The organism is Sphingomonas oligoaromativorans (genome assembly GCF_011762195.1).
GTDB classification, from domain to species: Bacteria; Pseudomonadota; Alphaproteobacteria; order Sphingomonadales; family Sphingomonadaceae; genus Solisphingomonas; species Solisphingomonas oligoaromativorans.
The window spans coordinates 1-57,671 of the sequence record NZ_JAASQK010000006.1 but is presented as its reverse complement, the minus strand read 5'-3'; the positions used below and the strand labels follow the sequence as shown (position 1 = coordinate 57,671).

Sequence of the window (57,671 nt, the reverse complement as noted above, 5' to 3'; positions counted from 1 at the left end):
CGCACCGCCGGATCACGCTGCTGGAATCGCCCGAGATCGGCACGATCGGCGTCGGCGAGGGCGCCTTCCCGACGATGCGGAGCACCTTGCGCTTCCTCGGCATCGACGAGACCCGCTTCATCCGCGAGACCTCCGCCACCTTCAAGCAGGGCGTCTGCTTCACCGACTGGCTGCACGCGCCGCAGGACGGGCAGCGGCATCGCTATTTCCACCCCTTCGAGGCGCCGCTCTACGCCGATGCGCCGGGCCTCGTCCCCCACTGGCTGCGGCAGGACAAGGCGACGCGCCCGCCCTTCGCCGAGGCGATGACCATCCAGAACCGCGTCGCGGAGGCCCGCCGTGCGCCCAAGGGGCCGGACGAGGAGGCCTTCACCGGGCCGCTCAGCTACGCCTATCATTTCGACGCCGGGCAGCTCGGCCGGCTGCTCGCCGAGCGCGCCGTGGAACTCGGCGTCCGGCATGTGCAGGACCGGCTTGAGGATGTCGTTCTCGATGCGGCGGGCCGGATCGATCATGTCGTCAGCCGCGAGCATGGGCCGCTCAGGGCGGATCTCTACATCGACTGCTCGGGTTTCCGCGCTGAACTGATCGGGCGGGCGCTGGGCGTGCCGTTCCGCTCGGCGCGGCCCTATCTGTTCACCGACCGCGCGCTCGCCTGCAAGCTGCCCTATGACCGGCCGGACGCGCCGCTGCCGAGCTTCACCATCGCCGCCGCGCACGAGGCGGGCTGGACGTGGGACATCTCGCTCGCCGGGATGCGCGGCCTCGGCTGCGTCTATTCGAGCGACCATATGGACGATGCCCGCGCCGCCGCGACGCTGCGCGCCTATGCGGGCGATCGCATCGACGAGGTCGAGACGCGGCTGCTGTCGTTCGAGCCCGGCTATCGCGAGCGGCAATGGGTCGGCAATTGCGTCGCCGTCGGGCTTTCGGCGGGCTTTCTGGAACCGCTGGAATCGACCGGCGTGGTGCTGATCGAAGCGGCGGTGGCGATGATCGCCGAGCTGTTCCCCCATCACGGTCCGATCGATGCGCCGGCCAGGCGCTTCAACACGCTGATGACGGCGCGGTTCGACAACATCGTCAGCTTCCTCAAGCTGCATTATTGCCTGAGCCGGCGCGAGGAGCCCTTCTGGCGCGACAATGTCGATCCCGCCTCCATCCCGGACCGGCTGAAGGAACTGCTCGACCAGTGGCGCCACCGGCCGCCCAACCGCTACGACTTCATCCTCGATCTCGAGAGCTTCGCCTTCTTCAACTATCAATACATCCTCTACGGCATGGAGTTCGCGACCGATCTCCCCTCCGAAGCCACGGATCTGGCCGCCATGCGCGCGGCCGAGAAGCTGCTCCTCAAGATCCGGCGCTATGGCGAGCGCGCGGCGGACGACCTGCCCTCCCACCGGCAACTGATCGACCGCATCAACGGACAGCCCGCGTCATGAGCCACAGGCCCCGCGCCGCGCCGGAGAGGGGTGGCAGGATCGGGAGCCAGATGCCCCACGATTGACGGCAAAACCCCCTCCCCGGCGCCCCGGAACCGGATAAGGAAAGGGCGACGTGAGGGGGGCTCATGGCACTGGCATCATTCCGGCGGGCGGCGGCGCTCGCACTCATCCTGCTCGTCTCCACGCCGTCGCTGGCGCAGGAGAAGACGGGCAAGAAGGAGGGCTTCGTCCTGAGGCCCGGCACCGTGCGGATCATGGTCATGCGGCCGACCATCCAGGTCGGCGCGCAGTCGACCGGCGGCCTCTACGAACCCAATGCCGACTGGACGCAGCAGGCCCGCGACAATCTCGCCGGCGCGCTCGCGGAAGCGCAGTCGAAGCTCGGCAACCAGGTGATCGGCTATGCGGAAGGGACGACCGGCGAAGGGCCGCTGGTGACCCAATATGCCCACCTGTTCAGCGCGGTGGCGGATTCCGTGATCGAATATCAGTTCTTCGTCGGCAACCGGCTGGAGACCAAGAAGCGGTCCGGCGCCTTCGAATGGGGCGTCGGCGACGGCATCGCGCGGCTGAAGTCCCTCGAAGGGGCGGACTATGCGCTCTTCATCACCACGCATGACGAATATGGCTCGACCGGCCGCAAGGTGTTGCAGGTGGTCGGCGCGCTCGGCGGGGTGGGCGTCACGTCGGGGGTGCATATCGGCCATGCCGGGCTGATCGATCTGAGGACCGGCGAACTGGTCTGGCTCAACGCGGATCGCCAGATGGGCGGCGATGTGCGGACGCCCGAGGGTGCGGCGAAAAGGGTCCGGGAATTGCTGGCGGGCTTCCCCGGCAAGCCGGTCGATCTCGCCAGCACCGGCACGCCATGAGGCGGGCGCTCTTTCGCCTCGCGCTGCTGGCTGGGGTTTGCGCGGGGAGACCCGCATTCTCCGAACCCATCCCCGTGCTGCCGCCCTATACCGCCGCCTATGAGCCGACGACGGTCGACGAGCGCGGCCTGTGGATGGAGGCCGACGAGCGCGAGCGCCAGCTCCGCGACAGCCCCCTGCGCATCCGCAACGGCGGCATCGAGGCCTATGTCCGCTCCGTGCTGTGCCGGACGGTGGGGCCGGAGCGCTGCGCGGGCGTGCGCGTCTATGTGATGGAGGTGCCCGCCTTCAACGCCTCGATGATGCCCAATGGCGCGATGGAGGTGTGGTCGGGGCTGTTCCTCCGGGTGCATGACGAAGGCGAGCTGGCCGCCGTGATCGGCCATGAGTTCGCGCATTTCGAGCTGCGCCACGGCCTGCGCGGCTTCAAGGCGCGGCGCGGCACGACCGACGTGATGGCCTGGCTCGGCGTGCTGGGCGGGATCAGCAATACGCCGGTCGGCGGCACGCAGATGGCGCTCGTAGGCTCGCTCTACCGCTTCGATCGCGAGCAGGAGGCCGAGGCCGATCTGCTGGGCCTGCGCTATCTCTCCGCCTCGGGCTATCCGGCCGGTTCGGCGCCCGCGCTGTGGCAGTCGGTGATGGCCGAGGAGGATGCCCGCGCGGTCGGCCATGGGCAGCGGCCCGGCCAGAAATATGCCTCCGGCTTCTTCGACACCCACCCGACCAACCTCCACCGCGCCACCATTCTCGCCGGGGAGGCCGCCAAGCTGCCGGCCGGCGGCGATGCGCGGGCCGAGGCCTATCGCCGGGCGATCGCGCCGCTGCTGCCCCGGCTCCTCGCCGCGCAGGTGAAGATCAACGATTTCGGCGGATCGGACTATATCCTCTCCAGCCTCGCCTCGGCGGGTGGCGGATGGAGCGCGGAGCTGCTCTACGCACGGGCGGAACTCTTCCGGCTGCGCGGCCATCCGCGCGATCTCCAGGTCGCGAGCGGCCTCTATCGCGATGCGCGTGCCGCCGGCTATGCCGGGCCGGAGCTGGATCGCAATCTCGGCCTCGCCTTGCTGCGCAACGGACAGACCGACGAGGGCCGCACCGCGCTCTCCGCCTATCTCGCCGCATCGCCCGGCGCGTCGGACGCGCCCGCCATCGCCGCCCTGATCGCCCATTGAGGTGCTTCCGATGAAAGCCGTCGCCGCCCTTGCGCTGCTCAGCCCCGTGCTGCTCGCCAACACGCTGGTCTCGCCCGGCCCGCATGGCGCCATCGCGGGATCGAAGCTGTCGGCCTCCCCGATCACCGAATGGAACAAGCTCCGCCGCAACGACGGCAGCCATACCGAGGTCTGGACGATCGACGGCGACCAGCTCAACAAGGTGACCTTCTACGCGGCGATCGGATCGGGGCGGCCGCTGATGCGCGAGGTCCACAAGCGGCAGACCCCGCTGCCCCATGTCTCGACGACGATGCTCATCACCGACATCCCCGCGCTGCTGGAATCGACCTATCGCAGCCAGTTCGCGGTGGACCATATGCAGATCGGCGCGCAGGAGCCGGCGCTGGTCGCGGGGCACAAGGGCATCCACTTCGCCTACAGCCTCACGCGTGCCGACGACGAGGTGGAGCGCAAGGGCGAGGGCTTCGGCGCGATGATCGGCGGGGAGCTTTACATGGTGACTTACGAGGCGCCGGCGCTCTATTTCTTCGACAAGGACGTGGCGAAGTTCCGGGCGCTGGCCGCGTCGCTCGCGCTCTGACGGCGCCTCTTCACCGGACGCGCGCGGGGCGGTATCGGGGCGGCGGACATCCCCTTGCCGAAAGCCTTTCCATGGCCTCCCCCGCCGATCTCGCCATCCGCCTGCGCCGCGCCGCCTTCAACCGCGCGCTGGCGGAAGGAGACCTCAGCGCGATCGGCCCGCTGCTCGCGCCCAACGTCGTGCTCGTGGCGGGCACGGACAGCGCGCTCCTCTCCGGCCGCAAGGCGCAGTTGCTCGCCTGGAAGCGCGAGTTCGCCGCCGCCGGGCGCACGGTCTACACCCGCACCCCGGAAAGCATCCTCGTCTCCTCCGTCGAGCCGATCGCGCTGGAGCAGGGCCAGTGGCAGGGCGTCGTCGCCGCGACCGGGAAGTCGCTCGCGTCGGGCACCTACAGCGCGAAGTGGCGCGAGATCGGCGGCGAATGGGTGATCGAGGCGGAAATCTACCTCACCCTCGCCTGAAGGCCGCTCAGCACGCCTCCAGCACCATGTTGAACGGCCCCTCGGTGGCCCGCCGCACGCGCGCGAAGCCGGCCTCGCGGATCAGCGCGCCGAGCCGCGCCTCGCCCGCCTGCGCGCCCAGCGCCGCGCCCACCTCCTGATCGAGCGAGGTCGGCACGCAGATCATCGTCGAGGCGTTGTAATAGAGCCGGCCGACCGGGTTCATATTCTGCCCCGGCGTGTCGCCGGCGATGGGCTCGACGATCATCCACGTTCCGTCCTCGGCGAGGATGTCGCGCATATGCGCCGCGCACCCGGCCGGGTCGCCCATGTCGTGCAGGCAGTCGTACATGGTGACGAGATCGAAATCGCCCTCGCCGATCTCCTTCGCCCTGGCGACCTCGAAGCGGACGCGATCGGCGAGGCCATGCGCCTCGGCGTGGCGGCGCGCCTCCTCGATGGAAGGCTCGTGGAAATCATAGCCGGTGAAGCGGCTCTCGGGATAGGCCTCCGCCATCAGCAGCGTCGAGAAGCCGACGCCGCAGCCCACGTCCGCCACCCGCGCGCCGCCGCGCAGCTTCGCCTCGACGCCGGACAGCGCGGGTATCCAGTTCTGGACGATGTTGTTGACATATCCGGGGCGGAAGAAGGCCCCGGTCGCGCAGAACAGGCAGCCGGCATGATCGCCCCAGCGCACGCCCGTGCCGTGGCGAAAGCATTCCTCCACCTTCCCCTCCGCCTCGATCATCGCCGCGACGATATCGAAGGCGCCGGCGAGGAAGACCGGGCTGTCGCGCACCGTGAACACCATCGCCTGCTCGGGCGAGAGGCTGAAGCGGTCGGTGGCGGGATCATAATCGACATAGCCGTTGGCGGCCTGTGCCAGCGCCCATTCGCGGACATAGCGTTCATGCAGTCCGCCCGCCCGCGCGGCGAGCTCTCCGGCCGTCGCGGGCTCGCGTTCGAGCGCGTCGAACAGCCCCAGCCGGAGCCCGATGCGGACGGTCGGGACGCTCATCCCGCCCCCCAGGTCGGTGAGCATCTTGCCAACAAATGCGTGCAGCTTCGTATCGTCCGGTGCGGCGGCCATGGCGCGCCCCTTCGCTGGACTCGGTGGCTCCAGATACGCTGCCGCATCCTATCAAGCGCGGCCCCGATCCGCGAGGGGCAACTCGCGAAGACGGATGGCGAAGGGCCGCATCGCAAGGCTCGTGGACGGGCGCCCATCCCGCGCATTCGTCATTGGCCGGCGCGCGGCAGCATCCTATGGCCGGATCTGTGATGCCGTCCGCGCCACCCCCCGTCCGCCGCCTCGCCGCCGGGATGCGCGCGCTCGTGACGCCGGGGCCGCGGCTGGTGGACGAGGTGGAGTGCATCCTCTCGGTCCTGCTCGCGATCCTGTTCGCGCATCTGATCGGCGCGCGGAACGTGAGCTGGGCGGCCTTCTCCGGCTATATGGTGATGCGCAGCCGGCTGTCGGAGAGCGTCGTCCGCGGGGCGCTGCGCATCGTCGGCACGGGGCTGGGCGCGGGCGTCGCATGGCTGCTGGTGCCGATCGTCGCGCCTTCGACGATCCTGACATCGATCGCGGCTGCCCTGATCGGCGGGACCACGCTCTATGGTGCGCTGACCCACAGGCGCGCTTATGCGTGGCTGTTCGTCGGCCTCACCTTCGAGATGATCCTGCTCGACAGCGTCGAGCATCATGACCGGATGGTCGGCGAATTCGTGGAGACGCGGCTGCTGGAGGTGGTGGCCGGCACCGTCGCTTGCCTGGTCGTCAACCTGATCTCGCAGGTCACGGCGCGGCGGCGCTGGCCGGCGGGGCCGAGCCCGGCACCGCAGATGGCCGGCGGCTGGCACCCCAATGCCGCGCGCCATGCCGGTCAGGCCGCGCTCACCCTGGCGCTGATCCCGTGGCTCTGGGCGTGGCTGCGCATCCCGGAGCTGGCGCAGAGCGCGATCACCGTCATGGCGGTGATGCTGGTCCCCATCTCCAACATGGGCGCCGCGAGCTTCGCGACGGTCAGCCACCGCCTGCTTCAGCGCATGGCGGGCTGCCTCGCCGGGGCGATGCTCGCCGGGACGATGGTGATCGTGGCGCACGGCAGCCCGGCGATGCTGCTCCTCGGCACCGCGATCGGCGTGCTGATCGGCCGCCATATCGAGAATGGGAAGACCGGCCTCGCCTATACCGGCACGCAGTTCACGCTGGCGATCCTCGTCACGCTCGTGCCGGACAGCTATCTCCACACCGCGACGGCCCCCGCCTGGAACCGGCTGACCGGCATCCTGATCGGCATGGCGCTGCTGGAGCCGGTGCTGCTCGCCTGGCACCTGCTCCGCCCCGAACCGCACGCCCGTGCCGGCGTCGGGCAGGGCTCGCTCGACGCCTGACGGCTTGGGGAGGTTCGCTTTTCCCTCCCCTTAAAGGGACATCTCAGGAACCACGCCGATCAGGCACCGCCAATCCCGGCAAGGGCGCGGGAACCCGGCTCAACAGGCGCTTGAGCGCGATTTCCATGCTGCCGAAGCGGCTGAAATGGATGATCCACGCCTTGCGGCTCGCGGCCGTCTCGTTGCGGCCGGCATAATGGAGCGTTCCCGGCGTGTGGATCGTGAACCCGCCGGCGCGCACCGGGCAGGCGACGCGCTGCGCGTCCGGTCCGGGGCTCGCGGCCCATCCGCCGTCCCCGCGCGCCCGGACGAAGGATTCGTGCTTGAGCAGCGGCTGCCGATGGCTGCCCGCCACGAACTCCATGCAGCCGTTGCTCGGCGTGGCATCCTGAAGCGGTATCCAGAAATGCAGCCGCTCCCCCCGCAAGAACCGGGGAAGATGGCGGAAACGGGTGAGCGCGGCATCCTGATGCCAGGGGGTGACCGACATGTTGAAAGGGCTTTTCACGATCGCATGATCGAAGGCGCGCGTAACCGATCCGGTCATGGATTGCGCGAACGCCGTGCATTTGCGGAACAGCGCGGTTCGCTCCAGCTCGGGATTGAGCGAGGCGGCATAGAGGATTTCGGGCTGATCGATCCCCTCGCCCATGGCTGTCGCCATATCGCGCGCGACGATGCGCTGTCCGGGTCGCCGGGCCTGCCGGAGGGCGGAGAACTCGCGAAACAACTGATCCAGCAGCGTTTCCGCCTCGCGCAGATCATCCCGGGAGAAGATATCCTCGACGACGGCGAAACCGTTCCGGGAAAGCGAAGCGGCCGCCTCACGGGGCGACGAGTCACGGCGTGGCGCCATATGGGTTACGCTATCCAACATCATCGCACCGGAACATGGCTAAGCCGGTCCGCTCGGCGGAGGCCAGCCCGTCGCGGCACGTCGTGCATAATGCAGGACCGGCTCAAGGTCTCGATCATCGGGGCTCATGATCCGGCACGGCCGGCTCCATTCTCCGAACGCCCCCCGGATTCTCCACGCCTCTTGCGATCGGTGCGGGATGACTATCAAACAGGCATGGGGGATCGTGCGGGAGAATATCGTGAGGATATCGGGAAGGGGCGTTCTTCGCCTGCTGTCTGGCATCTCGTTATGGGCATCGGGGCTGACGTTCGCGGGGGCCGCCGTCGCGGCGGCGACGGAGGATGGCGCCACGCCGGGTGGAGAAGATCATGGGGCAGAACTTCCTGCGCTATGCCGAAACCATATGGGGCGCCTGAACGGATGATCGTCATCGGAGCGGAAGAGGTCGCGCGCCGGCTCGACCGGCGCGCCTGCATCGGGCTGATGCGCGATGCCATGATCGCCCTGTCGCAGGGGCGCACGCGGCAATTGCTGCGCGGGATCATCGATCTGGGCAGCGGCGACGCCTTCGGGGTGATGCCGGGCGCGATGGAGGGCGCGGGCTTCGGCGCCAAGCTGGTGAGCGTCTTCCCGTCCGCCGCAGCGCGCGGCCGTTCGCATCAGGGCGCGATCCTGCTGTTCGACCGGGAGACGGGCGCGCCGGTCTGCGTCATCGACGCGGGCGAGGTGACGGCGATCCGCACCGCCTGCGCCTCCGCCGCCGCGACCGACGCGCTCGCGCGCGCCGACGCCCGCCGGCTCGCCATCCTCGGCACCGGCGAGCAGGCATGGCAACATGCGCTGGCGATCCGCCACGTCCGCACGCTCGACCGGATCGTCCTGTGGGGGCGCTCGCCGGAGAAGGCCCACGCGCTCGCGGCACGGATCGCGGAGGCGACCGCGCTCCCCGTCGACATCGCCTCCAGCCCGGCCGAAGCCGCGCGCGATGCCGACATCCTCTGCACCACCACCGCCGCCAGCGAACCCATCCTGCACAGCGCCGAGGTGGCGGACGGCACCCATATCAACCTCGTGGGATCGAGCCGCGCGGGGCCGGTGGAGATCGACGGCGCGCTCGTCCGGCGCGCCCGCTTCTTCCCGGATCATCGCGAGGGCGTGCTGGCACAGGGCGCGGAATATCTGAAGGCGAGGGAAGCCGGCCTCGTCGACGAGGCGCATGTCCAGCCCGAGATCGGCGCGGTGTTCGCGGGCACGGCACCCGGCCGCCGCCATCCTGCGGAGGTGACGATCTACAAATCCCTCGGCTCGATCGTGCAGGATCTCGCCAGCGCGGCCTATCTCCACCGCCGGTCGAGGCTCGATTCCGGGGGCTGACCGGCGCTCGCAAATGTAGGCACGTTCCTACCTTGTGCCCGCCCTGCAACAGGTCGGCGCCCCCGGCCGGAAATCGTGCCGGCAGGGCGGTTTCCCGGCCTGAAATGACTTGCCGGGCCGCATCGGCTCCGCCTCTCTGACGACAAATCCGCCCGGCTGCGACAGCGATTGTCAGCGCTGTCCCGGAAGCGGCGATATCGGGAGTGGGGCATGACATTGGCTCAATTGAGCGTCGCTTTCTTCATGCAGATCTTCGTCATCCTCGCCGCCTGCCGCGCGACGGGCTGGGCGATGAAGCGGCTGTTCGATCAGCCGCAGGTGATGGGCGAGATGATCGCGGGCGTGATCCTCGGGCCGTCGCTGTTCGGCCTGCTGGCGCCCGGCGTGCAGGAGATGGTCTTCCCCAGGGATACGCGGCCGATGCTCTATGTCTGCGCCCAGCTCGGCGTCGGCCTGTACATGTTCCTCGTCGGCCTCGGCTTCCGCACCGATCATTTCCGGCTGAACGCCCGGAGCGCGGTGGCCGTCTCGCTGTCCGGCATGATCGCCCCCTTCCTGGTGGCGATCGCGCTCACGCCGTGGCTCCTCCACCTGCATCTGTTCGGCGACGGCATCGCACCGCCCCAGGCGATGCTGTTCATGGGCGCCGCGATCTCGATCACCGCCTTCCCCGTGCTGGCGCGGATCATCCAGGAGCGCGGGCTGGCCAGAACGCCGCTCGGCTCGCTGTCGCTGTCCGCCGGCGCGATCGACGATGCTGGTGCGTGGACGGTGCTCGCGATCGTGCTGGCGAGCTTCGGCGGCGGCCCCGGCGTCGCCATGAAGGCGGTGGCCGGCGGCGGGCTGTTCGCGCTGTTCATGTTCGGGCTGGGGCCGAAGCTGCTCGCCCCGCTCGCCCGCCGGGCCGAGCGCGAGGGCAAGGTCACGCCGCCGCTGCTCGCCATCGTCCTGATGCTGTTCATGCTGAGCGCCTGGGCGATGGACGGCGCCGGCCTGCATTCGGTGTTCGGCGGCTTCCTGCTCGGCGTCGCCATGCCGCGCGGGCTCCTGACCCGCGAACTGCGCAAGCAGCTCGAGCCTTTCACCGTCGGGCTGCTGGTGCCGATGTTCTTCACCTTCTCGGGGCTGAACACCCAGCTCACCATGGTCAATAGCTGGAGCCTGGCCGCGATCGCCACCGTGATCCTCGTCGGATCGGTCGCGGCGAAGGGCCTCGCCTGCTGGGGCGCCGCCCGCCTCACGGGGCAGGACAATCCGACGGCGATGGCGCTCGGCGCGCTGATGAACGCGCGCGGGCTGATGGAGCTTATCATCATCAACATCGGCCTTCAGAAGAGCGTCATCGGGCCGGCGCTGTTCTCGATGCTGGTGGTGATGGCGATCGTGACGACTCTGATGACGTCGCCGCTGTTCGAGATCGTCTACGGCCGGAAGGCGCGCGCCAGCGGGGAGCTCGGCCAGCTCAACGAGGAGGAGGACGAGGCGGCGCTCACCCCGCCGTCCGCCGCCCAGCCCGCCTGATCGCGAGCGCGCGGCCTAGGCGCTGCGGCGCATCGCCCAGATCAGCAACCTCGCGACCGTGATGCGATAGAGGCAGAGCCGCTCGTCCGGCCAGCACGCCCCATGGCGAGGGGATGCGTGGTGGCCGGCCGGGAGGCCGCGCTTGAGCCGCTTCAGGAGATACTCAGCCATTGGCGCGGCTCCACGAGAGACGATAGTCGATGCTCAGCCCGATATGATCGAACAGGTCGGCGGGACGACGCAGGACAAGCGACAGCGGCCCGGCCGGCGCGGCCGCCGGCATCGCCAGCCACGCCGCCGCACCCATCCGATATCCGATCCCGATCGACATTCGCCATCCTCGCCCGATGCAAGCGAGACGCCGGCCGATCGCGGAATCCGCAGCCCCGCCCATCCGACTGCGGGTCCGGCGGCCTGCCGGCGTCTTATCCCGGTCGGCGGCCGAGAGGCCGGCGATGGCCGGGGGAACAACCATGGGCAGGATCGAGCGTTGGGTCGCCGCCTTCATCATGATGACCGCCTTCGCCCCGCCGCTTCGCGCGCAGGGGCCGCGATGGCCTGCGCCGGCGGGCGGATGGTCGCTGGAGGCGGTGCTGCCGATGCCGGCCCGGCCGCGATGGACGCCCCTGCCCGATGCCCGGACGACGCTCCATGCATCGTCCATGGCCGATCCTTGGTCGACGATCGGCGGGGACGGCGCCCATGTGCGCCGGCGCAGCGTCGCCTTCGATCTCGGCGAGGCCACCGCCTCGTTCGACGGGCTCCGCGAACGCCTGACCACCGATGGCGTCACCAGCGCCAGACTATGGGCGTTCGGGCTGCATCTCGACTGGCCGGTGACGGTTGGAAACAGCCTGTCCGTGGGGCTCGCGCAATCCTTCGCGAAGAATGCGCAGCCGCCATGGCTCGTCGCGCGGTCGCATCTGTCGACCTCGTCGAGCACGATGGAGATGGCCTGGCTGCACGACGATCGCTGGCGGTTCAGCCTCGGCTGGCACCAGACCGGCGGCGCGAGCGCGGCGAACAGCGCCGAGCGGATGGCGGAACTCGCCAACGGAGCGCCGCTGCACGAAAGCGGCCTGCGGGCGACGCTGGCGCTGCTTCCGTTGGGCGGCGATGCCGGCGGAGCGCCCATGCTCGGGATCGAGACACGCTCGGAAACCGTCGCGAAGGACGATCTGGCATGGATCGGCAGCGGCGCCCGGCAGGACGATCGCCTGTCGATCTTCCTGCGGACCCGCTTCTGATGGCGGCGGTCACCCGCTTTACCGCCGGCGCTTCCCTCGCCTATCCTGCGCGCCTGTCGAGTACGGGCGGGAGGAACGGCATGGCGGATGGGCCGCTCGCCGAGAGGTTCATGATCCATCGCCCGGCCCTGCTGCGCTATCTGCGTGCCCGGGGCGCAGGCGACGAGGCCGACGATCTGCTCCAGGAATTGTGGATCAAGCTGGACGCCGGGAACGAAGCCGCCGCGATCCAGGACCAGCTCGCCTATCTCTATCGCATGGCGCACAATCTGATGCTCGACCGGCGGCGCAGCGCGGTGCGGCGGCAGGGCCGCGAGCAGGTCTATCACGAGGCCGTCCGCGGATCGGACGGGATGAGCGACGACGCGCCGGGCGCCGAACGGACGCTGATCGCGCGCGACAGGCTGCGGCATGTCGACCTTGCGCTATCGGCGCTGGGCACGCGCGCGGATTACATCTTCAGGCGGTATCGCGTGGAGGGCATTCCCCAGCGCCAGATCGCGGACGAACTCGGCATCACGGTCAGCGCCGTGGAGAAGCATCTCCAGCGCGCCTATCGCGCCGTCGCGGCGGCACAGCGGCGCTATGCCGAGGACAGCGCCACCGATCCCGCCAACAGGGAGGCAGAGGATGACGCCCGCTGAGCGCCAGCGCCACGAACAGGCGCTCGACTGGGTGCGCCGCATCCAGAACCCGGACTTCGCCGACTGGGAAGGTCATGCCCTCTGGCTGGAGAGCGATCCGGCCAACCCGGAGGCCTTCGACACCGCCTCGCTGCTGATCGAGGACGCGACGGAGGGGCTCGAACCGGCACACGCACCCGCGCCCACGATGCCGGTCAACGACAATGTCACGGCGCCCCCTTCGGGCGGCCGCTGGCGGCGGTGGAGTGCCGGGCTGGGGCTGGCGGCGGCCGCGTCGATCGCCGGGCTCGTCGCGCTTCCGGGCGGCGGGCAGCCCTATGCGATCGGCACCGCGCCCGGCGAGCATCGCACCGTGGCGCTCGGCGACGGCACGCAGGTGGCGCTGAACGGCGACAGCCTGATCCGCCTCGACAAGGCGAGGCCCCGCCTCGCCATCGTCGAGCGCGGGGAGGCCTTCTTCACGGTCGTGCATGACGCGGCCCATCCCTTCGAGGTGCAGGCCGGCGGCACGACCTTCCGGGATGTGGGCACCGCCTTCGATGTGGTACGCACCGGCGACAGCACCGAGATGGCGGTTCGCGAGGGGGCGGTGATGGTCGATCCGGCGGGCATGGCGCTGCGCCTCGATGGCGGCCAGTCGGTTCGGATCGCGGCGGGCGGCGCGATCGTGCGCGACGCCGATCCGCAGACGATCGGAAGCTGGCGGCAGGGCCGGCTGCTCTATCGGGACGCCGTCCTCGCCGACGTCGCCACCGATCTCGCCCGCAGCATCGGCCAGCCGGTGAGCGTCGACGGGGCGATCCGTCAACGCCGCTTCAGCGGGGTCATCATGATCGATCCAGATCGCCCGCGCATGTTCCAACGGCTGTCGGCGGTGATGGGCATCGCGATCTTGCGGGACGGCGCCGGCTGGCGGATGGCGCTGCCCGCCCGGTGAGGCCCGCCATTCTGGTCGCCGCGTGCGGGGCGGTGGCGGTGCCCGCAGGTGCAGCCGCCGCCCGCCCCGTCGCCTTTGCCGTGCCTGCTGGCCCGCTGCGCTCGGCGATCGTCGCGATCGGCGATCAGGCGGGCGTGACCATCGGCCTCACCGACAATGCGCTGGGGACGATTCCCGTGCGGGGCGTACAGGGGACGATGAGCGTCGCGAAGGCGCTCTCCCGGCTGCTCGCGGGCACGCCGGCGCGCTTCGTCCAGATCGACGGGCAGACCTTCCAGATCCTGCGCGCGACGCTCCCTGCCCGCCCCGAACGCGTCTTGCCCAAACGTCAGGCTCTGTCGGGCACGGAGCCCGCCATCGTCGTCACCGGCAGCAAGCGGGCGGAGACGATCGACGATTATGCCGGCAGCGTCGCGCTCGTCGATCCTGGCAGCCTGCGCCCCGGCCGGCTGGCGCACGGATCGGACGCGCTCGTCGAGCAACTGCCGATCCTCTCCTCGACGCATCTCGGGCCGGGGCGCAACAAGCTCTTCATCCGGGGTGTGGCGGATTCGAGCTTCAACGGGCCGACACAGGCGACTGTAGGGCAATATCTCGGCGAGGTGCGCCTGAACTACAGCGCGCCCGATCCCGATCTCGCGCTCTACGACATCGCCTCGGTGGAGGTGCTGGAGGGGCCGCAGGGCACGCTCTACGGCGCCGGATCGCTGGGCGGCGTGGTGCGGCTGGTGCCGACGCCCCCCGATCTTTCGCACGGCCTGCTCTCGATCGCAGGCGGAGGATCGCTGACCGCACGCGGCGCGCCGGGGGTGGACGGAGCCGCCATCGTCGACCTGCCGCTGATCCCTGATCGGCTGGGGCTCAGGGCGGTTGGCTATGGCAGCATCGACGGCGGCTATATCGACGATCCCGCGCGTGGCCGCGCCGACATCAACCGGACGACGACCCGCGGCGGCCGCGCCACGCTGCGTTTCCAGCCAGCGCCCGACTGGACCGTCGATCTCGGCGGCGTGCTCCAGAACATCGACAGCCGCGACGGCCAATATGCCGAACGGGGCCTGCCGCCCCTCTCCCGCCAGAGCGTCATCGCCCAGCCTTTCGACAATGACTATTCGCTGGCCAGCGTCGTCGTCCGCCATGACGCAGGGGCGACGACCTTCGTCTCGGCCACGTCGGCGGTGTTCCACGACGTCGGCTCGACCTACGACGCCAGCCCCTCGCCGGCGCAACCGATGCGCTATCAGGAGGATGACTCCATCTTCCTCCTCACCAACGAGACGCGGCTGTCGCATCGCGCCGGCAATGGCGGCGGCTGGGTCGTCGGCGCCGAACTGCTGCGCAGCACCGACCGGCTGACCCGCACGCTCGGGCCGGTCGGTGCCGAGGGCAGCCTCTCGGGCACGAGCAACACGGTGGAGCAGGCCTCGATCTATGGGGAGGCGACGCTCCGCCTCGCGCGGCGCTGGTTCGTGACCGGCGGCGCGCGGCTGGGGCTGACGCGGCTGGTCGGCGACGTGATCGACCGCGTGCCCGCACAGGGGGACGACGACCGGCGGCGCCACGACCGCTCCCTGCTGCCGTCCGTCGGCATCGTCTGGAAGGCGGCCCCGCGTCTCTCCTTCTATGGCCGCTATCAGGAGGGCTATCGACCCGGCGGCCTGTCGGTGCAGGCGAGCGGCACGCAGCGCTTCGAGGCGGACAGCCTCGCCACCTGGGAACTGGGGATGCGCTATGGCGGGGCCGCCGATCGCTTCGGCGCGACGCTGGCCGGCTCCTACGCCCATTGGGAGGACATCCAGGCTGATCTGATCGACGCGGCCGGCCTGCCCTTCACCGCCAATATCGGCTCCGGCCGGATCGTCGGCCTCGAATTTCAGGGGCATTGGAAACCCACCGCGCATCTGACCCTCGAAGGCGCGACCTTCCTCAGCGACAGCACCCTGTCGAAGCCCGCCCCCGCCTTCGTCGCCGAGAAGGACGCATCGCTCCCCAACATCGCGGACGTGACCCTGCGGGCCGGCGCGCGCTACGCTTTCGAGATCGCGGGACGACGGATCGAGACCAGCGCCTCGGTCCGCTATGTCGGCCATTCGCGGCTCGGCGCGGGGACGGCGATCGATCTGCGTCAGGGGCGCTATGCCGATGTCGCGCTCGGCCTGACCGCTCCCGTCGGCCGCGCCACCCTCTCGCTCGACGCGACCAACCTGCTCGACGCGCGGCGCAACATCTTCGCGCTCGGCAACCCGTTCGGCGTCGCCGCCGGCCGGCAGGTCACGCCGCTGCGCCCGCGCACCATCCGGCTCGGGGCCGCCTTCTCCTTCTGACGGAGCGCGACTGCGGATCGGTCGGGTGAGCGGCGTCATGCGGTTATGCGAACCGCCCCTCGCCCGCTCCCGCCCCGCACGATTCCGATGGCGGGCGGCGCGGCATGAGCGGCACGCCCCGCATCCTCTGCTTCCTGCACACGACCGGGGAAGGAGGCGTCGAGCGCACCGCGCTGCGCCTCTGCCGCGCGTGGCGACGGGCGGGGGCGGACGTCCAGATCGTGCTCGGCCGGGACGACGGCGACGCCGACCTCCGGGACATGCCGCCGCTCTTCCTGACGAGGCCGCCCTTCGCGGTCGGCTGGATCGAGACGCTGTGGATGCTGCTCTGGCTGCCCGCGCTCATCCGCGATGAACGACCGGACATCCTCTTCTGTCCGGGCAACAGCTATACGGTGGTGGCGGTCGCGCTGAAGCTGTGGCTCGGCCGGCGCTGCCCGCCCGTGGTCGCCAAGATCAGCAACGATCACGGGCGATCCGACCTGCCGTGGCCGGTGCGCTTCCTCTATCATCGCTGGTGCCGTCTTCAGGGGCGCCTGATCGATCATTTCATCGCGCTCTCCCCGGCGATGCGGGACGAGGCGGCGGCGATCCTGCGGCTCCCCTCCAGGCGGATCAGCGTCCTCCCCAATCCCGTGCTCGATGCCGCGAGGCTGGCCAGGCTGGTGCGCGCAGGCGAAGCGGCGCGCGCATCCCGTGGCGCGGGACGGCGCTTCCTCGCCGCGGGCCGGCTCGTCCGGCAGAAGGACTTTGCGATGCTGATCGAGGCGTTCGCCATGGCCCGCGCGCCCGAAGACCGGCTGACCATCCTCGGCGACGGCCCCGAACGCGGCCGGCTCGAAGCGCTGGTGGAGAGGCTGGGGCTGGGCGACCGCGTCTCCCTGCCCGGCGCGGGCAATGCCGAGGAAGAGATCGGGCGGAGCGACATCCTGCTCCTCTCCTCCCGCTACGAAGGCGTGCCGGGGATCGTCGTCGAGAGCATCGCGGCTGGCCTCCCCGTCATCGCGACCGACTGCTGCGCCAGCATGGCGGAGCTGCTGGGCGAACACGGCACGCTCGTTTCCATCGGAGGGCGGGGCGCGATGGCGCTGGCGATCGCGGTCGCCCGTCTTCCCGGCCCCCGCGACGATATCGCCGCCTGGGCGGCCCGCTACGACGCGCACCGGAGCGCGCGGGCCTATCTCGCCCTGTTCGCCCGCCTTGCCGCCCGCCGGCAGGGCGGCCCCGCCTATGCGACGCCGGGCGCCATCGACATCGAAGCCGCCTGACCCGGAGACAGCGTGCAGACCGGTACTTCCATCGCCTCCCCCACTTTCCCCATCGCATGGGATCCCGAGGAGCTTCGCCAGCGGACCACCGGATGGCGCGGATGGGTATCGCCCGCCATCTCCATGGGCGTCCTGCTGACGGCGCTGATCCAATTGCGGGCACTCGATCTCGGGCATCTCCCGGCGATGCTGCCGGTGCGGCCGGCGTTCTGGCTGGCGCTGGTGGGAGCCTATCTCGCGCTGCCGGTCAGCGAATGGCTGATCTACCGCCGGTTATGGTCGCTTCCGCTGTCCGGGTTCATCCCGCTGCTGCGCAAGCGCATCTCCAACGAAATCCTGCTCGGCTATTCGGGCGAAGTCTATTTCTACGCCTGGATGCGGCGGAGGCGACGGCTGTCCGCGACGCCCTTCGGCGTCATCAAGGATGTGTCGGTGCTGTCGGCGCAGACCGGCAATCTCGTCACGCTGGCGATGCTGGGGCTGGCGTGGCCGGCGCTCGGCACGCTCCAGCTCGGCCAGCATGGGCGCGCGCTGCTCCTCTCCGCCATGGTGGTGGCGGCGATGTCGCTTCCGGCCATGCTGCTCCGGCGACGGCTGTTCACCCTCGCGCGCCCGGAACTCTGGCGGATCTCGGCCCTCCACCTCGCGAGGATCGCGGCATCGCTGCTGCTCTCGGCGCTGGCATGGCACGAGGCCCTGCCCGCCGTGGCGCTCAGTTGGTGGGTTCTGCTCGCGGCGCTGCGCCAGCTCCTGTCGCGGCTTCCGCTGATGCCGAACAAGGACATCGTGTTCGCCGGCCTCATCACCTATCTGATCGGCGCGCGCGGCGATCTCGCGAATGTCGTGGCGATCACCGCCTCGCTCATCCTGCTCGCCCATCTCGTCCTCGGCATCGCCCTCGCGCTCGCCGACCTGCTGACGCCGCCGGCGGGGCACGCACGATGATCCGCCGCCTCGCGCTTCTTGCGCTCATCGGCGCGGCGCCGATCGCGTCGAACCCGAGCCTCGGCACCGCGGAAGGACGTTGTCGCCCGAACGAACAGGGGCCGGCCATCCTCATCAGCCCGCTCGGCCTCAAGGACCGGACGGGGACGCTGCGCGCCGAACTCTTCCCGCCCGATCAGGCCGACTTCCTTGCCGACGACAATGTGCTGGTCGCCGCGCACAAGACCTTCCGCCGCGTGACCATCCCGCTGCCACCGAAGGGGCCGGTGTCGCTCTGCATCCGTGTGCCGTCGCCCGGCGTCTATACGCTGGCGCTCACGCACGACCGGGCGGGCAAGCCGAAGTTCGACTTCTGGCGCGACGGCGTCGGCTTTCCGGGCAATCCCGCTATCGGCCACGCCGCGCCCCCGGCCGCCGAGGCCCGCATCCTCGCCGGCCCCGGCCTCACCCGAACCGCCATCATCCTCAACTATCGCCGGGGTATCCTCGGCTTCGGGCCGCTCGGCTGACGCCGCCCCCGACATCGGGAAATTGCGAGGCCCCAAACCGTGCGATCGCCGCTAGATATCCTCCAGCACCCAAGATCATGCAGAAGGCACGCCATGCGGATTCCGATCGCCAAGGATGACGAGGCCACCGCCATTCCGCGCATCCATGGCGCGAAGCCCATGATCGGCGACGATCGCCCCGGCCCGATCGTCGCGCTCGAGTTCGGCCGGTGAGGCGCGTCGCCCTCCCGCTCCTGCTGCTCGCAAGCGCCTGCCAGCATTATGCGCCGGCCCCGCTCGCGATGCGCGCGCCGCTGGTCGAGCGGGCCGCCGCCGGGCCGCCGCTCGACATCGACGCAGTGGTGCGGCTCGCGCTGGAGAATGATCCCGATCTCAAGGCCGCGCGCGCGAAGCGGGGCGTCGCCGACGCGGCGCTGATCCAGAGCGGCATCCTGCCCAATCCATCGCTGGCGGGCGCGTTCCTGCCGCTGGTGTCCGGGATCGGCGTGGCACCGGCGTGGAGCGTCGGGCTATCGACCGACATCAAGGCGCTCGTCACCTATCGCTCCCGCCAGCGCGCGGCGCGCGACACGGCGGGGCAGGCGGCGGCCGATCTGCTGTGGCAGGAGTGGCAGGTCGCGGGGCAGGCCCGCCAGCTCGCGGCCGATCTTATCGCGACGCGACGCCAGAAACGATCGGCGGAAGAGGCTTTCCGCCTCCTCTCGGCGCGCGATCGGGCGATGCGGACGGCCCTCGCGGCGGGCGACGTCACGCTGGTCACGGCCTCCCCGAGCTTCTCCGCCGTTCAGACCGCGCGGAGCACTCTCGACACGATCGACCAGCGCCTGCTCCAGCTCCGGCATCAGCTCGACGCGCTGCTCGGCTTCGCGCCCGATGTCGAGCTGCCGCTGGTCCCGGCCATCGCGCTGCCGCCTTTCGATCCGGCCGCGATCCGGGCTTCGCTCGCCACCCTGCCGCAGCGGCGGCCCGATCTGCTGGCGCTCCGCCTCGGCTATGCCGCGCAGGAGGAAAGCGTGCGGCAGGCGATCCTCACCCAATTCCCCGATCTGGTGCTGGGCGGCTCGGCCACCAGCGATTCCAGCAAGGTCGTCAATGTCGGGCCGGAAGCGACCATCGGCCTGCCGATCTTCGATCGCGGACAGGGCGCCATCGCCACCGCTCGCGCCACCCGAGCCCAGCTACGGGCCGAATATGCCGCGCGCCTCGCCACCGCGACGGGCGAAGTCGGCGCCGCGCTCGCCGAGATGGCGCAGCTTGAACGCCAGCTCGCCGTCGCCCGCGCCGCGCTCCCCGCCGCAAGGCTGGCGGCGGAGCACGCGCAGGCCGCACGCGGCCAGTCCGCCATCGAGGAAGCCGCCTATGTCGATCTCATCGCCAATCGCTTCACCAGGGAACAGGATGTCATGGCGCTCGAAACCGCGCTGATGGACCGGCAGATCGCCTTGCAGACGCTGGTCGGCGCAGGCCTGCCCACCGTGGAGACGCTCCCGGCGACGGAGGCCGCCCGATGAGGCGGCCGCTCGCCCTCGCCATGATCGCGGCCCTGAGCGGCTGCGGAACCGGGCAGCCCGCCCGCGCGCCCGATGCCGGCGTGGCCGTCTCCACCGTCATCCCTCGACAGGGCACCATGCCGCGCTGGCTGACGGCCTATGGCAGCGTCACCCCGTCCTCCTCGGGCACCGAGACGCTGAGCATCGCGCAGCCGGGGCAGGTCGCCGCCCTGCTGGTGACGGCGGGCGCGCGCGTCCATGCCGGCCAGCCGCTCGTCCGCTTCGCGGTCGCGCCGTCCGCCTTGTCCGGTTACGAAGCGGCCACCACCACGCTCGCCACCGCGATCCGGCAGCGCGACACCACCGCTCGCCTGCTCGCCCAGCAGCTCGCCACGCGCGACCAGCTCACCCAGGCGGACAAGGCCGTGGCGGACGCGAAAGCCGCGCTCGATGCCCAGCGCCGCGAAGGCGCGGGTCAGGCGATCCAGATCGTGCGCGCACCGTTCGACGGCATCGTCACCGCGCTTCCCGTCGCGGCCGGCGACCGCCCCCAGCCCGGCACGGGGCTGGCCATCGTCGCGCGCAGTGGTGGGGTGATCGCCACCGCCGGCATCGACCCGTCCGAGCGCGATCATGTCCGCCCCGGCCAGACCGCACGGCTCACCCGGCTGAGCGGCGGCCCCACCATCGCCGCGCGGGTGCTCCGCATCGATGGACAGCTCAATCCCGCCACGCGCCTGATCGACGTCGATCTCGGCTTCCCGGCCGGCGCGCTGCTCCCCGGCGAGGCGGTGAAGGCCGAGATCGCGACCGGCACCAGCACGGGCTGGACCGTGCCCCACGCCGCCGTCGTCACGGACGATGACGGCGCCCATGTCTTCCAGATCGCCGGGGGCCGCGCCAAAGCCGTTCCGGTCACCATCGTGCAGGCGTCCGCCATACAGGATGTCGTGCAGGGCGCGCTCGATCCCACGCGTCCGCTGATCGTGGAGGGTGCCTATCAGGTCGAGGATGGCGGCGCCGTCCGCATGGATCGCTGATGCGTTTCGAAGCCCTGATCGAGCGCCAGTCGCGCGCCGTGCTGGTGATCGCGCTGGCGCTCGCGCTCGCCGGGATCGCGGCGGCGCTGTCGCTGCCGATCGGCCTGTTCCCGCAGGTCTCCTTCCCGCGCGTCGTGGTCGATCTCGATGCCGGCAGCCGCCCCGCCGACCAGACCGCCATGCTGGTGACCCGCCCGGTCGAGGATGCGCTGCGCACCATCCCCGGCGTCGCCGATGTCCGCTCCGAGACGACGCGCGGATCGGCGCAGATCTCGATCGATTTCGGCTGGGGCCGCGACATGATGGCCGAGACGCTGATGGTGGACAGCGCCATCGCCCGTGCCCTCCCCACGCTGCCGGCCGGAACCGCCTACAACGTCCGCCGCATGGACCCGACGGTCTTCCCGATCATCTCCTATGCGCTGGTGTCGGATCATCCCGATGCCGTGGCGCTCCGGGACTTCGGCCTCTATCAGATCATCCCGCGCCTCTCCTCCATCCCCGGCCTCGCCCGCGTCGACGTGCAGGGCGGGGATACCGCCGAGGTGGAGGTTCTGGCCGATCCGCAGCGGCTGGCGGCGGCCGGTCTCGCCATGCCCGATCTCGCCGCCGCGATCCGCAACGGCAATGTGCTGAGCGCGGTCGGGCAGGTGCAGGATCGCGGGCGCCTGTCGCTCGTCATCGCCGACCGCAGCCTGACCGGCGCGGGACAGATCGGTGACGTCGTCGTCAAGGCCGCCCCGCAGGGCGTGGTGCGCGTGAAGGATGTCGCCACCGTCCAGCGCGGCGTCGCGCCCGTCTGGCAGCGCGTGGTCGAGGACGGCAAGCCCGCCGTCCTGCTCAACATCTTCGAGCAGCCCGACGGCAATGCCGTGAAGATCGCCCACAGCGTCGCCGCCCGGCTGGCGGGGATGCCGCTTCCGCCGGGTGTCCGCCTCGTCTGCTGGTACGATCAGAGCCAGCTCGTCACCCAGTCGGTGGCGAGCGTGCGGGATGCCGTCCTGATCGGGCTGGTGCTGGCGGCGCTGGTGCTCTTCCTGTTCCTGAAGAGCTGGCGCGTGACGCTGATCGCGCTGCTCGTCGTGCCGGCGACGCTGGCCGCCACGGTGCTGGTGCTGAGCCTGTCCGGCATGAGCTTCAACATCATGACGCTGGGCGGGATCGCGGCCGCGGTCGGCCTGCTGATCGACGACGTGATCGTCATGGTCGAACATATCGCCCGCCGCGCCGCCACCGCCGGCCGGGACGCCGTGCTGCCCGCCGCGCGCGAGTTCCTGAAGCCGCTGACCGGATCGAGCCTGGCGACGCTGATCGTCTTCCTTCCGCTCTCCTTCCTCACCGGCGTGACGGGCGCCTTCTCCAAGGCCCTGTCGCTGACGATGGCGGCGGCACTGGCGATCAGTTGGGCGATGACGGCCTTCGTGGTGCCGCTGCTCGCGCGCCGGATCGTCGATTTCGCCACCTGGCACGATCCGGCCGCCGACGGCGAGAACTGGCTCGACCGGCAGCATATCCGCGCGCTCGACCGGCTCGGGGCAAGGCCGTGGCTGGTCGCGGTGGCAGCCCTGGCGCTGCTCGGGCTCGGTGCCCTCGCCTGGTCGAAGGTGCCGACCGGCTTCATGCCGAAGGTCGACGAGAGCGGCTTCGTCATGGACTATTATACGAAGCCCGGCACCTCGCTCGACGAGACCAGCCGCGAGATGGCTGAGGTCGATGCCATCCTGAAGGCCGACCCGGACGTCGCCACCTTCTCGCGCAGGCTCGGCACCGGCCTCGGCGGGGATCTCGGCCAGAGCTATCATGGCGACTATTTCGTCCGCCTCAGGCCCGGCCACTCCCGATCGACCGAGGCGGTCATGTCCGACGTGCTGGCCGAAGTGACGGCGAAAGTGCCCGGCGTGGACGTCGAGCTGGCCCAGCTCATGGAAGATCTGATCGGCGATCTCACCGCCGTGCCGCAGCCGATCGAGGTCAAGCTCTTCGCCGCCGACCCCGCTCCCTTGCGTGCGGAAGCCGAGAAGGTCGCCGCGCTCATCGGCAGGATCGACGGCGTGGTCGAGGTGAAGAGCGGCCTGCAACTGGCCGGCGACGCGCTGGACGTGAAGATCGATCCCGTGCGGGCCGGTTTCGAGGGCGTGACGCCCGCCGATGTCGAGACCGCGCTCAACGACGCGCTGACCGGCGCGGTCGCCACCTCGCTTCCGCAGGCGGACAAGATGGTCGACGTCCGCGTCCGCCTCCCCAACGCGCTGAGCCTCACCGAGGACGAACTGGCTCGCCTGCCGATCCGCGCGGCGGACGGCCATGTCCTTCCGCTCGGCCGCGTCGCGGAGGTCGTGCGCGTCACCGGTCAGCCGCAGATCGCTCGGGAGAATCTGGAGCCGCTGGTCGCCGTCACCGGCCGCATCGAGGGGCGCGGCATCGGCTCCGCCGTCGCCGACGTGAAGGCCGCGCTGGACAAGCCCGGCGTGCTGTCGCCCGGCATACGCTACGAGCTGGGCGGGCTCTACCAGCAGCAGCAGATCGCCTTTGCCGGGCTCGCCCGCGTGTTCGCGGCGGCGCTGATGGCGGAGTTCATCCTCCTCCTGCTCCTCTATCGCCGCTTCGCGACACCCGCGATCATCATCGGCTGCTCGCTCTTCTCCACCCTCGCGGTGTTCATCGCGCTGTGGCTGACGGGCGTGGAACTCAACATCACCGCACTGATGGGCATGACGATGATTATCGGCATCGGCACCGAGATGGCGATCTTCTACATCTCCGAATATGAGGCGCTGCGCGGCACGCTCCCGGCCGCCGAAGCCGCCCGCGCCGCCAGCCGCAACCGGCTGCGCCCGATCACGATGACGACGCTCGCCGCGATCCTGACGCTGCTGCCGCTGGCGCTCGCCATCGGCCAGGGATCGGGCATCCAGCAGCCGCTCGCCATCGCCATCATCGGCGGCCTGCTGCTCCAGTATCCACTCGTCCTGCTGATCATGCCGGGGCTGGTGCGCCGGGCGGACGTCGGCTGACCGGCTTCATCACGAAAAAGCGCGCGGGCCGCCGGATTTGGCGGCCCGCGAACGGGGAAGGATCAGCGGCTTTTCCGCGCCTCGATCACACGCTGGACGTCCTGCTTGAGCAGATAGACGGAGACCACCAGCAGGACGAGATCCTTGAGCAGGAACGCCGTCACCATCGTCATCGCCGGGAAACCGCCCGCATTCGGATCCCATGCGCCGGGAACGAAGGGGATGACGGTGACGGTGGCGATGAAGGTGAAGATCGATCCGAGAGCGCCCAGAGCGCCCAGCTTCTTGTTCCAGAAGCCCAGAAGGATGAGCGTTCCGAAGGTCCATTCCGACGTGCCGAGGAAGATGCTCGTGCCCTTGATGCCCAGCACCGGGATCGTCCAGAAGATGAAGGGGCCATGGGTGATGATGGGCAGAAGCCCCTGGATTTCGGCCTGAAACCATTTGTCGTACCCGAACCATGCGAAGATGACGACCATCGCGGCACGGAGCAGATGATAATCGAGATCGTGGCGGAGCAGTCCCGAGCGGTCGAGCTTGTCGATGATGAGATTCATGATGTCCTCCTGTTGCAGACGTGACGACGAAAGGGTGGGCGCCGCTCCGGGGAAGGGGCAGGGAGAGCGGCGCCCTTCCGGCGGTCAGTCGACCGCCGGAAAGTCGATCGCGGTGTCGTTGATGCGGTTGAAGACGTTGGTGAACGTGGTCAGCGCGATGGCGAGGCTGATGTCGACGATCTGCGCGTCGGTGTAGCCGGCCGCCTTGATCGCATCGAACTCCCCGGCGGCGATCGTGCCGCTGGTGCCGGCGAGCAGCTTCACGAAGCGGATCAGCGCATCGCGCTTCGCATCGCCGGTCGGCTCCCCGGCGCGGATATGCCTCAGCGCATCCTGCGACAGGCCCGTCATCTTGCCGAGCAGGCTGTGCGCGGCGACGCAATAGTCACAGCCGGCGACCACGCTCACCAGCAGCTTGATCGTCTCCCGATCCTGCTTGTCGAGCGAGCCCGAGGCGAGCACGCCCTCGGCGGCGAGCACCGCCTTGAGCGCGGCCGGGCCATGGGCGCCGATGGCGGCATAGGTGTTCGGCACGCTGCCGGCGGCCTTCCTGATCTGGGCGTAGACCTCGGCGGTGGCGCCGGTCGCGGTGTCGAGGGCGGGGGTTGCGATGCGAGACATGGTGACACTCCTTGCTGTTCAGGCGTCCCGTTCGGACGTTGAGTGTCGTATGAACCCACAAGGCGAGATTGCTAATTCCAGATCGGCTCACTATTATGCTCGATAGTATCATTCATGGAGCCTGATATGCCGGACATCACCGATTGGCTGAGCCGGCTGCTGGAACTGGTGCCGGTCAGCGGACGGGTCGAGCATCGCTGCTTCTTCGGCGCCCCGTGGCAACTCACCTTCGAGACGGCCGGGCCGGGAGAGATTCCCTATCATATCGTGCTCGCCGGATCGGCGACGCTGGACGATCCATCCGGTGCGCCGTCGCGCCGGCTGACGGCGGGGGACATCGTGCTGCTGCCGCACGGCTCCGCGCATATCCTCAACGACGGCAGCGGCGCCGATCCCGCGCCATCGCGCAAGCGCCCCGGCCTCACGCTGACGATCGACGAGAATGAGGGAACGGGCGAGCGGCTCGACATCCTGTGCGGGCGCTTCAGGCTGTCCGCCGCCCATGAGCGGCTGATCCGAAACTATCTGCCCGCGCAACTGGTGGTCAGCGCGGCCGAGCACACCGCCGCGACCGCGCGGCCGGGGACGAGCGCCCAGCTCGCCGGTCTGGTCGGGTTGATGCGGCTGGAATCGGCGGACGAGAATCTCGGCGGACGCGCGATGCTGGACGCGCTCTCCACCGCCACCTTCGCGCTGACGCTGCGCCTCGCCAGCGAGGCCGAGGGCGCGCCGGACGGCCTGCTGGCATTGGCCGGGCATCCCCGGCTGGCCCCCGCCCTCACCGCGCTGTTCAACGAGCCCGCGCGGAGCTGGACGCTGCCGGAGCTGGCGGGGCTCTGCGCCATGTCGCGCGCCACCTTCATCCGCCAGTTCCAGCAGAGCCTCGGCCGTTCGGCGACCGACCTGCTCACCGATATCCGCATGACGATCGCGGCCAACCAGCTCCGCACCTCGTCCGCCTCGACCGGCGCCGTCGCCGAGGATGTCGGCTATCAGTCCGAAGCCGCGTTCCAGCGCGCCTTCAAGCTGCATATGGGCGTGACACCCGCCCAATATCGCCGGCAGATGCGCGAGACGGTGTCCGCCGATCCGGGCTGACGCAGGGCCTGCTTCGCACGTCGGACCCGAATAAAACCCCGCCGAAAGAATGCTTCATTTTGGCGGGTTTCAAACTGTCTCCCAAAACACGCACCTCGGCGCAATAGATCGCGCCGAAGAGAGTCGCTCATTGCGAAGAAGCATCGTCTCTTCTTACAGTAGCATGACAGGAATGGGGCACCCGAACCCGCGACAAAGCGGGCGGCAGTGGCCCACACACTGTTGGGGGATGGCACATGTCGGCGTTTTCCGAGCGTGGGTCCGTGCTCGCGATTGCGGGTAGGGCCGGGCAGTTTCAGGCGCAAGCCACGCCCACCGGACATTCCAGCGCCGTCGCGGACCCGCAACAGCCGGATACGGCGATCCCGCCCCATCGGTAGGCCGAAAGGCGCGCCACCGACGCGTTCCGCATCGCACATGCCGCAACGGAGGGAGGAAGACACACCGGACAACAGGATCGATCCAATGAAAGCATAATAATATATCCAGGGGAGGATCAGGACCATGAGCCATCATAACGGGGCCGGGTTTGCACTGCTTTCGCTCGCATCGACGTCGATTCTGGCGTTGACGGCACCGCTCCACGCGCAGTCCGCGCCGACATCGGACGCCAGCCAGGACATCATCGTCACCGCGACCAAGCGTTCGGTCTTGTTGCAGAACGTGCCCTTCTCGATCAACGCGCAGACGGCGCAGGACATCCAGCGAGCCCATGCGACCACGCTGGAGGATCTGTCGCGCAACATCGCCGGCCTCACGATCCAGAATCTGGGGCCGGGCCAGAGTCAGGTCGCCATCCGCGGCGTATCGTCGGGCCAGATCGCGCGCGACCAGCCCGGCGTGCAGGAGCAGGTCGGCGTCTATCTCGACGAATCCGTGATCTCGATGTCGCTCTTCACGCCCGATCTCGACCTTTACGACCTCAATCGCGTCGAGACGCTGCGCGGGCCGCAGGGCACGCTGTTCGGCGCCGGTTCGGAAGGCGGGACGATCCGCTACATCACCAACCAGCCGACGACGTCCAAGACCGAGGCCTCGATCGAAGGCAATTTCAACGCGATCGACGGCGGCGGCCTCGGGGGCTCGGCCAAGGGCATGGTCAATGTGCCGCTGACCCCGGATCTGGCGGTGCGCGCGGTCGGCTATTATACTTTCTATCCGGGCTTCATCGACGCGCGCTATCTGAACGGCAGCGAGCGCAAGAATGTCAACGAGGGCTTCCGCACGGGCGGCCGCCTCGCCTTCGCCTGGAAGCCGACGGATGACATCACGATCACGCCGCGCGTGCTGTTCCAGCATCTCCACACGGACGGCTTCAACCGCCGCGACATCTTCAATCTCTACGGCAACGCGTTCACCGATCCGCCCGTCCATCTCGGCAAGAACGAGCAGCTCCTGCTCCACCCCGAGGCCTTCGACGACAAGCTGTTCATCGCGGACAACACGGCCACCATCAAGCTGGGCGGCGTCGCGCTGACATCGGTCTCGACCTATACCCACCGCAAGCTCTTCATCGATCGCGACGACAGCACGCTGGACGGCAGCGTGTCGGTCGATCTGGGCCTTCCCGACGCCGCCGTGCTGCTGCCTTCGAGCCTGATCGACCGGACCCGGCTCAACCAGTTCACGCAGGAAGTCCGTCTGGCCTCCGACAATGACGGGCCGTTCCAATGGGTCGTCGGCGGCTTCTATCTCCACAACACGAGGGACTATTCGCAGCGCTCGATCGAGCCCGGCTACGACGCCTATGTCGATGCCGCGCTCGGCGCCGGAACGTCGGCCGCGGTCGCCAACGGCTTCCCGGCGGACACGCCCTACGCCTCCGACATTCCGTACAAATTGCGGGAACTCGCCGCCTTCGCGGAGGCGACCTACGACGTTTTGCCGGTGCTGCACGTCACCGCCGGCGGGCGCTATTACGACTATAAGGAAAAGCGCCGCTTCGTGTCGGGCGGTCTCTACGCCAACGGCGACAACCGCACGGACCAGACCAAGTCCAACGGGTTCACCCCGCGCTTTCTGGTGAGCTGGGATGCGACGCCGAACGTCAAGATCAACGCGCAGGCGTCCAAGGGCTTCCGCCTCGGCGGCGTCAACGATCCGCTCAACCTGCCGCTGTGCGACGGCGGGGTTCCCAACGGACCGGACGCGCAGACCTTCGGCGGCCACCCCAACTACAAGGACGAGACGCTCTGGGATTATGAGGGCGGCGTGAAGGCGCATTTCGGCCCGCTCCGCGTCAACGCGGCCTTCTTCTACAACCGCATCCAGAATTTGCAGGTGACGGCGGACGCCGGCTCCTGCTCGTCGCGCGTGATCTTCAACGTGCCCAAGGCCCATGCCGAGGGCGCCGAGTGGGAGTTCGCCTACACGCCGGTCCACGGGCTCGATCTGAACCTGTCGGGAACCTACACCCACTCGGTCTTCGATTCCACGATCGAGGGGCCGAGCGGAACGCCGGTGGCCGGCATCCGCGACGGCAATCGCCTGCCGACGGTGCCCAATTTCCAGTTGTCGGCCGGCGGCACCTACACGCAGCCGGTCAATCGGGAGAAGGGGATCGATGCCTTCCTCACCGCTTCCTACCAATATATCGGCAGCCGCTACACGCAGCCCGCCGATCAGGAGGGCAATCCGCAGAGCTTCGTGTCGAACCTGCCGTTCGGCGGCGCGAGCGGCCTCGATGCGACCGTGCTCAATCTGAAGCTGCCGAAATATGAGATCGTCAATCTCAGCACCGGGCTGCGCTTTCCCGCGCAGATGGAGATATCCATCTACATCAACAATCTGCTGAACAAGCAGGCGCTGCTCTCGTTCGATCGCGAACGCGGCGGCCGCGCCCGGCTCGCCTTCGAGGTCAACCAGCCGCGCACCGTCGGCATGACGTTCAGCAAGCATTTCTGACCGTCATGGTGCAGGGTCGCCGCCGGCCGGAAGGCCTCGGGCGGCGGCCCTGCCCCGATCATCCCGTTACCGAATCCCGAAATGCCGTTCGAGCGCCTCCGCACCCGGCGCCGTGATCGTGATGGCGCGGCTGTCGGGCATCTCGCGCAGCCACCGCTCGTCCAGAAAGAGCTGGAGCAGCCCCCGCCCGAGCGCGCCCGCCACATGGGGCCGCCGCTCGCTCCAGTCCATGCATGGCCGGCAGAACGCCCTTTGTCGTCCGACAGGCATGTCCGGGGACGATCGATCGTCGAGGTCGAGCCCCAGACGCCGTGCGAACCCGACACCCGAAGCCGTCAGCATCGCGGCCTCCGGCGTCCATTCGAGATGGCCCGACTCCACCAGGAAATCGGCGATCCGAACCGCGACATCGCCCGCGAGATGATCGTAGCATCGGCGCGCGCGCCGCATCGCGCGATCGGCCGGCCCCGAACGGACGGGTCGCGCCCAACGCGCGGCATCGGCGACGCCCGCCACGCCCATCATGGTCTCGATCATGCGGGCGACGGCGGGCGTCGCCAGCCGGAAATAGCGATGACGCCCTTGCGGGATCATGGCGAGGAGGCCGCCCTCCACAAGCCGCGCGAGATGGCCGCTGGCGGTCGCCGGCGTGACGCCGGAGGCACGGGCCAGCTCGCCCGCGGTCAGCGCCCGCCCGTCCATGAGCGTGACCAGCATCGCGGTTCGGGCCGGCTCGCCCACCAGAGCCCCGATCTCGGCAAGGGGAATGATGCTGCTCATGGCGCCAGCATAGCGCGATCGGGCGGCGGATGCTTCGGCGGCGGCCGAAACATCCGGCGGGACGAACGCGATATCCCCGGCTCCCCGGAAAGGAGCCATCATGATTACCTGCATCATCCGCTACGAGATCGATCCCTACAGGCAGGACGCCTTCGAGGAATATGCCCGCAACTGGGGGCGCGTGATCCCCCGGTGCGGGGCGGACCTGATCGGCTATTTCGCGCCCCATGAGGGCACCGCGACGACCGCCTACGGAATCTATACGATCGAGAACCTGGCCGCCTACGAAGCCTATCGCGCCCGGCTCAAGGCCGACCCGCTTGGACGCGAAAACCTTGCATTGAGCCGGCGCGAGCAGATCATCCGGCGGGAGGATCGGCAATTCTTCAGGCTGGTATCCACCGGTTGAGCGACGACGATAACGGGAAACGGGAGATAGCCATGCCGACCATATCAGAGAAGCGCGCCACGTTCCGCAGGCTGCATGAAAGCGGCTTCTTCATCATCCCCAATGCCTGGGATGCCGGCAGCGCCGTCCGGCTCACCGGCCTCGGCTTCAGGGCCATCGCCTCGACCAGCGCGGGGGCGGCGTGGGCCGCCGGCAAGGAGGATGGCCAGATGAGCCGGGACGAGGTGCTGGCGCATCTCGGGGCGCTGGTCGACGCCACGCCCCTGCCCGTCAACGCCGATTTCGAGAACGGCTTTGCGGACGCTCCCCCGGATGTCGCCGCGAACGTCGCGATGGCGGTGGCGACGGGCGTGGCGGGGCTTTCGATCGAGGACTGGTCGGGCTCCGCCATGTATGAGACCAGCCTCGCCGTCGACCGGATCGCGGCCGCGCGCGCGGCGATCGACGCGATCGATCCGGCCGTGATGCTGATCGGCCGCAACGAGAATTTCCGGGTGAAGGACATGCCGGTGCGGGACAGCATCGCCCGGGCGATCGCCTATGCGGATGCCGGCGCCGACTGCCTGTTCGTCCCCTTCCTTCTCGATCCGGGGGCGGTGGCCGAACTGGTGGCGGCCGTCGCGCCGAAGCCCGTGAATGTCGTCGTCCACGACTATGATGAGAGCACCCGCGCGCTTGCCGATCTGGGCGTCCGCCGATGCAGCGTGGGGGCCAGCCTTGCCGGCCGGGCCTGGGCGTCGTTCGAAGAAGCCGCCACCGCCCTCAGGCGAGCGGAAGCATAAGGCGATAACGGGGCGCCGGCCCCGCCCGCCCCAACATGACCAAAGCTTATGGACGGGTACAGGCTTCGGCCATCGGCCGCCGCCCATGCGCTCCGTCTTGTGCTCCGTGACCGCCCCCGTGGCGCGCGAAGAACGAAGACGGCGCGAGGCAGAGTTTTGGGTATGGACAATGTGCGTCACCGCGGCGGCGAAGCGACCGCCCGGATGATATCGGGCGGCCGGGGCGCGGCCCTCCTCCTGGCGTGCGGCCTGACCGCCGGGGCGGCCCAGGCCGAGGATGCCGTCGCCGCCGGCACGCCAAAGTCCGTCACCGCCAAGGCCGACGCGGCCGAAGCGATCGACGCGGCCAAGGACCAGATTCTCGTGGAAGCGCACCGGCAATATGGCGCGGTCGCGACGGAGGTTCCGGCCGAAGCGACGCTCAATGCGCAGGCCATCGGCGCGCTCGGCGCGGCCGATCTCAGCGAGGTGTTCGAGGATCTCGCCCCCGAGATCAAGAATGGCGACAGCGACGCCGGAAAGAACACTCCCGCGCCGATCGTGCTGGTGAACGGCCAGCGGATCGCCGGCTTCTCCTCGATCCGCGACCTCCCGCCCGAGGCCGTCCGGCGGATCGAGATCTTCCCGGAGAAGGTCGCGCTCGAATATGGCTATACGCCCGACCAGCGGGTGGTGAACGTCGTGCTGCGCCGGGATTATCATGCGCTCACGCTGCTCGGCCGCTACACGATGGCGCCGGACGACTGGCGCGGCATCTATCGCGCCAAGGCCGATCTTCTCCGCATCGACGAGAACGGCCATTGGGACATCAACCTCGACTATCGCCACCAGGATCCGATCTTCGCGGACACCACGCTCGCGGGCGCCGGCAGCACGGCATCCGTTCCCGCCCACACGCTCGCCACGCAGAGCGATGACCTGACGATCAGCGGCGACCTCACGCGCAATCTCGGCCCGCTCACCGCCGAGTTGACCGGCCGCCTCGATCTCGGCGCGTTGCAGAGCCGGCTGGGTCTTTCCGACGAGGATGGCGGCCTTCTCGATCAGCAGGGTTCGCCGGGCCTCCTGAGCGGGCCGCGCTATCGCTCCGACCAGACCGTCGACGCGCAGACGAACCTGACGCTCAACGGCAAGCTCGACACCTGGCGCTGGTCGTTCGTCGGCAAGCTGGACGACACCACGCGCCTGACCCGCACCTACGATGCCGCCGACGCCGGAAAGTTCGCTGGCATCCTCCTGCCCTCTCCGGCCCTGCTCGACGATCGCTGCGCCGCCGGGACGCTGGCCGACTGCGTCGCCACCGACACGCGCGAGGCGAGCGGCGATTTCTATCTGAACGGGCATCTTTTCGCGCTGCCGGCCGGCCCCGTCACCGCCGCTCTGCGGACGGGCTTCGCCTTCTCGGGCATCCGCAGCGACTCCCCGGTCGCGCCGCAGGACGCGACACGCTCGCGCGACGAAGGCAATGTGCAGGCGAACCTGGATTTCCCCATCACGTCGCGCCATTCCGCGCTGGGCAAGCTGTCGGTGGGCGTCAATGGCGAGGCGCGCCAGCTTTCCGACTTCGGCACGCTCTCCACCTTCGGATCGACGCTCGACTGGTCACCGGTCGCACCGGTCGAGATCATCGCCTCCTTCCGCCACGAGGAACAGGCGCCGACCCTGCTCCAGCTCGGCGAGGCCGCGCTCGACACCCCCGATCTTCGCGCGTTCGACTTCGTGACCGGGGAGACGTCGATCGTGCAGCGGATCGAGGGCGGTAACGCCGCGCTCCGGCCCGCGACCTCCCGCGTCGCGAACGTCCGCATCCAGGCGACCCCGCTCCACTCGATCGACCTGACGCTGTCCGCCGAATATACGATCGATCGCACCCGCAATCCGATCACCAGCATCACCGCGGCGACCTCGGCGGCGGAGGCGGCCTTCCCGGATCGCTTCACCCGCAACGCGGACGGCTATCTGACCGCGCTCGACGTGAGCCCGGTCAACCTCGCGCGGCGCGACCGGCAGCAGGTGCGCTGGGGGCTCAACTATTCCACCGCCTTCGGCGCCCCGCACCCCGCCTCGGCCAACCCGGCGCCCGGCGCCACGCCGCCGATGATCCGCAACCAGTTCCAGATCGCGCTCTACGACACATGGCGCCTCCAGGACGATGTGACGCTCCGCGACGGGCAACCCCGCCTGGACCTGCTCGACGGCGATTTCCTGAGCGACATGGGCGGCACGCCCGCGCACCAGATCGAGCTTCAGACCACCCTCTCGACACGCACCTGGAGCGCCGACGTCAACGCCCAGTGGCAGACCCGCACGACCACGCGCGTGGGGGCGCTTCAGGACGAGCAGCTCAGCTTCTCGCAGGGGGTCACCGTCAACCTGCGGCTTCAGTTCAACCTCGCCTATCAGCCTTGGCTCACCCACCTGCTGCCCTTCCTGCGCGGCAGCCTCAACCTCTCGGCCGACAATGTGCTCGGCGCCCATACGACGGTGCATGATGCGCGGGGCGCCGTTCCGCTCGCCTATGGCGAATCCTATCTGAACCCGACCGGGCGGACCTTCCGCATCACGCTGCGCAAGCGCTTCCGCTGAAAATCCGGGCTCTGCTGCACTGCAAAAACCATCTTGCCCGCCCTTGCGATATGCGGCAGCATAGCTGGTGAAATCTCGGGACACCCGCCCAACGAAGGGCTGATGTCCCGGCTGCCCGCAAGGGTATGAAGCATAGGCAACGCCGCCATCGGCCGGCCCTTCGGGGTCCGGTCGGTGGCGGCTTTTTTATTGGGCTGAGAAGACCGTCGATGACGAAGAAGACCGTCAAGAGCGTGTGCCCCTATTGCGGCGTCGGCTGCGGCATCCTGCTCGACGTCGCGGACAACAGGATCGTCAAGGTGTCGGGCGACAAGAGCCACCCGACCAATTTCGGCCGGCTCTGCACCAAGGGCAGCACCTGCGGGCAGCCGGTCGCCACCAGCGGCCGTGCCGACAAGGCCTATGCCAGGATCGAAGGCAGCCGCGATCAGGGGCCGATCCCGATCGAAGCCGCGATCGATCGCACGGCGAGCGGCCTGCGCGCGATCATCGACGCGCACGGCCCCGACGCGGTTTCCTTCTACGTTTCCGGCCAGATGTCGCTGGAGGCGCAATATCTCGCCAACAAGCTCTGCAAGGGGTTCATCGGCACGAACAATATCGAATCCAACTCGCGTCTGTGCATGGCGAGCGCGGCGAGCGGCTACAAGCTGTCGATCGGCGCCGACGGACCGCCGGGCTCCTATCAGGATTTCGACAAGGCCGACCTGTTCTTCGTGATCGGCGCCAACATGGCCGACTGCCATCCGATCCTGTTCCTGCGGATGATGGACCGGGTGAAGGCGGGCGCGAAGCTGATCGTGGTCGATCCGCGCCGCAACGCGACCGCCGACAAGGCCGACCTGTTCCTGCAGGTGCGCCCCGGCACCGACCTCGCGCTGCTGAACGGCCTGCTTCATCTGCTCGTGGCCGACGGCAAGACCGACGATACCTTCATCGCGGCCCATACCGAAGGCTGGGAGGCGATGCCCGAATTCCTCGCCGACTATCCGCCGGAGAAGGTGGCCGGGATCACCGGGATTCCCGAGGCGGACCTCCGCAGGGCGGCCGAGTGGATCGGCGCGGCGCCCGAATGGACGAGCTGCTGGACGATGGGCCTCAACCAGAGCACCCATGGCACCTGGAACACCAATGCGATCTGCAATCTGCATCTGGCGACGGGGGCGATCTGCCGGCCGGGCAGCGGCCCCTTCTCGCTGACCGGGCAGCCCAATGCGATGGGCGGCCGCGAGATGGGCTATATGGGCCCCGGCCTGCCCGGACAGCGCGCGACGACGAGCGATGCCGACCGTGCCCTTGTCGAGGATCTGTGGGCGGTGCCGCGCGGCACGCTGCGGGTCGAGGCGGGCGCCGGCACCGTCAGCCTGTTCGAGGATATGGCGGCCGGCAGCATCAAGGCCTGCTGGATCATCTGCACCAATCCGGTCGCCAGCATGTCCAACCGCAAGAAGGTGATCGAAGGGCTGGAGGCCGCCGAGCTGGTCATCACCCAGGACGTGTTCGTCGACACCGAGACGAACCGCTACGCCGACATCATCCTGCCCGGCGCGCTCTGGGCCGAGGCCGAAGGGGTGATGGTCAATTCGGAACGCAACCTGACCCTCATGCAGAAAGCGGTCGATCCGCCCGGTGAGGCGATGGCGGACTGGCAGATCATCGCCCGGGTGGCCTGCCGGATGGGGTATGCCGATGCCTTCTCCTACGCATCCGCCGCGGACGTGTTCGAGGAGATTCGCCGGTTCTGGAACCCCAGGACCGGCTACGACATCCGCGGCGCCAGCCACGAACGGCTGCGCGAGACGCCGCTGCAATGGCCCTGCCCGCCCGATGCGGCGGGCGACCGCAATCCGATCCGCTACCTGAACGACGGCATCAGCCAGGCCGAACGGATCGGCGAGGATGGCGAGCGGCCGCGCATCGCCTTTCCTACCGAACGTGGGCGGGCCTTCTTCCTCGCCCGGCCGCACATGGACGCGGCCGAGATGCCCGACGCGGATTTCCCGCTGGTGCTCAACACCGGCCGCCTCCAGCATCAATGGCACACCCTCACCAAGACCGGGAAGGTGCCGACGCTCAACAAGCTCAATCCTGGCCCCTTCGTGGAAATCCATCCCGAAGACGCGGAGGCGCTGGGCATCGGCGACAAGGATCAGGTGGAGATCCGCTCGCGCCGGGGCCGCGCCGTGCTGCCCGCGGTGGTCACCGACCGGGTCCGCCCCGGCAACTGCTTCGCCCCCTTCCACTGGAGCGACGTGTTCGGCGAGAATCTCGCGATCAATGCCGTGACCAGCGATGCCGTCGATCCGATCTCGATGCAGCCGGAATTCAAGTTCAGCGCGGTCGCGCTCGTCCGGGTTTCTGGCCCGGCGCAGGACATGGCTCCCCCACCCGAGACGCCGGGCGCCGAAACGCCGGCCCCCGTTTCCCTGTTCGACGATGGCGGCCTCGCTCCGCTGCAACTGGCCGCCGTCGACGCCTTCGCGCGGGTGATGGGGCTTGAGGATGGCGGCGTGCCGGCGCTCGCCGGGCACGAACGCGCCTATCTCGACGGATTCACCACCGCGCTGCGCTCGCCGGAAGGTCGCCGGGCCGGCGGCGTCCCGATGCTCCCGCAAGGCGCGCCGTTCGATCCGTCGCGCCAGCATTATGTCAACGGGTTGCTGGCGGGCCTGTTCGCCCGGACCTCGCTCCCGGCCGGGAGCGTGGTTCAGCCGGCCCTTCCGGCCGGCTCGACCATCGCGGCCGATATCGAGGATAGCGACGAGATCCTGATCCTGTGGGCCTCACAGACAGGCAATGCGGAGACCTTCGCGCAAAGCTGTCAGGAGCGACTGGTGGCCGCGACGCACAAGGCGCGGTTGCTGCCGATGGACGAAGCGAAGCTGACGGACCTCGAACAGGCGAGCACCGCGTTGCTGATCGTCAGCACCTTCGGCGACGGTGACGCGCCGGACAATGGCAGCGGTTTCTGGGCCGCGCTGACCGCCGATCCGGCGCCCGCGCTCGAAGGTCTGCGTTACGCGGTTCTCGCGCTGGGGGATTCGAGCTACGACCAGTTTTGCGGGTTCGGGCGCAAGGTCGATGAACGGCTCGAAGCGCTGGGAGCTGTCCGCGCCGCACCTCGGGTCGATTGCGAGCCCGACTATGAGGAATCCGGCCTCGCCTGGCTCACCGGCGTCCTCAGGGCCTTGCCCCAGGCCGTATCGGCTTCCGCCACGCCCCGCGCCCTCGCGGATGCCGTTCCGACAGCCGGCTCGTTGGCATCGCCGAGGGGCGGCGCCAATCCGGCCGCAACGGTGCCCGGCCCGGCATCCGCGAGCTTCACGCGCAAGAATCCGCTCGGCGTGCCGCTTGTCCGCAACCTACTGCTCAGTGGCGAAGGCGCGCAAAAGGAAGTCCGCCAGTTCGGCTTCGGGATCGCCGGCACGGGCTTCGCTTATGCGGCAGGCGATTCACTGGGCGTATTCCCGGTCAACTGCCCCGCGCTGGTCGACGAGATATTGGGGCTGCTCCTGTTGTCCGGCGAAGCACCGGTTCCCGTCAAGAATGTCGGGGACATGCCGCTCGCGGAAGCCCTGACCCAGCATTGGGACATCACCAGGCTTACGATCAACTTCCTCGAACTCATCGCCGAGCGATCACCCGACGTCGCGTTCGCGCCCTTGCTGGACCCTACGCGAAAGGCCGATTTCGATCGCTGGCTATGGGGACGGCAGATCGCCGACGTGCTGCGCGAAAGCGGCGTGAAGCTGGGGCTCGACGATCTGGCATCGGTGCTGCGCCCGTTGCAGCCGCGCTTCTACTCGATCGCGTCCAGCCCCAAGGCGCAGCCCGACGAGGTGCAACTCACCGTCTCGACGGTGCGCTACGATTGCCTCGGGCAACGGCGCAAGGGCGTATGCTCGACCTTCCTGGCCGATCGGGCGGCCGATCGGAAGATCAGCCTGTTCCACCAGCCGTCGAGCCATTTTCATCCGCCGGCCGATCTCTCGCGGCCGATCATCATGGTCGGCCCCGGCACCGGCATCGCGCCCTTTCGCGGCTTCCTCCACGAACGCCGGGCGACCGGTGCCACAGGCGCGAACTGGCTGTTCTTCGGCGAACAGCATGAGGCATCGGACTTCTACTATCGCGACGAGATCGATGCCTGGCGACGCGATGGCCATCTGGACCGGCTGAGCCTCGCCTTTTCGCGCGATCGGGACGAGAAGGTCTATGTCCAGCATCGGATGCTCGAACAGGGTGCCGAGCTATGGCGCTGGCTTGTCGAGGGCGCGCATTTCTATGTCTGCGGCGATGCGAGGCATATGGGCAAGGATGTCGACAGGACGCTGCGCGAGATCGTCGCCCGCCATAGCGGCCTGAAGGCCGCCGCGGCGGCCGACTATGTCGAGCAGATGGCGCAGGAGAAACGATATGTGCGCGATGTGTATTGAGCGGGGGAGGCCGGGGCGCTTCCAGCGGGGTGCTTCCTGCGGAGTGCGCCGCTCGGCAGGAGCATCCACTTGGGCGTTGTGCGTGGAGGTGGGGGTTGTTTGCCTCAAACGACGAGAGCCCCCAGTGCGGGAGCGTTGGGGGCTGTTGAGGTGTTGGTTGCGGGGACAAGCCGCCATCTTGATTTGTTGGTGTCGTGCAGATGCTGAATGGCCACCAGTTGACGTTGCGCTACTCCGCCGTCGTAGTCGGTGAGCAGGCGGTAACCGTCTATGACTGGCGCCACTATCTGGCGGTGATGCAGCGCAAGCCGGGAGCTTTGCGCAATGGTGCGCTCTTCGCCGAGATGCCCGACGCGTTCCGGCGACTGCGGGGACAGCTTCTCAGGCGCGTAGGTGGCTACCGCGAGATGATGGAAATCCTGGCACTGGTCCTGCAGTATGACGAGCAGGCCGCACTCTGCGCGGTCGAGTTGGCGCTTGAGGCCGGTGTTTCCACCAAGACTCACATCCTCAACATCCTGCACGGGCTGATCGGCAATTCTCGATGAAAATCCCGGGTCAGATCTCATTGGAAATCAACAGCATAGCTCCGTGTGCTCAGAGCACCTCTCACTGAAGCCAAAACGGCTGCCCTTCCAGAGCGTCATACTCGCCTAGCGACTTGTTTTTGTCACGGGCGAATCCCGCTAAATCAGAGATTACAATGCGAACAGGCTCATAACTATAACCCGAATATTCCTTGAACGTTTCATAATTTAGCTTTGCAGATTCAATACATCTGGAAAATCCATCAAAATATCTACTGAACAGGTCTGCCAATGTTGACCTTGAAGGCTCCAGCCAACTCTGATCACTATTAAAGTTATTCCAATCAATAGCCGAATCGGTGGCTTCCCGTTCAAAAGAGCTCTGCACCCTATCCATCAAGAATGACGTTCTTTCATTATCGACCATTCTCACATAGCGCCGATACAGACGGTCGGTAAGAAGGCTCCATCCATCATACATCTCCCTTTTCACCGCGTATACATCAAGGCATTGAAAGAATAATATCACGTCAGAAGCAGGTCCGAGCTCGTATAACGAGCTTCCTCCATCAAATCCTATAGTTCTCATTGCGCCTTAAACCTTATGGAGTTCGGGCTAATTACCCCATTGGATCGTTGTACAATGGCCTGACGAATTGAAATTTCCTGTTGAAGACTCAGAGTTTGACCGCGCACATCGATAATAACCTGCTGCTGCATCCCTTCAGGGAGGTTGACAACTCGCTGCTCTGCTTGACGCACGACGTTGCTAATGAGGCCTTCCGTAGTCGTAGCGACATTGTAGTTCTTGACCTCAAAGCTTAGGGACCAATCGGCAGCCACGAAATCGGGACGAACGCTATTAGGAGTGCCGTTGCGCACCTCGTTGCCGTCCAAATAGCTAACCTGAGGGCGAGCGCCAGACCCCAATTCATTACCCACATCGATTTCCGATTGTCGCCAGCTTGGACGCGTCAGAGACGCGGCTTCGCTATCTGCAGCGACACCTTCAGCGATGCCGGACGTTGTGGAGATGGCGGAGCTGAGATCAGCGCCTGCTCCGAGAGCCTTGATGGCACCGCTTGTGGCGGGGAGTCCGGCAATGAGAAAGGTCAGTTGGCCGAGATAACCACCGACGTCCTGTGCGCCATTCGAGGGTTTGAGGATGTCGGGCGTCGGAATGGATGGTGTGACGCCAGTGAACTGACTTGCCAGCCAACTTCCGTCCATCAGGCTCATCTGGTTGCTGACGGTGTTGGTCGTGTCGACCACCGAACGCCCAATACCCTGGGCAACGCCGATCAGCAGATCGGCGTTGCTGCCCTGACCCTTGAGATAGTCCTGCAACGTCCAGGGATTGGTGTCGTAGACAGGTTTTGCGCCATGGTCGTAATTATACTGGTTGGCGTTCTCGCTGCTGATCTCCCGGGGCGTTTCGGTGAAGCCACCCCCCTTAGTCAACTCGTCGATAGCCCAGGCATATTCCGGGCTTTTCGGGTCGATACTCGCTAGTGTCCACGGATCCGACGGCACCGTAATGCCATCGGATCGTTCGTTGTACCAACAACGCACGAGGTAGCAGGCGGCTTCCTCGAGCTGCTGCTTCTGTACCTCGCTCTTGCCAGCTTCCAGGGTGGCCAGCTTCTCCTGCTCGCTCTTGTGGAGCTGACGATTGTACTGGTTGAAGGTTCCCGCCACGGACGCGCCCGAGCCTCCGCCGACGAGCCCTCCGACAGCGTTGCTGGCCAGATTGCTGACGAGGTCGGCGATAGCCGTCTTTCCGGTCGTCCCGTTCGGATCGAGAGTGCCGGCCGCCTCGTTGCCCAATTTGATCAGGGTAGGCGCCGCCAACTGACTCGCAACGGCACCGCCGACCGCGCCCGCCACATCGCCGCCGCCCAGACCGGCGAGCAGGCCAGCGCCGGCGCCTTGCAGTATCGCCTTACCCCCGCTGCCCTCCTCGAGATGCAAGGCTTGAGCGATATCGCCTTCCGTCCGCGCGATCGCATAGCCCGCCGCCGCTGCCGCATCCTGGCGCTGCTGCTGGGTCTGCAGGATGGCGGCGATATCGGGCGTGTTGGCGAGCACGCCCGCATGCGACTGGACGTTGTCCGTCGTGAGCCCCTGGCTGGCCGCGGCGAGCGCTGCCGCCGCTTGGTCCGCTGTCTGCCCCGTCGCCGCCAACTGCCCGGTCGTATCGGTGATATGCACCGACAATCCCCCGCCGTTCTGGGTGACGCCGCTCGTCGTCGTGCTGCTGTCGGACCCGTTCTTGCCCTGAGGCATGGCCGTCGACAGGCCCGTCATGCCCGGCCCCGCCCCAAGGCTCAGCCCGATGCCGCCGGTCTTGGTGCTGTAGCTCGACGCATTGTCGATGTTCTGGGTGACCAGCGTTCCGGTCGTCAGATTATTGGCGTTAGCGGCAGCCGCAGTCGCGCTTGAAGTGATATAGCCGCCCGTCAGCACGGTCGCCCCCGCGCTGATCTGGAACCCGCCATCGCCCGCGAACAAACCGCTCGGCGAGGTCACGCTCGCGTAGTTCGCATCACCCTTGCTCGACGAGATCGAGATCGACCCCGACGGTACGCCTCCAGCCGAAACGCCGACGCCAACCCCGAAGCTCGACGCATGCTGCTGCTGCGCTCCTGTATCCTGCAAGCTCGTGATCGCCAGCGTGCCGCCCACTGCGGCCACGATCTGATCGGCATGGACCTCGGCGCCCGAAAGCGTCGTGTTGCCAGCAGAAGCCACCGTCGTCGTCCCGCTGGAGGTGATCACTGTGTTGGTGTGCGTCGTCTCTTCGCTGCTGCCGTTGCCCTTCGATTGACTGAACGAACCGCTCACGGAGACGCCGTTGGAGCCGATCGTCGCGCCGACGCCCATCGAACTGCTCTTGGAGCTGTTCGTCGACGAGCGCGTATCGGTCGCAGCCGCCAGCGTGATGCTGTCGCCAGCCAAGTTCACGTTGGTGCCCTGAATGGTGGAACCGACCACCGAAATCGCGCCAGCCCCGGCTCCGCCGGTTGCGACGATATTGACGTCACCGCTGGCCGAAAGCTGCGAACCGACCGCGGTGCTGCTGCTGCTGCTCGAACTGGTGCTGCTCTTGCTCGTGCCGAAGCCGATGTTGAGCACGATCCCTGTTGCACCCGAAGCACCCCTGATATCGCCCTTGCCAAGGGCGTCAGCTCCAGCAGCGAGACTTCCCGCTCCCTGTGCCGTATCATAGACGTCACGCGCTGCGGCAATGCCTTCGAGCGCCTGCGTGCGGCCGTCGCTGGTATGGGTCGCACCACCAATGGCGTTGGATGCCGCCATCGCGGTCGAGATTACGCCGCCTGAAAGCCCAATCGAGAGTCCGGTCGATTTATATTGGGTCGTGCTGGTCTCACTCGAAGTATCGACGCCATTGGTGATCGATACGCTTTTGCCGACGACGCTGAGATCGCCGCCGCCCGCGATCAGTTGAGAGCCTTTGACGGTGACCGCATCACTCGATGCGATGGTAACGCTGCCATTCGTCGCGCCGACAAGTGAGCCGACGGAGGTGGAAGTGCTTGTCGTATCCGTCTCGCTGAGCTTTGAGGAGCCGATCGATACACCGATACCGGCCCCGGTGATCCCGGATGTCTTGACGGTCTTGCTGTTATTCTCCTCCGCCGTGCTGGTCGCGTCGGTGATGGAGATCGGCCCCTTGGCGACGAGAGCGACGCTGTCCGTCCCCGCGACCGTGGATCCGATCACGGCAATCCCGCCGGCGGAGCTGGCGATGGTGACGGTGTTACCGGAGATCGTAGAGCCGATGGCGGTGTCGCTGGTGAGGCTGTCACTGATCGTCGTCTTGGTCGATGAGAGCAGGCCGGACTTCTTGGTCTCGGTGGTGGTGAGGCTGGTGTCATGCTCGTTGACGGTGGCGATGGTCACGCCGCCGGTGCCGGACAGCACGACCGCGCCCTTGTCGGAGCTGATCGTCCCGCCCTCAAGGATCAGCTTGCCCGACGGATCGCTGAGACCGGCCGATACGGTCACGCCGTTGGCGCCCGTCAGCGTTGTGCCTTTCACCGTCTCGTCGACCGAGTAGCTGCCCGTCAGGCCATGGCTGATCTTCTGGGTTTCAACCGTGGTCGTGGTGTCGGTGACCGCACCCAGCGTCGCGGTGCCGCCAACCGCAAGGCTGGCGCTGCCGCCTGCGGCCAACTGCGCGCCCTGGCTCGTCAGGTTGCCGGCCGCCACAATCTGCAGATTGCCGGTCGCGTCGATGCTGGTGACCTTGTGGGTGACGCTGTCCGTGATCGAGCCGCTACCGCCGGCCAGGCTGGTTGCGCCATGGCTTTCGGTGGCGACGGCACCCAGCAGCATGTCCCCGCCGGCCGCCAGCGTCAGGTTGCCGCCCGAAAAAGTGCCGCCCTTCGAGACGAGATCCCCGCCCGCCGAGATCGTTGCCACCTGGCCACCCGCGATCGTGCCGGAGTTGAGCAGATCGGCCCCTGCCGTGATGCTGCTTCCCAGATTGGCGGCGATCACGCCCGAATTGGCGAGATTGCCGCTGGTGTGGATGTCGACCGTGTTGCCGGCGATGAGCGCGCCCGAACTCTGGACGTCACCCGCATGCGTGCTGGCCAGATAGACGACGGGCACCAGTGCATGCTGCGGCCCGCTCGGCGTCTGCACCACCTGGTCGACCAGCAGCACGATGTCGCTGGTCAGGGCCGCCATCTGCTCGGGGGTCAGGCCCACGCCGAACGTGAGATTGAACTGCTGGGCATATTGCGCCCCCGCATTCATCAACGCCCGATACTGGTCCTCGTTGTTGCTGTAGCCGGTCAGCAGGGTGTAGCCGGTCAGCGCCGTCACCTGTTGGGTGATCAGTTGCTGCTCGTAGAGCGCATCACCGAGCCGCTTTTCCACCCGCGTCGGATCATAGCCGAGACGGTCCAGGAAATAGTCGCTCGACAGGAAATTCTGCTGGTCGGTGAACGCCGGATTGGTCTCGATCAGATAGCTCGAATTGGGCGTGGCGAACTGGAAGAGGCCACCGAGCGAGACATGGAAGGCGTTCGCAGCCCCTGCCGGCAGACCGATGATCGTGCCCGGTACCGCGCCGTTCGCCTGCCCGACCGTGCTGCCCGCCAGCGTGATCGAGGAATTCCCACCTTGTCCGCCGCTGAGCTGGTCAAGCGAACGCCCGCTGAAAGAGGCGAGGCTGACGCTCCGACCGTTGATCGTGCTGCCGTCGCCGCTGATGGCGCCGTCGAGAGCGATCCCGTTGGCGCCCGTACTGCTCGAAGGCCCGTTGGCGCCCGCCACCCCGCCGCGCGATCCGCCATTTTGCGCGTCGTCGACTGCGCCAACCGTACCGCCCGACACGGAGGCAAGGTCATGGTCCTGACCGTTGACGCCTGCGCCACCGGACACCTGGCCGGCATGGCCACCGGCCTGCGTGCCCCCCGTGGCAGAAGGCCCTGTCGCTCCCCCTACGCCGCCGCGCAGCCCCCCGCCTTGCGCGTTGCCCACGGAGTCCGAGGCTCCATGAGAGCCGAGCACGGTTTGCCCGGAGCTTCCGGTCTGGCGCGCATAGGCTGAGACATCATTGCCCTGGGCATCGAGCGCGAGGTTGGACAGCGAGGTGGTGTTGATCTGGACGCCCCGGCCGCCCGACAGCACGGCGGCCGCCAGCGTGAACGTGTCCTGCACGGTTTCAGCATGGTAGCGCCGTGATCGGGCCTTGTCGGGGCCGTAAACGTCGCCGCCCCATTCGTCGCTGCCGCCACTATGTGCGAAGTAGAAACCGTCCTGGATAGCGATGTCCGTACCCATCAGCGCAGCATTGGTGACCGCACCGCCGGTGATGTTGAGGACGCCGTTCGCCGAGATGGTCGATGCCTGGTTGTTGAGGCTGCCTTCGTCGATGGTCAGGTTGCCACCGAACAGGATCTGCCCCTGGCCGCTGTCCGACACGATCTGCGTCGTAGTGGTGGAGTTGTTCCAATACAGGCGGTTGTGGTTGTAACCACCGATATAATTGGGATCCGATGACGTCAGGTTGAGAACATGCGCCGGAGTCGCCGGGTCGTTGGGATCCTGGCTGGTGAGGACTTGCTGCGTCTGGATCGACGTGTGCTTGTTGACGATGGCGTTGGCCGCCAGAAGTCCGTTACCCGTCGCCTGGATCGTCGCCGAACTGTTGACGATCGAATTGGCCCGGCCCCAATTGCCGCTCTGACTGCCGTCTTGCCCGGCGATGATCAGGTCGCCCAGCGAATAGAGCATGGCGCCGTCGGCGTTGGTGACATTGCCGGGTGTCAGGATCGAGAGGGGGCCGGCGCGGGTCGCGATCACGGCACTGGCACCGATGTTGCTGACATCGCCGCGGGCCGTGATCGAGACCGTATTGCCGAAGATCTGGCTGGTGTTGACCAGGCTACCGGCGTTGATGGTCGTACTCGCCGTGCCGTTGATGATGCCGCTGTTGACGAGCGTTCCGCCGGTCGAAACCACCAGCGTCCCGGCCTTCAGTGTACCACCGCTCTGATTGCTGAGATCGCCATCGCTGCTGATCGTCGCGCTGTTGTCGGCCTGGATCGTGCCGGCATTGGTCAGCGAGCCGTGGACGGTCAGCGACAGGTTATGCGGCGCGGAGAGCGTCTGGCCGCCGGCATTCGTCCAGTTGCCATTGACGGTGAGCGAAAGATCGTTGGTGGTAGCGAGATGGCCGAGATTGGCGCTGCTGAACGTGAGGGCGAGCAAATTGCCACCGCCCAGCACACCGCTGGCCGCGCTATTATCGAGCATGTTCGCCGCGATGGAGGCGTTGTTCGCGGCCGCGATGCTACCGGCGTTGGAGAGGGAAGCGGCTGAGAGATTGAGATCGTGGCTCGCCCAGATGCTACTCCCGGCATAGGTCGTGAGTCCGCCCGACAAGGCGATCCCCACATCGCTGCCAGCGATCGTACCGCCATTGATGAGCTGGCCGGCAGCGATATGGACCTGCCCCGACCCGCCCAGCGTACCGGCGCTGTTGTCGAGCAAACCGCCAATCTGGAAGGTTGCGTTCGAGGTGCCGATCGCCGAGCCGCCATGGTTGACGAAACTGGCGGCGGTCAGCGAGAGCGACCCGCCCGAGAGCGCGCCACCCGCATTGTCGATGCTGCCTTGAGCGCCGATCGTGAGGGCACCGCCGGCCGAAATCTCGCCACCATTGCTGAGATTGCCGAGCGTCAGCGTCGCATCTCCGGACGCGGTGACGACGCCGCTGCCGTTGACGAGCGATCCCGCGTTCAGCGACAAACCAGCTTTCGAGCCGATCAAGCCCTGCGCGCCGTTGTCGATCGTGCCGCTAACCGAAAGCGTCAGATTGCCGCTGCCCAGCGCCTGGATGCGGCCGCCATGGTTGGTGAGGCTATCGGCTGCGACGAAGAGCGCGCCATTGCTGGTGATGACGCCCGAACTGTTGTCGATCGCGCTTGGATCGATGGTGAGGCCCGCATCCGCGCTGATCGTGCCGCCGACATTCTGGATGGCACCACTGACCAGAATGGTGCTGGCGCCGGGAGAGACGAGGCTCCCCCGATTATTGATGAGCGTGCTCGACGTGAGCGCGAAATGGCCGTTGGTGGCGATGCTGCCCGCACTGTTATCGAACGTGCCGCCCGACGACAGGGAGAGCGTGCCCGTCCCGGCATGGCGGATGGTGCCGCCCGCGTTCGAGAAGTTGCCCGCCGCCAGCGTGAGGCTGGCGGCATTGGTCGCGATCGTGCCGCCAGCGCTGTTGTCGAGCGTGCCCCCGACCGAAATGGCGAGAGCGTTGGTCGACGAGACCGAGATCGTCCCTCCCGCGTTCAGCAGGTTCGCAACCCCCAGATCGAGCGTGCCGGCCGAAAGCGTGCCCGCTGCGGTCTTGAGCGTGGTGCCGCGGATGCTGACGGCGTTGCCCTGAATGAGGCCCCCGGCGGATGCGTCCACACTGCCTGCGGCATTGAGTACCAACGTACCGCCGTCGATGTCGCCGCCGACCAGGCTGATGTTGCCGCTCGTCGCCGTGGCGGAAACGCCCGCGCCGGTCAGGCGGCCGCCCGCGCCAAGATCGATGGCACTGGCCGAAACATTCGCATTGCCCGTCGCCGCGATGAGGCCGCCGCGGCTCGACAGCGCCCCACTGGTCGAGATGACGAGTTGTGACGCATCGCCGGTCACGCTGAAATTGCCGGCCAGAAGCTTGCCGCCATCATTGACGAGGCTGCCGGCGTTGACGCTCACGCCCCCCTGGCCCGACACCGTGCCGCTGTTGACGAGCGCGCCACCGCTCAGCGTGAGCTGACCGCCACTGCCGATCGTGCCGCTGTTGGCAAGGGAGGTCGTGGCCGCGATCGTCGCATTCGAGATCGCACTGATCGCGCCGCTGTTGACGAAGTTTCCCGACGTGAACAACAGGGCGCCATTGGTCCCGATCGTCCCGCTGCTGGTTCCGCTCGTGACGCCGAGGGTCAGCGTGCCGCTGCCGTGATGAAGCAGTTGTCCGCCGATATTGGTCAAGGTGGCGGCGCGAATGCCGAGATCGGCGGAATTGGCTTCGAGGTCGCCGCCCGAAATATCGAGGGTACCCGACAGCGAGAGGCTCGATGCCCCCGATCCGCTGATAAGCAGCTTGCCGCCATGCAGGACGCTCGCGCTGCCGGCGGTCAGGATCAGGCTGTCGACCGCAAGCTGGCCGGCATCCAGGTTCAGGCTCTGCGCATCGATGGTCGCGGCCCCCGAGCTTACGATCGTGCCGCCCTGGATGGCCCGCACCGCCCCGCCGGCCGTCATATGGAGAGGGCCGCCAGCGATCAGCGTACCGCCTTCCGTCGCAATATCACCATTGCTGGTCAGGCTGAGAGCGCCGACCGCACTCAGGCTTCCGGCGCCGATATCGATGGAGCCGGCCGTCACGCTGACGTCGCCATTGCCACCAATCGTGCCGCTTCCGCTGACGGCTCCCACGCTGGTCAGCGTCAGCGCCCCCGTGCCCGTCGCCAGCAGCTTGCCGCCGCTGTTCGCCAGCGCTCCCGTGTCGATCGTCAACGCGCCGCCGCCCGCGATCGTGCCACCGCTGTTATCGAGCAAATTCTGGATAATGAGATGCGCCGTGCCGGCCGACGAAATGCTGCCCTGATTGGCCAGGCTCCCCGCCCCCAGCGACAAGGAGCCGTTGGTTGCGATCACGCCGCCGCCAGCGTTGGTGATCGAGCCGCCTACAGAAAGATTGAGAGCGCCGGTTCCTGCATTCGCCAACGTGCCGCTGTTGACCAAAGTGCCGGCCGACAGGGTGAGGTCTCCGCCATCGATCTGGACGACGCCGCTGTTGGAGAACTGTCCGGCAGTCGTGATCCGGCTCGTGCCGTCACCGACGACGGTGCCGCCGAGGTTGGACAGGCTGCCCGCGCTGATGTCGAAGCTGCCGGCCGACACCGTGCCACGATCGGTCACCAGCGCGCCGGCACTGGCGAGCGTCAGGCGAGCGGCCGAGATCAGGCCGCCATCCGCCTGGATGCCACCGCTCGTGCTGGTGGCCGAGAGGGTGCCCGTGGCGATCAGGTTGCCATTTCCGCCCACATCCAGCGAGGCCGCACGGACGGTCGTGTCACCCGCCGATCCGATGACGCCGCCCCGCGCCTCGATCGCGCCGGTCGCCGTCAGCATCAGGCTGGAGCCGGTCCCCGTCGCCTTGATCTGCCCTCCGGCCCCCGTGAGCGAGGCGAGTTCCGCGACGATATTTCCCCGCGCCTCGATATCGCCACCAGCATTGCTGACCGCGCCGGCCGCCAGATGCAGCGCGCCGCCGCCCAGAAGGGCCCCGCCATCGTTTGCGAAGCTTCCCGACACGGAAAGAGAGGTATCGCCGAGCGCGGTGATCGAGCCATGGTTGCCATTGGCGAGCGACAAGGCGGTCAGCGCGAGGCCACCGTTGGTCGCGATGGTGCCGCCGCCATTCTCCAGCCCGCCCGTCAGATTGAAACTGAGCGTGCCCGTCCCCGCATGGCGGATCGCGCCGCCGGCGTTGGACAGCGTGCCGGCGCCAATGCTCCAGTTCGCGGCATTGGTTTCGATCAGCCCGCCCGCGCTGTTGTCGAGCGTGCCGGCGAGATTGAATGTCAGGACATTGGCCGACGAAACCGAGATCGCCCCGCCCGCATTGAGCAGATTGGCGACGCCGAGATCGAGCGTGCCGGCCTGAAGCTTGCCGCCGGCGGTCTGGAGGGTGGTACCGTGGATGCTGACGGCATTGCCCTGCAGGACGCCGCCTGCTGAGGCATCAATCGTGCCGGACGCGGTGAGCGTCAGACTGGTGGCGTCGATCCCGCCGCCCGCCGCGACGATATTGCCGGACGTTGCTGTGGCGACCACGGTGGCGCCGGTGAGGCGACCGCCCGCGCTGAGATCGATGGAGCCGGCGCCGACCGTCGCCAGGCCGGTGGTGGCGATCAGGCCATTACGGCTGGAAAGCGCGCCTGTGACATCAAGGTTGAGCCCGGTACTGTCGATCGCCGTGGAGAAGTCACCGGCAAGCAGGCGCCCGCCGCCATTGGTCAAGGTCGACCCACTAATCGCCAATCCCCGTGTGCCGGCGATCGTGCCGCCGTTCACGATCGAGCTACCGGTCAGGTCGAGCGCACCGCCGGCGGCAATCGTGCCGTTGCTCGTCAGCGACGTGGCCACCGTCAGACGAGCATCGCCTACCGCGCTGATCGTGCCGCTATTCGTCAGCACGCCTCCGGACAGGAGCAACTTGCCGTTGGTGGCCAGCGTGCCCGAACTATCGAGGGTCGCCGCCGTCAGGGACAACGTGCCGACCCCGTGATGCAGAAGCTGACCGCCTGTATTGACCAGACTGCCCGCCTGGATCGTCAGATCGGCGGAATTCGCCTCGATCGTTCCGCCCGACAGATCGAGCATCCCCGAGAGGAGCAGGCCGGATGCGGCGGTGCCACTGGCGAGAAGCTTGGCGCCGTGCGTGATGTGCGCGTCGGTCGCGGTCAGCGTGACGCTGTCAGCCTGCAGCGTGGCGCCATCGAGCGTCAACGTGGTGGCGTTGAGTGTGGCGCTGCCGGACCCGGCGATGGTCGCGCCCGCCGACGCGCCGACCCTGCCGGCGGCGGTCAGTTGCAGCGCGCCGTTGGCGACGATGGTGCCGCCTTGGGTGGTGATGTCGCCCGAAAGGCTCGTCGCCGACAGACTGCCGGCGGCGCTGAGCGTGCCCGTACCGATATCGATCGAGGCGGCACGCACGCTGACATCGCCGTTACCGCCGATCAGGCCGGCGCCGCTGACCGCACCGAGGCTGGTCAGCGTCAAGGTACCCGTGCCCGTCGCGGTCAGCTTGCCCCCACCGTTGGCCAGCGATCCGGTGGCGATGGTCAGCGTACCCGAACTGCTGAACGTGCCGCCGCTATTGTCCAGCGCACCCGCCACCGCCAGCGTGGCCGGGCCGACCGACAGGATCGACCCCTGATTGGCGAACGCCGCCGCGTTGATCCCGAGGCTGCCGTTGCTGCCGATGGTACCGCCGGCCATGTTGGTGCCGGTACCGGTGAGCGTCAGTGCCAGTGTGCCCGTGCCCGCCGCGGCGATCTGGCCTGAATTGGTGAGACTCCCGCCCGCCACACTCAGGTCGCCGCCGTTCACCAGGATCGACCCACTGTTGGCGAGTGTGCCCGCAACCGAAATCCGGCTGGATGTCGCGCCCAGCAGCGAACCCGCCATGTTGGACAGGCTCGCCGCAGAGAGATCGAAGCTGCGCGCGGACAATGTCCCGGCATCGGTGACGAGCGCGCCCTTGGCGGTCGCGGCGATGATGTCGGCTGAAACCGTGGCACCATCCAGACGGATGTCGCCGGTCGAGGTGGTGAGACCCAGGTTCGTACCGGCGATCAGCGAGCCCTTGCCGCCAACGTCGAGCGAAGCGGCGTGGACGCTCAATGCCCCCGCGGCTCCGATCAATCCACCGCGCGCCTCGACATTCCCTGTCGCGATAAGGTTGAGGTTGGAACCGGCCCCCGTCGCCTTGAGCACTCCGCCCGCGCCGGTCAGCGATGCCGCCTGGACGGTGATCGCGCCCGTCGCCTCGATGTCGCCCGCCGCATTGCTGATATCGCCGGCGGCCAGCGTCAGTCTTCCGCCGGAGACGACCGCGCCGCCATCATTGTCGAGCGTGCCGGTCGTGGCCAGGACGATGGAGCCGAGCGCGGTGATCGCGCCCGCGCTGTTGTCCAGCGATCCGGCCTGCAGCGCGAGGCTGCCGTTGGTCGCGATGCGTCCGCCCTTGTTGTCGATCCCACCGGCGACCGTGATGCTGAAGACGCCCGATCCGCTGTGGAGGATCTGCCCCTTCTCGTTGACGAGCCCGGCCGCGGCGATCGCAAAATCGGTGCCACCGGCCTGAATCACGGCCCCCGAATAATCCAGCACACCGGTCGTCGCGATCGATCCTGCGCCACCGGCCTGCACAACCATGGCGTTCTTGAGCGACAGGACGGGCGCCTGGAGGGAGAGTCCCTTGCTGCTCAGCGATGCCGTGTCGAGTATCAGCTTTGCCGCATCGAGCGAGAGCGTGCCACCCGACAGGAAGGTCGAGGCCCGCCCATCCAGAAGGCCGGCTGCCGACAGGTTGGCGTTACCACCGGCTGAAATCAGCGCGCCGCCATCCGCCTTGAGATCGCCGGAGACGGCGACGACGCTCAGCATGCCGCCGGCACTCGTCTGCCCTGTGGCACCGCCGATATCGATTAAGCCCGCGCGAATGGAGACATCGCCATTGCCGCCGATGACGCCGTTTCGTCCTTGCACCCCGCCTGTCGCGGAAAGGTTCAATGCCGCCGTGCCGGTCGCAAGGATCTGGCCTTGGTTGTTGTCGATGCTGCCGGCCGTCAGCGTCAGGGCATGGGCGGCCTGAACGATACCGCCGGCATTGGCGAAAGTGCCTGCCTGGACGGCCAGCGCGCCGTTGGTGGCGATCTGGCCGCGCTGGCTGTTGTCAGCCCCGTTCAGGACCGTCAGCGTGAAGATTCCGGAACCGGCATGGGCGATGCTGCCCGCCTGGTTGACGAGCGATCCTGCCTGCAGCGAAAAATCCGCCCCGTTGGCGCGGATCTGGCCGCTGACATTGGACAGGGTGCCGGCGACGGAGATACTGGCCGCGTCGCTGCCGGTGCTGAGGATGATGCCGCCATCATTGATCAGGCTGCCGCCGGACAGCGCCACAGTGGTGGCGGCAAGCTGCCCTCCATTGTGCAGGTCGATCGTGCCGGCGGAGGTCAGCGTCGCGGTGCGGCTCGCCGTGATCAGCCCCCCGGCATCGGCGATGATGCCCCCCACACCGGTCGCAACCGTGAGATTGCCGCCGCTGAGCAGCGTACCGCCGCCTACGTCCACCGAGGTGGCGCTGATCGTCAGATCGCCATTGGCGCCAATCACGCTCGCCCGACTGGAAATGGCGCCGGCTACCTCGATCGATGTCGCAGCGGACGAAGTGTTGAGGATGTTACCGCTGTTCGAAAGGCTTCCAGCGCCCAGCGAGGCCGTATCCGCCGCCTGGATCGTTCCACTATTGGTCAGGCTGCCCGACGTCTGAAGGGAAAGCCGGCCTGTCGACGCCAGCATGCCGGAATTGGTGGCCGCGCCGGACGAGACCGTCACGTCATTGCCCTGAACGATGCCGTTGTTGACGAAGGAAGTCGATGTAAGGCCCAGCGCCCCACCGACCAGAAGCTGTCCGCTCGAGGTGAGCGTGAAGTCGCCGGTGACGAGGTTCGCGCTGGCCGCCTGGATCGTGCCGGCGATGCTCGTCGGCCCGGCGGACAGGGTGAAACGATCCGGAGCGACAGTCTGCCCTCCCAGCGCAACGGCGCCGGTGCTCGTGATGCCGATCCGACCGGCAGCGCCAAGACTTCCATCCTGCCCGAGGCCGGCGGCCAGGACGCCGGTCGAGGACAGGCTGCCGACCGACAGGTTCAGATCGCTTCCCGAAGCGACCAGTCCACTGTTGGCGAGTTGTCCGCCAGTCACGACGGTCACGCCCTTGGGAGCGTAGACCGTACCCGAAACAACCGCGTCGCCACCGGCCTCGATCGACGCCGTCGTCGTACCCACCGCCTTGCCTGCAATCTCCACATTGCCGGCGGCAGTCAGGGTGAAGCCTTGCTCGAGGCTGGCCAGTGTGCCGTCGACCCGCACGCCAAGGCCGGCCTCGGTACCGACCAGACGGATCGAACGGGCATACATGCCCCCCAACGCCGCGACATCCAGTGCGAAGGCCGGAGTCTGTGCGCTCGTCTTCTGGGCGGTCACGACGATGTCGTCACTGGCAGCCCCCGTCGCGATGTCGGCAGCACCCGCGCTGGCGTTGACCTTGTCGGCCCAGATGCCGGCATTGACCTCCAGCGCACGGGAGAACAGGTCGAGGCGCATGTTGGACGCGTTGAGGCCGCTTCCGCCGACGCTGATCGCTCCCTCGCGGACCTGAAAGCCGGCGAGCGCACCATCCTGACCAAAGAGGGGCGTGCCGGTGGTCAGCGTCGCCCAGGGGGTGTTGATGAAGCCGCAGCCTGCGCAGGAGATACCGTTACTGTTGGCGACCACCACCTGCGCGGGGCTGCCGGCGACCTCCAGATAGCCGTTGAGCGCGCTCGGGCTCGCGCCGACCACCTGATTGATAATGAGCGAAGCCGGGCCGTTCGCCTTCAGCGCGTCGTTGCCGTCGATATAGCCGGCAAGCTGGGTGGACGTGATCGAGGGCGAGTTGTTGAGGATGAGCCCGGCCGGGCCGACATTGAAGTCCTGATAGGTGTTGAGCGATGCGCCCTTGCCGTTGGGCGTGTTGATCTTGACGATCTTCGTGCCGTTGCTGGCGGCATCCATCATTGGCGCATGCACCCCTCCCGGCGTCACCTGCGCGGTGACGGGCCAGCTGCTGCTCAGCACCGTGCCGATCATCGTCATCCGGATGATGGCGTGGAATCGCTTCGAAAAGCGCCTCGGTTGCCGCCCCCGCACAGGCGAGCCGCGGTAAACCAGAATATGCTGCCCCGTCATTTCAGAACCCCCAGCCGGCCGTGATACCGACTTCCCCCACCCGATTGCCCGAAACCGGCTTTTTGGCCGCCGTCACGGGGACGGCCGCAAACATGTCGAGATTGAAGCCCTTCCAGGCTGCCCGGATTCCCCCGCCGAGCCCGACCGGCGTTTCGCCTCCATCCCGGACGCCGCCGGTGTCGACCAGCGCGTAAGGCTGAATCAATCGGGAGACGCCGAGGCTGACTTCCTGCCGCAGATACCAGCCGGATCGCCCAAGCAGGGCATGATCGCTGTCATAGCCGCGCACCGTATAGGGACCGCCGAGCGAAACCTGATCCGAGCCGAACAGCATATGGTTGCTGATCTGGGCATGGAATGTGCCGCGGTAGGCGAGCGCCCCGCCAAGCGGGGCCGACACGCCGAGATCCACCGTGGCGATCCGGTAGCGGGCCGTCGGTACGGCATCGGGCAGGTTCGACTCATCTTTCTGAGCGCCCAGCAGTCCGACCCCCATGCGATAGGCAAGCTGGCTGTCGATCTGGATCTTTCCGAAAGTGTGACGATCCTCGAGGGTGAACTGGAGGTCCGTCAGATCCTGATGCTGGAGACCGATCTCGATATCGTCGATGAAGCTGCGACCCCACCGACCTGGAGCTGCACCTGCAGGCTCGTCTTCGAGATCCTGTCACGGTGAAGGACACGTTCGACATAGGCGGAAACGGATGTGACCGTCCCGGACGTGTCGAAGGCCTGCACCTGTCCGATGACATGTTGGGAATAGCGGTTTGCCGAGCCGGCGACGCCGAAGGTCCACCAGCCATAGGGGATGCTGAGACTCCCGCCGGAGCCCTTGCTGTCCGCCGGGACGGCGGGGCTATTGACCCGGCTGTTGACATAGCCGTTCAGAATTTCGTTGAGACCAACCAGATTGGAAAGCGTCGCCTGACCGGTCCCTTGCCACCGCCCGACGGTGCTGCCGGCCAGATTGTTCACCGAGATCGAGCCCGACAACAGCTTGCTGGGTTTGGCCTGAAGATTGAGCAGGCTTTCGCCCGGCGTGGCCCCTGGTGCGAGATCCACCGCCACCTGCCGGCCCGGCACCCGCCGCATCTGGTCGAGACCCTGCTCGATCGCGCGGATGTTGATCAGGTCGCCCTTATGGAGCGGCGAGGCGACCGCCCAGGCGCGGCGATCCTTGGGCGTGCCGCCCCGGACACCCGCGCTGACGCCCGGCACGACCGCCACGTGCAATATGCCCGAGGAGAGATCCTGCGGTGGCAAGCCGGCGCGGGTCGTGACCAGTCCCCGGTCGAGGAAGGCCGCCTCCAGCGATTTCAGGATATAGTTCAGCCCCTCGTGGCCGGCACAGCGCCCCACATAGCGATCGAGATGCCCCCGCACCCACCTCAGCTTGTGCGGCAGATGCGTATCGAACTCGATCGAACGGATCGGGAAGCAGGGATGCTCGACCGGGAACGGCCCCAGTGCCACGGCCTTGCCCGCAGCGAGGCTCGCTTGCGGCGTTGTTTCACGCGCAACGCGGTCGGCAGCCTGATCCTCCGCAGCGCGCCGCGCCTGATCGCGCGCGATGGCGGCGGCGGCTTCGGACGCAGGGTCGGATGCCTGCGCGTAAGCGAAAATCGGCAAACCGGCCAACAGACTCGCTGCCATATAAGAAAGATATCGGCGAGGCCGACGCGATTGGCCAATAGATGAACGAGAATTGCGTTCGATTTCGTGCAAGGCCTTGGCATCGCGCATCTGACAGATGCCGAGCACATGATGATATCTTGAGAAATTCACGCAACGATCACCCACCCCTGAGCGCGGGCGGATTAGCTTCAACAAGGTTTATGAAGCACTAAAATTCGTTGTGATTCGAGACCAAAATATGATCCATTATGGACATGACCTTGCCATGTATGGCGCTTCGTTCTGTGAGACAGATAAGCATCGAGGAAGCGAGAAAGCATTTTCTCACTTTTCAGCGCATTCGATGTCGATAAGCGATGCGTAGACTGTCCGGTAAAAACGGCTCCATTCAGGCCGTAAATCTATCAAATGGCAGACGACAGGATCGTGAACGAAGGCCACGATCCCATGTTTCCCTGGGAGCACGAGCGTGGTCGGTACGCGGCACTCTACGAGAATGGAGCATCTCTCAGGAATAATTGACATGGTGCTCGACGAAGAGGCTGACGGCACCACCGCGCCAGCGCTTCTCGACCCATGCTCGCAGATAATCACTGAGCTGCGCTGAATTGGCGAGGGTCGCGTCGACGCGGCGGGCAAGCTTGCGCCGGAATTCAGCCTCGCTCCGCGCATAGGTCGCGTAATAATAGGTGGTGAGACCTTCGCCGGTCGCAAAATGCCCGGTCCGGGCCGCCCAGATCGATGGGGGCGCGTCGAGCGGGAGATCCTCCTCACGTTCCCAGGGGAATACCTCCTGTTCAGCGCGCAGCCGCACCTCGACGCAGGTCTTGATAAAGGCCGGATCGGCGAGCTTCTCGCGCAGCCGGGCGGCCTTGGCTTCGAGTTCGGCGGCCTGGGCCAGCCCCTTGGCGATGATGTCGGCGGTGATGGCATCGAGAGTGCCCTGCCGTTCCGCTTTCCGTCGCGCGTGGTCGGCGACCAGCGTCTGGCTCCGGTCATGCGCCCATCGCGCCGGCGCGCAGCCGGCGACGGGGAGCAGATGGTCGTGCGCGGGCGACGCCTCAATCCACCGCGCGAACTGCGACAGCGGCTCGGGCGTAGGTCCACCTGCGCGGCGAGCTGGCGTCGATGCTGGAGCTGTGCGGATGCGCGGATAAGCAAAACGCCCCCAGTGCGGGAGCGTTGGGGGCTGTTGAGGTGTTGGTTGCGGGGACCCGCGCTGGACGGCGTCACACTTCCGCGATTATCGATATCTGATGGCTGAAAATGGCCGATGAACGAACCCGCTGCGCGGGAGGGACGCGCGTGGTGAGGTCGCGCTAAGGCTATCGCTCCACGGTGCCCGTTGAGAGGGCGGCGACCGAGGCAGAGCATCGAGGCTCCTTCAACCAAGGAGCATGACGATGACCTTGTCCATCATTCCCGCGCCTGTCAGCCCGCTTCGCCAGCGGCTCATCGACGACATGGAGATGCGTCACTTCTCGAACGAGACGCAGCGCAACTACATCCGCGACATCGGCCGGTTCGCGACGTTTCTGGGGCGTCCTCCCGATATGGCGACGGCGGAGGATCTGCGGCGCTTCCAAGTTGAGCAGCAAGAGAGCGGCGTTCCGGTGCCGACGATGAACAGCATCGTCTCAGCGCTGCGTTTCTTCTTCACCCAGACGCTCGACCGACCGGACCTCGCCCGCAAGCTCGTGCGCGTGGCGCATCCGCGCAAGCTGCCGGTGGTGCTGAGCCGTGACGAGGTCGCCCGCCTGCTGGGCGCCACCACCTGTCTGAAGCATCAGGCCGCGCTGGCCGTCGCCTATGGTGCTGGGTTGCGGGTCGCCGAGGTGTCGGCGCTCAGGGTTCGCGACGTCGACAGCGAGCGAATGCTACTGCGGGTCGAGCGCGGCAAGGGTGGCCAATATCGCAACGCCATGCTCTCGAGCGACCTGCTCGCGCTGTTACGGCAATGGTGGAAGCTCGGCCACGAGCAGGGCGTCATGCACCGGGACGGCTGGCTGTTCCCCGGCCAGCACTACCTCAAGCCGCTCAGCACCCGACAGATCTACCGTGTGGTCGTCGAGGCGGCGCTGGCCGCCGACTGAGGTGGTCCCGCCTTCTTGGACAGTTTGGCGGCTGAGTTAAGCTAATCCCGGTTGTCGTTCATGCCGCCTGTTTGATCATCAGGTCATGGG

General features: G+C 67.7%; 36 protein-coding genes and 2 pseudogenes (1 of these 38 running past the window's edge). 26 read left to right on the top strand and 12 right to left on the bottom strand.

Annotated elements, in window-relative coordinates; translation table 11 throughout:
• The 5 genes from FHS98_RS12935 to FHS98_RS12915 form a co-directional block, all read left to right on the top strand.
• Positions 1-1,445 carry the 3' portion of a tryptophan halogenase family protein gene (locus FHS98_RS12935; RefSeq protein WP_167105598.1) on the top strand. 88 nt of this gene lie to the left of the window's left edge, so only the last 1,445 of its 1,533 coding nucleotides appear in the window; the start codon falls outside the window, past its left edge; it ends in the stop codon at positions 1,443-1,445.
• 128 nt (positions 1,446-1,573) lie between these two features.
• Positions 1,574-2,320, top strand: a complete 747-nt coding sequence (locus FHS98_RS12930) for a hypothetical protein (RefSeq protein WP_167105595.1) — start codon at positions 1,574-1,576, stop codon at positions 2,318-2,320.
• 74 nt (positions 2,321-2,394) lie between these two features.
• On the top strand, positions 2,395-3,495 hold the full coding sequence (locus FHS98_RS12925; RefSeq protein ID WP_341786064.1) for a M48 family metallopeptidase: 1,101 nt from the start codon (positions 2,395-2,397) through the stop codon (positions 3,493-3,495).
• A gap of 10 nt (positions 3,496-3,505) precedes the next feature.
• On the top strand, positions 3,506-4,078 hold the full coding sequence (locus FHS98_RS12920) for a hypothetical protein (RefSeq protein WP_167105589.1): 573 nt from the start codon (positions 3,506-3,508) through the stop codon (positions 4,076-4,078).
• Positions 4,079-4,149: 71 nt separating this feature from the next.
• Complete coding sequence (locus FHS98_RS12915; RefSeq protein ID WP_167105586.1) at positions 4,150-4,539, top strand: nuclear transport factor 2 family protein; 390 nt, start codon at positions 4,150-4,152, stop codon at positions 4,537-4,539.
• Positions 4,540-4,546: 7 nt separating this feature from the next.
• Here FHS98_RS12915 and FHS98_RS12910 read toward each other — a convergent pair whose 3' ends face one another.
• A complete protein-coding gene (locus tag FHS98_RS12910) occupies positions 4,547-5,608 on the bottom strand; it encodes a class I SAM-dependent methyltransferase (protein WP_167105583.1) in 1,062 nt (353 codons plus the stop codon).
• 176 nt (positions 5,609-5,784) lie between these two features.
• Between FHS98_RS12910 and FHS98_RS12905 the strand changes: the two genes are divergently transcribed.
• Positions 5,785-6,915: an FUSC family protein gene (locus FHS98_RS12905; protein WP_208402258.1), complete on the top strand. Its 1,131-nt coding sequence runs from the start codon at positions 5,785-5,787 to the stop codon at positions 6,913-6,915.
• A gap of 43 nt (positions 6,916-6,958) precedes the next feature.
• Here FHS98_RS12905 and FHS98_RS12900 read toward each other — a convergent pair whose 3' ends face one another.
• Positions 6,959-7,771 carry a phytanoyl-CoA dioxygenase family protein gene (locus FHS98_RS12900; protein WP_167105580.1) on the bottom strand — a complete coding sequence of 271 codons (813 nt, stop codon included), beginning with the start codon at positions 7,769-7,771 and terminating at the stop codon, positions 6,959-6,961.
• Positions 7,772-8,194: 423 nt separating this feature from the next.
• Between FHS98_RS12900 and FHS98_RS12895 the strand changes: the two genes are divergently transcribed.
• Complete coding sequence (locus tag FHS98_RS12895; RefSeq protein ID WP_167105577.1) at positions 8,195-9,148, top strand: ornithine cyclodeaminase family protein; 954 nt, start codon at positions 8,195-8,197, stop codon at positions 9,146-9,148.
• A gap of 210 nt (positions 9,149-9,358) precedes the next feature.
• A complete protein-coding gene (locus FHS98_RS12890) occupies positions 9,359-10,669 on the top strand; it encodes a cation:proton antiporter (RefSeq protein ID WP_167105574.1) in 1,311 nt (436 codons plus the stop codon).
• A 15-nt stretch (positions 10,670-10,684) separates the two neighbouring features.
• Here the strand turns inward: FHS98_RS12890 and FHS98_RS12885 are convergent, their stop codons facing one another.
• Positions 10,685-10,840 (bottom strand): hypothetical protein, encoded by a 156-nt coding sequence (locus FHS98_RS12885; protein ID WP_167105571.1) that lies wholly within the window; start codon positions 10,838-10,840, stop codon positions 10,685-10,687.
• Positions 10,833-11,000 carry a hypothetical protein gene (locus tag FHS98_RS12880; protein ID WP_167105568.1) on the bottom strand — a complete coding sequence of 56 codons (168 nt, stop codon included), beginning with the start codon at positions 10,998-11,000 and terminating at the stop codon, positions 10,833-10,835. The genes FHS98_RS12885 and FHS98_RS12880 overlap by 8 nt, the downstream gene beginning before the upstream one ends.
• A 124-nt stretch (positions 11,001-11,124) precedes the next feature.
• Here FHS98_RS12880 and FHS98_RS12875 point away from each other — a divergent pair, with 124 nt between their 5' ends.
• The 10 genes from FHS98_RS12875 to FHS98_RS12830 all read left to right on the top strand — a co-directional run bounded on the left by FHS98_RS12875 (position 11,125) and on the right by FHS98_RS12830 (position 24,087).
• On the top strand, positions 11,125-11,916 hold the full coding sequence (locus FHS98_RS12875) for a hypothetical protein (protein ID WP_167105565.1): 792 nt from the start codon (positions 11,125-11,127) through the stop codon (positions 11,914-11,916).
• Complete coding sequence (locus tag FHS98_RS12870) at positions 11,916-12,560, top strand: RNA polymerase sigma factor (RefSeq protein WP_243848021.1); 645 nt, start codon at positions 11,916-11,918, stop codon at positions 12,558-12,560. Before FHS98_RS12875 ends, FHS98_RS12870 begins: the two co-directional genes overlap by 1 nt.
• Positions 12,547-13,497, top strand: a complete 951-nt coding sequence (locus tag FHS98_RS12865; protein WP_167105562.1) for a FecR family protein — start codon at positions 12,547-12,549, stop codon at positions 13,495-13,497. Before FHS98_RS12870 ends, FHS98_RS12865 begins: the two co-directional genes overlap by 14 nt.
• Positions 13,494-15,821: a TonB-dependent receptor gene (locus FHS98_RS12860; RefSeq protein WP_341786063.1), complete on the top strand. Its 2,328-nt coding sequence runs from the start codon at positions 13,494-13,496 to the stop codon at positions 15,819-15,821. Before FHS98_RS12865 ends, FHS98_RS12860 begins: the two co-directional genes overlap by 4 nt.
• A gap of 104 nt (positions 15,822-15,925) precedes the next feature.
• Positions 15,926-17,089, top strand: a complete 1,164-nt coding sequence (locus FHS98_RS12855; RefSeq protein ID WP_167105559.1) for a glycosyltransferase — start codon at positions 15,926-15,928, stop codon at positions 17,087-17,089.
• Between the two features lie 12 nt (positions 17,090-17,101).
• Positions 17,102-18,034 (top strand): hypothetical protein, encoded by a 933-nt coding sequence (locus FHS98_RS12850; RefSeq protein ID WP_208402257.1) that lies wholly within the window; start codon positions 17,102-17,104, stop codon positions 18,032-18,034.
• Positions 18,031-18,543 (top strand): DUF2141 domain-containing protein, encoded by a 513-nt coding sequence (locus tag FHS98_RS12845; RefSeq protein ID WP_167105556.1) that lies wholly within the window; start codon positions 18,031-18,033, stop codon positions 18,541-18,543. The genes FHS98_RS12850 and FHS98_RS12845 overlap by 4 nt, the downstream gene beginning before the upstream one ends.
• A gap of 209 nt (positions 18,544-18,752) precedes the next feature.
• Positions 18,753-20,054, top strand: a complete 1,302-nt coding sequence (locus FHS98_RS12840) for a TolC family protein (protein WP_167105553.1) — start codon at positions 18,753-18,755, stop codon at positions 20,052-20,054.
• A complete protein-coding gene (locus FHS98_RS12835) occupies positions 20,051-21,073 on the top strand; it encodes an efflux RND transporter periplasmic adaptor subunit (protein ID WP_167105550.1) in 1,023 nt (340 codons plus the stop codon). The genes FHS98_RS12840 and FHS98_RS12835 overlap by 4 nt, the downstream gene beginning before the upstream one ends.
• The gene (locus tag FHS98_RS12830) at positions 21,073-24,087 is read left to right on the top strand and encodes an efflux RND transporter permease subunit (RefSeq protein WP_167105547.1); all 3,015 of its coding nucleotides are present in this window, start codon (positions 21,073-21,075) and stop codon (positions 24,085-24,087) included. The genes FHS98_RS12835 and FHS98_RS12830 overlap by 1 nt, the downstream gene beginning before the upstream one ends.
• A gap of 62 nt (positions 24,088-24,149) precedes the next feature.
• Here FHS98_RS12830 and FHS98_RS12825 read toward each other — a convergent pair whose 3' ends face one another.
• Entirely contained in the window at positions 24,150-24,644 is a 495-nt protein-coding gene (locus FHS98_RS12825) for a YkgB family protein (RefSeq protein WP_167105544.1), read from the bottom strand.
• A gap of 84 nt (positions 24,645-24,728) precedes the next feature.
• Entirely contained in the window at positions 24,729-25,265 is a 537-nt protein-coding gene (locus FHS98_RS12820; RefSeq protein ID WP_167105541.1) for a carboxymuconolactone decarboxylase family protein, read from the bottom strand.
• Positions 25,266-25,391: 126 nt separating this feature from the next.
• On the opposite strand from FHS98_RS12820, the gene FHS98_RS12815 reads away from it, so the two are divergent.
• On the top strand, positions 25,392-26,363 hold the full coding sequence (locus FHS98_RS12815) for an AraC family transcriptional regulator (protein WP_167105538.1): 972 nt from the start codon (positions 25,392-25,394) through the stop codon (positions 26,361-26,363).
• Positions 26,364-26,867: 504 nt separating this feature from the next.
• Entirely contained in the window at positions 26,868-29,267 is a 2,400-nt protein-coding gene (locus FHS98_RS12810) for a TonB-dependent receptor (protein ID WP_167105535.1), read from the top strand.
• 66 nt (positions 29,268-29,333) lie between these two features.
• Here the strand turns inward: FHS98_RS12810 and FHS98_RS12805 are convergent, their stop codons facing one another.
• On the bottom strand, positions 29,334-30,047 hold the full coding sequence (locus FHS98_RS12805) for an ArsR/SmtB family transcription factor (protein ID WP_167105532.1): 714 nt from the start codon (positions 30,045-30,047) through the stop codon (positions 29,334-29,336).
• A 100-nt stretch (positions 30,048-30,147) separates the two neighbouring features.
• Here FHS98_RS12805 and FHS98_RS12800 point away from each other — a divergent pair, with 100 nt between their 5' ends.
• The 5 genes and pseudogenes from FHS98_RS12800 to FHS98_RS12780 all read left to right on the top strand — a co-directional run.
• Entirely contained in the window at positions 30,148-30,456 is a 309-nt protein-coding gene (locus FHS98_RS12800) for an NIPSNAP family protein (protein WP_167105529.1), read from the top strand.
• A 32-nt stretch (positions 30,457-30,488) separates the two neighbouring features.
• Positions 30,489-31,238, top strand: coding sequence for an isocitrate lyase/PEP mutase family protein (locus FHS98_RS12795; RefSeq protein WP_167105526.1), 750 nt, complete (start codon positions 30,489-30,491; stop codon positions 31,236-31,238).
• Between the two features lie 162 nt (positions 31,239-31,400).
• A complete protein-coding gene (locus tag FHS98_RS12790; protein WP_167105523.1) occupies positions 31,401-33,824 on the top strand; it encodes a TonB-dependent receptor in 2,424 nt (807 codons plus the stop codon).
• Between the two features lie 209 nt (positions 33,825-34,033).
• Complete coding sequence (locus tag FHS98_RS12785; RefSeq protein ID WP_167105520.1) at positions 34,034-38,260, top strand: bifunctional nitrate reductase/sulfite reductase flavoprotein subunit alpha; 4,227 nt, start codon at positions 34,034-34,036, stop codon at positions 38,258-38,260.
• A 263-nt stretch (positions 38,261-38,523) separates the two neighbouring features.
• Positions 38,524-38,793: pseudogene (locus tag FHS98_RS12780) on the top strand (IS21 family transposase); the annotation flags it as partial.
• Positions 38,794-38,869: 76 nt separating this feature from the next.
• Here FHS98_RS12780 and FHS98_RS12775 read toward each other — a convergent pair.
• The 5 genes from FHS98_RS12775 to FHS98_RS12755 all read right to left on the bottom strand — a co-directional run bounded on the left by FHS98_RS12775 (position 38,870) and on the right by FHS98_RS12755 (position 56,302).
• Positions 38,870-39,214: a hypothetical protein gene (locus FHS98_RS12775; RefSeq protein ID WP_208402256.1), complete on the bottom strand. Its 345-nt coding sequence runs from the start codon at positions 39,212-39,214 to the stop codon at positions 38,870-38,872.
• A 158-nt stretch (positions 39,215-39,372) separates the two neighbouring features.
• The gene (locus FHS98_RS12770) at positions 39,373-53,760 is read right to left on the bottom strand and encodes a beta strand repeat-containing protein (protein ID WP_167105514.1); all 14,388 of its coding nucleotides are present in this window, start codon (positions 53,758-53,760) and stop codon (positions 39,373-39,375) included.
• Between the two features lie 94 nt (positions 53,761-53,854).
• Positions 53,855-54,427: a ShlB/FhaC/HecB family hemolysin secretion/activation protein gene (locus FHS98_RS18985; RefSeq protein ID WP_279588273.1), complete on the bottom strand. Its 573-nt coding sequence runs from the start codon at positions 54,425-54,427 to the stop codon at positions 53,855-53,857.
• The gene (locus tag FHS98_RS18980; protein WP_167105511.1) at positions 54,424-55,596 is read right to left on the bottom strand and encodes a ShlB/FhaC/HecB family hemolysin secretion/activation protein; all 1,173 of its coding nucleotides are present in this window, start codon (positions 55,594-55,596) and stop codon (positions 54,424-54,426) included. Before FHS98_RS18980 ends, FHS98_RS18985 begins: the two co-directional genes overlap by 4 nt.
• Positions 55,597-55,996: 400 nt before the next feature.
• Entirely contained in the window at positions 55,997-56,302 is a 306-nt protein-coding gene (locus FHS98_RS12755) for a hypothetical protein (RefSeq protein WP_167105508.1), read from the bottom strand.
• Between the two features lie 589 nt (positions 56,303-56,891).
• On the opposite strand from FHS98_RS12755, the pseudogene FHS98_RS12750 reads away from it, so the two are divergent.
• Positions 56,892-57,575 (top strand): annotated as a pseudogene (locus FHS98_RS12750) (tyrosine-type recombinase/integrase); the annotation flags it as partial.
• Between the last annotated feature and the right edge of the window lie 96 nt (positions 57,576-57,671).

What these genes read in the sequence shown, in the direction of transcription:
- FHS98_RS12930 (WP_167105595.1), top strand. Translation starts at nt 1,574, where the DNA reads ATGGCACTGGCATCATTCCGGCGGGCGGCGGCGCTCGCACTCATCCTG.
- FHS98_RS12920 (WP_167105589.1), top strand. Translation starts at nt 3,506, where the DNA reads ATGAAAGCCGTCGCCGCCCTTGCGCTGCTCAGCCCCGTGCTGCTCGCC.
- FHS98_RS12915 (WP_167105586.1), top strand. Translation starts at nt 4,150, where the DNA reads ATGGCCTCCCCCGCCGATCTCGCCATCCGCCTGCGCCGCGCCGCCTTC.
- FHS98_RS12910 (WP_167105583.1), bottom strand. Translation starts at nt 5,608, where the DNA reads ATGGCCGCCGCACCGGACGATACGAAGCTGCACGCATTTGTTGGCAAG.
- FHS98_RS12905 (WP_208402258.1), top strand. Translation starts at nt 5,785, where the DNA reads ATGGCCGGATCTGTGATGCCGTCCGCGCCACCCCCCGTCCGCCGCCTC.
- FHS98_RS12900 (WP_167105580.1), bottom strand. Translation starts at nt 7,771, where the DNA reads ATGGCGCCACGCCGTGACTCGTCGCCCCGTGAGGCGGCCGCTTCGCTT.
- FHS98_RS12895 (WP_167105577.1), top strand. Translation starts at nt 8,195, where the DNA reads ATGATCGTCATCGGAGCGGAAGAGGTCGCGCGCCGGCTCGACCGGCGC.
- FHS98_RS12890 (WP_167105574.1), top strand. Translation starts at nt 9,359, where the DNA reads ATGACATTGGCTCAATTGAGCGTCGCTTTCTTCATGCAGATCTTCGTC.
- FHS98_RS12885 (WP_167105571.1), bottom strand. Translation starts at nt 10,840, where the DNA reads ATGGCTGAGTATCTCCTGAAGCGGCTCAAGCGCGGCCTCCCGGCCGGC.
- FHS98_RS12880 (WP_167105568.1), bottom strand. Translation starts at nt 11,000, where the DNA reads ATGTCGATCGGGATCGGATATCGGATGGGTGCGGCGGCGTGGCTGGCG.
- FHS98_RS12875 (WP_167105565.1), top strand. Translation starts at nt 11,125, where the DNA reads ATGGCCGGGGGAACAACCATGGGCAGGATCGAGCGTTGGGTCGCCGCC.
- FHS98_RS12870 (WP_243848021.1), top strand. Translation starts at nt 11,916, where the DNA reads ATGGCGGCGGTCACCCGCTTTACCGCCGGCGCTTCCCTCGCCTATCCT.
- FHS98_RS12865 (WP_167105562.1), top strand. Translation starts at nt 12,547, where the DNA reads ATGACGCCCGCTGAGCGCCAGCGCCACGAACAGGCGCTCGACTGGGTG.
- FHS98_RS12855 (WP_167105559.1), top strand. Translation starts at nt 15,926, where the DNA reads ATGAGCGGCACGCCCCGCATCCTCTGCTTCCTGCACACGACCGGGGAA.
- FHS98_RS12845 (WP_167105556.1), top strand. Translation starts at nt 18,031, where the DNA reads ATGATCCGCCGCCTCGCGCTTCTTGCGCTCATCGGCGCGGCGCCGATC.
- FHS98_RS12835 (WP_167105550.1), top strand. Translation starts at nt 20,051, where the DNA reads ATGAGGCGGCCGCTCGCCCTCGCCATGATCGCGGCCCTGAGCGGCTGC.
- FHS98_RS12830 (WP_167105547.1), top strand. Translation starts at nt 21,073, where the DNA reads ATGCGTTTCGAAGCCCTGATCGAGCGCCAGTCGCGCGCCGTGCTGGTG.
- FHS98_RS12825 (WP_167105544.1), bottom strand. Translation starts at nt 24,644, where the DNA reads ATGAATCTCATCATCGACAAGCTCGACCGCTCGGGACTGCTCCGCCAC.
- FHS98_RS12820 (WP_167105541.1), bottom strand. Translation starts at nt 25,265, where the DNA reads ATGTCTCGCATCGCAACCCCCGCCCTCGACACCGCGACCGGCGCCACC.
- FHS98_RS12815 (WP_167105538.1), top strand. Translation starts at nt 25,392, where the DNA reads ATGCCGGACATCACCGATTGGCTGAGCCGGCTGCTGGAACTGGTGCCG.
- FHS98_RS12810 (WP_167105535.1), top strand. Translation starts at nt 26,868, where the DNA reads ATGAGCCATCATAACGGGGCCGGGTTTGCACTGCTTTCGCTCGCATCG.
- FHS98_RS12805 (WP_167105532.1), bottom strand. Translation starts at nt 30,047, where the DNA reads ATGAGCAGCATCATTCCCCTTGCCGAGATCGGGGCTCTGGTGGGCGAG.
- FHS98_RS12800 (WP_167105529.1), top strand. Translation starts at nt 30,148, where the DNA reads ATGATTACCTGCATCATCCGCTACGAGATCGATCCCTACAGGCAGGAC.
- FHS98_RS12795 (WP_167105526.1), top strand. Translation starts at nt 30,489, where the DNA reads ATGCCGACCATATCAGAGAAGCGCGCCACGTTCCGCAGGCTGCATGAA.
- FHS98_RS12790 (WP_167105523.1), top strand. Translation starts at nt 31,401, where the DNA reads ATGGACAATGTGCGTCACCGCGGCGGCGAAGCGACCGCCCGGATGATA.
- FHS98_RS12785 (WP_167105520.1), top strand. Translation starts at nt 34,034, where the DNA reads ATGACGAAGAAGACCGTCAAGAGCGTGTGCCCCTATTGCGGCGTCGGC.
- FHS98_RS12775 (WP_208402256.1), bottom strand. Translation starts at nt 39,214, where the DNA reads ATGGTCGATAATGAAAGAACGTCATTCTTGATGGATAGGGTGCAGAGC.
- FHS98_RS12770 (WP_167105514.1), bottom strand. Translation starts at nt 53,760, where the DNA reads ATGACGATGATCGGCACGGTGCTGAGCAGCAGCTGGCCCGTCACCGCG.
- FHS98_RS18980 (WP_167105511.1), bottom strand. Translation starts at nt 55,596, where the DNA reads ATGCGCGATGCCAAGGCCTTGCACGAAATCGAACGCAATTCTCGTTCA.